At 41.6% G+C, this 57,671-nt stretch carries 55 protein-coding genes (1 of these 55 running past the window's edge); 37 read left to right on the top strand and 18 right to left on the bottom strand.

What is annotated here, in order from left to right; all coding sequences use genetic code 11:
* The 4 genes from htpG to IEX94_RS02400 form a co-directional block, all read left to right on the top strand.
* Positions 1–458: the final stretch of a molecular chaperone HtpG gene (gene htpG / locus IEX94_RS02415; RefSeq protein WP_156856210.1), read on the top strand. It extends 1,426 nt beyond the left edge of the window; the window shows 458 of its 1,884 coding nt (coding positions 1,427–1,884); its start codon lies off the left edge, out of view; it ends in the stop codon at positions 456–458.
* A gap of 1,044 nt (positions 459–1,502) precedes the next feature.
* The gene (locus IEX94_RS02410) at positions 1,503–2,114 is read left to right on the top strand and encodes a TetR/AcrR family transcriptional regulator (protein WP_156856211.1); all 612 of its coding nucleotides are present in this window, start codon (positions 1,503–1,505) and stop codon (positions 2,112–2,114) included.
* Positions 2,115–2,139: 25 nt separating this feature from the next.
* Positions 2,140–2,550, top strand: a complete 411-nt coding sequence (gene spx, locus IEX94_RS02405) for a transcriptional regulator Spx (protein WP_156856212.1) — start codon at positions 2,140–2,142, stop codon at positions 2,548–2,550.
* A 3-nt stretch (positions 2,551–2,553) separates the two neighbouring features.
* Complete coding sequence (locus IEX94_RS02400) at positions 2,554–2,838, top strand: hypothetical protein (RefSeq protein WP_188855879.1); 285 nt, start codon at positions 2,554–2,556, stop codon at positions 2,836–2,838.
* A 67-nt stretch (positions 2,839–2,905) separates the two neighbouring features.
* Here IEX94_RS02400 and IEX94_RS02395 read toward each other — a convergent pair whose 3' ends face one another.
* Positions 2,906–3,289, bottom strand: coding sequence for a hypothetical protein (locus IEX94_RS02395; protein ID WP_188855878.1), 384 nt, complete (start codon positions 3,287–3,289; stop codon positions 2,906–2,908).
* Between the two features lie 260 nt (positions 3,290–3,549).
* Here IEX94_RS02395 and alr point away from each other — a divergent pair, with 260 nt between their 5' ends.
* Entirely contained in the window at positions 3,550–4,677 is a 1,128-nt protein-coding gene (gene alr / locus IEX94_RS02390; protein WP_188855877.1) for an alanine racemase, read from the top strand.
* A gap of 321 nt (positions 4,678–4,998) precedes the next feature.
* Entirely contained in the window at positions 4,999–5,562 is a 564-nt protein-coding gene (locus IEX94_RS02385) for an NADPH-dependent FMN reductase (protein WP_188855876.1), read from the top strand.
* 58 nt (positions 5,563–5,620) lie between these two features.
* Here the strand turns inward: IEX94_RS02385 and IEX94_RS02380 are convergent, their stop codons facing one another.
* The 4 genes from IEX94_RS02380 to IEX94_RS02365 form a co-directional block, all read right to left on the bottom strand.
* The gene (locus tag IEX94_RS02380; RefSeq protein ID WP_156856217.1) at positions 5,621–6,193 is read right to left on the bottom strand and encodes a CDP-alcohol phosphatidyltransferase family protein; all 573 of its coding nucleotides are present in this window, start codon (positions 6,191–6,193) and stop codon (positions 5,621–5,623) included.
* Between the two features lie 456 nt (positions 6,194–6,649).
* On the bottom strand, positions 6,650–7,303 hold the full coding sequence (locus tag IEX94_RS02375) for a lysoplasmalogenase (protein WP_188855875.1): 654 nt from the start codon (positions 7,301–7,303) through the stop codon (positions 6,650–6,652).
* Between the two features lie 17 nt (positions 7,304–7,320).
* On the bottom strand, positions 7,321–8,319 hold the full coding sequence (locus IEX94_RS02370) for a sensor histidine kinase (RefSeq protein WP_229782528.1): 999 nt from the start codon (positions 8,317–8,319) through the stop codon (positions 7,321–7,323).
* Positions 8,320–8,401: 82 nt separating this feature from the next.
* The gene (locus IEX94_RS02365) at positions 8,402–9,103 is read right to left on the bottom strand and encodes a LytR/AlgR family response regulator transcription factor (protein ID WP_156856219.1); all 702 of its coding nucleotides are present in this window, start codon (positions 9,101–9,103) and stop codon (positions 8,402–8,404) included.
* Positions 9,104–9,283: 180 nt separating this feature from the next.
* Here IEX94_RS02365 and IEX94_RS02360 point away from each other — a divergent pair, with 180 nt between their 5' ends.
* The gene (locus IEX94_RS02360) at positions 9,284–10,036 is read left to right on the top strand and encodes an ABC transporter ATP-binding protein (RefSeq protein WP_156856239.1); all 753 of its coding nucleotides are present in this window, start codon (positions 9,284–9,286) and stop codon (positions 10,034–10,036) included.
* Entirely contained in the window at positions 10,026–11,183 is a 1,158-nt protein-coding gene (locus IEX94_RS02355) for an ABC transporter permease (protein WP_188855874.1), read from the top strand. Before IEX94_RS02360 ends, IEX94_RS02355 begins: the two co-directional genes overlap by 11 nt.
* Before the next feature lie 93 nt (positions 11,184–11,276).
* Here the strand turns inward: IEX94_RS02355 and IEX94_RS02350 are convergent, their stop codons facing one another.
* A complete protein-coding gene (locus tag IEX94_RS02350; RefSeq protein WP_188855873.1) occupies positions 11,277–12,065 on the bottom strand; it encodes an N-acetylmuramoyl-L-alanine amidase in 789 nt (262 codons plus the stop codon).
* Positions 12,066–12,295: 230 nt separating this feature from the next.
* On the opposite strand from IEX94_RS02350, the gene IEX94_RS02345 reads away from it, so the two are divergent.
* From IEX94_RS02345 to IEX94_RS02305, 9 genes are all read left to right on the top strand, one after another.
* Positions 12,296–13,300: a PstS family phosphate ABC transporter substrate-binding protein gene (locus IEX94_RS02345; RefSeq protein ID WP_188855872.1), complete on the top strand. Its 1,005-nt coding sequence runs from the start codon at positions 12,296–12,298 to the stop codon at positions 13,298–13,300.
* Between the two features lie 238 nt (positions 13,301–13,538).
* A complete protein-coding gene (pstC, locus tag IEX94_RS02340; RefSeq protein ID WP_188855871.1) occupies positions 13,539–14,492 on the top strand; it encodes a phosphate ABC transporter permease subunit PstC in 954 nt (317 codons plus the stop codon).
* 2 nt (positions 14,493–14,494) lie between these two features.
* On the top strand, positions 14,495–15,379 hold the full coding sequence (gene pstA, locus IEX94_RS02335) for a phosphate ABC transporter permease PstA (RefSeq protein ID WP_188855870.1): 885 nt from the start codon (positions 14,495–14,497) through the stop codon (positions 15,377–15,379).
* A gap of 42 nt (positions 15,380–15,421) precedes the next feature.
* Positions 15,422–16,243 carry a phosphate ABC transporter ATP-binding protein PstB gene (pstB, locus tag IEX94_RS02330; protein ID WP_156856224.1) on the top strand — a complete coding sequence of 274 codons (822 nt, stop codon included), beginning with the start codon at positions 15,422–15,424 and terminating at the stop codon, positions 16,241–16,243.
* A 311-nt stretch (positions 16,244–16,554) separates the two neighbouring features.
* Positions 16,555–16,926, top strand: a complete 372-nt coding sequence (locus IEX94_RS02325) for a CidA/LrgA family protein (RefSeq protein WP_188855869.1) — start codon at positions 16,555–16,557, stop codon at positions 16,924–16,926.
* Positions 16,919–17,608: an LrgB family protein gene (locus IEX94_RS02320; protein WP_156856225.1), complete on the top strand. Its 690-nt coding sequence runs from the start codon at positions 16,919–16,921 to the stop codon at positions 17,606–17,608. Before IEX94_RS02325 ends, IEX94_RS02320 begins: the two co-directional genes overlap by 8 nt.
* 664 nt (positions 17,609–18,272) lie before the next feature.
* Positions 18,273–20,900 (top strand): cation-translocating P-type ATPase, encoded by a 2,628-nt coding sequence (locus IEX94_RS02315; RefSeq protein ID WP_188855868.1) that lies wholly within the window; start codon positions 18,273–18,275, stop codon positions 20,898–20,900.
* Between the two features lie 149 nt (positions 20,901–21,049).
* Positions 21,050–21,373 (top strand): DUF378 domain-containing protein, encoded by a 324-nt coding sequence (locus tag IEX94_RS02310; protein WP_188855867.1) that lies wholly within the window; start codon positions 21,050–21,052, stop codon positions 21,371–21,373.
* A 132-nt stretch (positions 21,374–21,505) separates the two neighbouring features.
* Entirely contained in the window at positions 21,506–22,486 is a 981-nt protein-coding gene (locus tag IEX94_RS02305) for a ring-cleaving dioxygenase (protein ID WP_156856228.1), read from the top strand.
* A 379-nt stretch (positions 22,487–22,865) separates the two neighbouring features.
* Here the strand turns inward: IEX94_RS02305 and IEX94_RS02300 are convergent, their stop codons facing one another.
* Positions 22,866–23,423, bottom strand: coding sequence for a DEAD/DEAH box helicase family protein (locus IEX94_RS02300; protein WP_156856229.1), 558 nt, complete (start codon positions 23,421–23,423; stop codon positions 22,866–22,868).
* Positions 23,424–23,668: 245 nt separating this feature from the next.
* On the opposite strand from IEX94_RS02300, the gene IEX94_RS02295 reads away from it, so the two are divergent.
* Both IEX94_RS02295 and IEX94_RS02290 read left to right on the top strand, forming a co-directional pair.
* Entirely contained in the window at positions 23,669–24,922 is a 1,254-nt protein-coding gene (locus IEX94_RS02295) for an APC family permease (protein ID WP_188855866.1), read from the top strand.
* 64 nt (positions 24,923–24,986) lie between these two features.
* Positions 24,987–25,565, top strand: a complete 579-nt coding sequence (locus IEX94_RS02290; RefSeq protein ID WP_188855865.1) for a bifunctional transcriptional activator/DNA repair enzyme AdaA — start codon at positions 24,987–24,989, stop codon at positions 25,563–25,565.
* Positions 25,566–25,855: 290 nt separating this feature from the next.
* Here the strand turns inward: IEX94_RS02290 and IEX94_RS02285 are convergent, their stop codons facing one another.
* Together IEX94_RS02285 and IEX94_RS02280 are read right to left on the bottom strand one after the other, a co-directional pair.
* The gene (locus tag IEX94_RS02285; RefSeq protein WP_188855864.1) at positions 25,856–26,503 is read right to left on the bottom strand and encodes an SDR family oxidoreductase; all 648 of its coding nucleotides are present in this window, start codon (positions 26,501–26,503) and stop codon (positions 25,856–25,858) included.
* Between the two features lie 401 nt (positions 26,504–26,904).
* On the bottom strand, positions 26,905–27,966 hold the full coding sequence (locus tag IEX94_RS02280; RefSeq protein WP_188855863.1) for an NAD(P)/FAD-dependent oxidoreductase: 1,062 nt from the start codon (positions 27,964–27,966) through the stop codon (positions 26,905–26,907).
* A 342-nt stretch (positions 27,967–28,308) separates the two neighbouring features.
* Between IEX94_RS02280 and IEX94_RS02275 the strand changes: the two genes are divergently transcribed.
* The 3 genes from IEX94_RS02275 to scpC all read left to right on the top strand — a co-directional run bounded on the left by IEX94_RS02275 (position 28,309) and on the right by scpC (position 31,130).
* Positions 28,309–28,788, top strand: coding sequence for a PaaI family thioesterase (locus IEX94_RS02275; RefSeq protein ID WP_370459747.1), 480 nt, complete (start codon positions 28,309–28,311; stop codon positions 28,786–28,788).
* A 36-nt stretch (positions 28,789–28,824) separates the two neighbouring features.
* The gene (locus IEX94_RS02270) at positions 28,825–29,469 is read left to right on the top strand and encodes a LytTR family DNA-binding domain-containing protein (RefSeq protein ID WP_188855862.1); all 645 of its coding nucleotides are present in this window, start codon (positions 28,825–28,827) and stop codon (positions 29,467–29,469) included.
* Positions 29,470–29,609: 140 nt separating this feature from the next.
* Complete coding sequence (gene scpC, locus IEX94_RS02265; RefSeq protein WP_188855861.1) at positions 29,610–31,130, top strand: succinyl-CoA:acetate CoA-transferase ScpC; 1,521 nt, start codon at positions 29,610–29,612, stop codon at positions 31,128–31,130.
* 275 nt (positions 31,131–31,405) lie between these two features.
* Here scpC and IEX94_RS02260 read toward each other — a convergent pair whose 3' ends face one another.
* Positions 31,406–32,023 (bottom strand): NUDIX hydrolase, encoded by a 618-nt coding sequence (locus IEX94_RS02260; protein WP_188855860.1) that lies wholly within the window; start codon positions 32,021–32,023, stop codon positions 31,406–31,408.
* 167 nt (positions 32,024–32,190) lie between these two features.
* Between IEX94_RS02260 and IEX94_RS02255 the strand changes: the two genes are divergently transcribed.
* Complete coding sequence (locus IEX94_RS02255) at positions 32,191–32,874, top strand: phosphoribosylaminoimidazolesuccinocarboxamide synthase (RefSeq protein ID WP_188855859.1); 684 nt, start codon at positions 32,191–32,193, stop codon at positions 32,872–32,874.
* A 173-nt stretch (positions 32,875–33,047) separates the two neighbouring features.
* On the opposite strand, the gene IEX94_RS02250 is transcribed toward IEX94_RS02255, so the two are convergent.
* On the bottom strand, positions 33,048–33,734 hold the full coding sequence (locus IEX94_RS02250; RefSeq protein ID WP_188855858.1) for a universal stress protein: 687 nt from the start codon (positions 33,732–33,734) through the stop codon (positions 33,048–33,050).
* A 467-nt stretch (positions 33,735–34,201) separates the two neighbouring features.
* On the opposite strand from IEX94_RS02250, the gene IEX94_RS02245 reads away from it, so the two are divergent.
* The 7 genes from IEX94_RS02245 to IEX94_RS02215 all read left to right on the top strand — a co-directional run bounded on the left by IEX94_RS02245 (position 34,202) and on the right by IEX94_RS02215 (position 40,024).
* Positions 34,202–36,613 (top strand): Na+/H+ antiporter subunit A, encoded by a 2,412-nt coding sequence (locus IEX94_RS02245; RefSeq protein WP_188855857.1) that lies wholly within the window; start codon positions 34,202–34,204, stop codon positions 36,611–36,613.
* Positions 36,600–37,022 carry a Na(+)/H(+) antiporter subunit B gene (locus IEX94_RS02240; RefSeq protein WP_156854071.1) on the top strand — a complete coding sequence of 141 codons (423 nt, stop codon included), beginning with the start codon at positions 36,600–36,602 and terminating at the stop codon, positions 37,020–37,022. The genes IEX94_RS02245 and IEX94_RS02240 overlap by 14 nt, the downstream gene beginning before the upstream one ends.
* Positions 37,023–37,025: 3 nt before the next feature.
* Positions 37,026–37,367 (top strand): Na(+)/H(+) antiporter subunit C, encoded by a 342-nt coding sequence (locus tag IEX94_RS02235; RefSeq protein WP_188855856.1) that lies wholly within the window; start codon positions 37,026–37,028, stop codon positions 37,365–37,367.
* Positions 37,360–38,835: a Na+/H+ antiporter subunit D gene (locus tag IEX94_RS02230; RefSeq protein ID WP_188855855.1), complete on the top strand. Its 1,476-nt coding sequence runs from the start codon at positions 37,360–37,362 to the stop codon at positions 38,833–38,835. Before IEX94_RS02235 ends, IEX94_RS02230 begins: the two co-directional genes overlap by 8 nt.
* Before the next feature lie 61 nt (positions 38,836–38,896).
* The gene (locus tag IEX94_RS02225) at positions 38,897–39,379 is read left to right on the top strand and encodes a Na+/H+ antiporter subunit E (protein ID WP_156854076.1); all 483 of its coding nucleotides are present in this window, start codon (positions 38,897–38,899) and stop codon (positions 39,377–39,379) included.
* Positions 39,379–39,663 carry a Na(+)/H(+) antiporter subunit F1 gene (locus IEX94_RS02220; protein WP_156854078.1) on the top strand — a complete coding sequence of 95 codons (285 nt, stop codon included), beginning with the start codon at positions 39,379–39,381 and terminating at the stop codon, positions 39,661–39,663. The genes IEX94_RS02225 and IEX94_RS02220 overlap by 1 nt, the downstream gene beginning before the upstream one ends.
* A complete protein-coding gene (locus IEX94_RS02215) occupies positions 39,641–40,024 on the top strand; it encodes a Na+/H+ antiporter subunit G (RefSeq protein WP_188855854.1) in 384 nt (127 codons plus the stop codon). The genes IEX94_RS02220 and IEX94_RS02215 overlap by 23 nt, the downstream gene beginning before the upstream one ends.
* 52 nt (positions 40,025–40,076) lie before the next feature.
* On the opposite strand, the gene IEX94_RS02210 is transcribed toward IEX94_RS02215, so the two are convergent.
* Positions 40,077–41,093, bottom strand: a complete 1,017-nt coding sequence (locus IEX94_RS02210) for an LLM class flavin-dependent oxidoreductase (protein WP_188855853.1) — start codon at positions 41,091–41,093, stop codon at positions 40,077–40,079.
* Positions 41,094–41,891: 798 nt separating this feature from the next.
* On the opposite strand from IEX94_RS02210, the gene rlmN reads away from it, so the two are divergent.
* A complete protein-coding gene (rlmN, locus tag IEX94_RS02205; protein WP_188855852.1) occupies positions 41,892–42,968 on the top strand; it encodes a dual-specificity RNA methyltransferase RlmN in 1,077 nt (358 codons plus the stop codon).
* Between the two features lie 35 nt (positions 42,969–43,003).
* Positions 43,004–44,305: an acetyl-CoA hydrolase/transferase family protein gene (locus IEX94_RS02200; protein ID WP_188855851.1), complete on the top strand. Its 1,302-nt coding sequence runs from the start codon at positions 43,004–43,006 to the stop codon at positions 44,303–44,305.
* A 191-nt stretch (positions 44,306–44,496) separates the two neighbouring features.
* On the opposite strand, the gene IEX94_RS02195 is transcribed toward IEX94_RS02200, so the two are convergent.
* Positions 44,497–45,786 (bottom strand): GGDEF domain-containing protein, encoded by a 1,290-nt coding sequence (locus tag IEX94_RS02195; RefSeq protein ID WP_188855850.1) that lies wholly within the window; start codon positions 45,784–45,786, stop codon positions 44,497–44,499.
* A gap of 260 nt (positions 45,787–46,046) precedes the next feature.
* Here IEX94_RS02195 and IEX94_RS02190 point away from each other — a divergent pair, with 260 nt between their 5' ends.
* From IEX94_RS02190 to IEX94_RS02175, 4 genes are all read left to right on the top strand, one after another.
* Positions 46,047–47,045 carry an ABC transporter substrate-binding protein gene (locus IEX94_RS02190; protein ID WP_188855849.1) on the top strand — a complete coding sequence of 333 codons (999 nt, stop codon included), beginning with the start codon at positions 46,047–46,049 and terminating at the stop codon, positions 47,043–47,045.
* A 231-nt stretch (positions 47,046–47,276) separates the two neighbouring features.
* Complete coding sequence (locus tag IEX94_RS02185) at positions 47,277–48,260, top strand: ABC transporter permease (protein ID WP_188855848.1); 984 nt, start codon at positions 47,277–47,279, stop codon at positions 48,258–48,260.
* Between the two features lie 3 nt (positions 48,261–48,263).
* Positions 48,264–49,058 (top strand): ABC transporter ATP-binding protein, encoded by a 795-nt coding sequence (locus IEX94_RS02180; protein ID WP_188855847.1) that lies wholly within the window; start codon positions 48,264–48,266, stop codon positions 49,056–49,058.
* Between the two features lie 104 nt (positions 49,059–49,162).
* Positions 49,163–49,690, top strand: a complete 528-nt coding sequence (locus tag IEX94_RS02175; protein WP_188855924.1) for a CueP family metal-binding protein — start codon at positions 49,163–49,165, stop codon at positions 49,688–49,690.
* A gap of 90 nt (positions 49,691–49,780) precedes the next feature.
* Here the strand turns inward: IEX94_RS02175 and gdhA are convergent, their stop codons facing one another.
* Complete coding sequence (gene gdhA, locus IEX94_RS02170; protein WP_188855846.1) at positions 49,781–51,163, bottom strand: NADP-specific glutamate dehydrogenase; 1,383 nt, start codon at positions 51,161–51,163, stop codon at positions 49,781–49,783.
* Positions 51,164–51,298: 135 nt separating this feature from the next.
* On the opposite strand from gdhA, the gene gltC reads away from it, so the two are divergent.
* On the top strand, positions 51,299–52,204 hold the full coding sequence (gltC, locus tag IEX94_RS02165; protein WP_188855845.1) for a glutamate biosynthesis transcriptional regulator GltC: 906 nt from the start codon (positions 51,299–51,301) through the stop codon (positions 52,202–52,204).
* Between the two features lie 11 nt (positions 52,205–52,215).
* Here gltC and IEX94_RS02160 read toward each other — a convergent pair whose 3' ends face one another.
* From IEX94_RS02160 to IEX94_RS02145, 4 genes are all read right to left on the bottom strand, one after another.
* On the bottom strand, positions 52,216–53,484 hold the full coding sequence (locus tag IEX94_RS02160; RefSeq protein ID WP_188855844.1) for a hypothetical protein: 1,269 nt from the start codon (positions 53,482–53,484) through the stop codon (positions 52,216–52,218).
* A gap of 102 nt (positions 53,485–53,586) precedes the next feature.
* Entirely contained in the window at positions 53,587–54,753 is a 1,167-nt protein-coding gene (locus tag IEX94_RS02155; protein WP_188855843.1) for an N-acetylmuramoyl-L-alanine amidase family protein, read from the bottom strand.
* Between the two features lie 507 nt (positions 54,754–55,260).
* On the bottom strand, positions 55,261–56,505 hold the full coding sequence (locus tag IEX94_RS02150; RefSeq protein WP_188855842.1) for an ABC transporter permease: 1,245 nt from the start codon (positions 56,503–56,505) through the stop codon (positions 55,261–55,263).
* Positions 56,498–57,430: an ABC transporter ATP-binding protein gene (locus tag IEX94_RS02145; protein WP_188855841.1), complete on the bottom strand. Its 933-nt coding sequence runs from the start codon at positions 57,428–57,430 to the stop codon at positions 56,498–56,500. Before IEX94_RS02145 ends, IEX94_RS02150 begins: the two co-directional genes overlap by 8 nt.
* Between the last annotated feature and the right edge of the window lie 241 nt (positions 57,431–57,671).

Raw genomic sequence — 57,671 nt, 5'->3', positions numbered from 1 at the left:
TGAGCTATAAAGAGAAGGAATTTAGAAACGTCTCAAGTGGCGATCTTGGCATTGAACAAGATGAGAAAGAGAAGGAAGAAGAGAAAGAAACAGAGAAGGAACACGAAGAGCTGTTTACGAAAATGAAAGAGCTATTAGGGGATAAGGTTACAGCTGTCCGTGCTTCAAAACGTTTGAAATCTCATCCGGTTGTGCTTACAGCAGATGGTGATATTTCAATTGAAATGGAAAAAATCATTAATTCCATGCCCGATGATCAGCAAATTAAAGCAGATAAAGTATTGGAGATTAATGTGGATCACGAAATTATGAATGCTTTAGAGCAAGCGAAAGAGCAAGGCGACGAGCATTTGAAACTTTACACGAATCTATTATATAACCAAGCATTACTAATCGAAGGTCTTCCAATTGAAGATCCGGTTGCTTTCACGAATGATATTTGTAAAGTGATGCTTTAATATTCTGATGGTACTTTTCCGTATATCTGGAAAGGTACCATTTTTTATCTACCTAGCTTTCGCGAAAAAATGGTACACCGCAAAAAGCTCATTAAAAATCCGCCTTGCAATTGTATTGGGTTTTTGATATGATGGAACGTAACCCAAAATTTGTAGTAAACAATTTACCATCTATGTTAGAAATTACCTCCAGACGGGTAGACTAGTTTTCATAGTCGATTGAAAGTATCTGAAAGGAAGTGATTTCATGTTATTAAGTATTATCCTACCTGTCTTATTCCTCGGCCTCATTGTCTTCATCTTGCGTCAGTCAACCAGAAGATCCTAAAACAAAAGCGAGGCTCATTCCTGGCGTATTCCGTAATAGGCCAGGAAAGACCATGCTTCTACTCCTCCTGTTTCACCCATTATGTAGCATAAATTTCATCGCTCTAGAAAATACACCACGCTCATGTATAGCTGACTACTTTCAACTTTCACAGCCTAAAATAGCGAACTATTCCCTCGCGTAGTTAGTAAAACCAACTATCCATTATGGTTTCAGACACATATAGATGTTTTTCCGATCTCCTAATACCCCTCTCAAAAGGAACAACTGACTTACTTACTTTTTTATACAGCGTAAGTGTTTGCTCGTTCACTAATTAAAGAACGCTTTCGTATGTGGCAACGTCTGTATTAGCGACATCCTATGCGTCGAGACTTAGGCAGCCGCCCGCGGAAAAAGAGAGGTACCTGGAATGTGGCTCTCCAGAAGTAGGTTGCATTCAAGCCGTAATGAAAGTAATCATCCGTTCAGCTTAAAAAGCTTTTATTTAAAAAATAGTGTCTAGGTACATATTTGCAAAACTGCGGGATTCGGGAAGAAAGTAGGAGTTTTACGATAGCGATTTAAGGTAATAACTATTTAAAGAGGTAATTGTGGAATAAGTAAGTAAAAAGTTAGGAATACCCCGTATTGCATTGACAAATGACACGGTGTCATTTATTATAAAAATATAAGATGACACCGTGTCATTATCTGGTAGAAATGGAGGTAAAGGAATGCCCAAAGCAACATTTTTTAATCTGCCAGAGAAAAAGCGTCAATCCTTAATTAAGGCAATGGAAATAGAATTTTCTAGAGTTCCTTTATACGAGGCCTCCATCGCAAATATCGTAAAGACAGCAGGGATATCTCGGGGAAGCTTTTATCAATATTTCAGAGATAAAGAAGACGCCTATTACTATATTCTCAAGGAACAGGCAAGCCGTAGAAACAAACAGTTTATTCAACAACTGCATACACATCAGGGAGACTTATTCGAAGCAATCACTGCTTTTTACTATGATCTGCTTATTGAATTACCTGATGAAAAGGAGTATAACTTTTTCCGGAATGCTCTTCTTAACGTAACCCATCAGATTGAAACCATCTTCAATGAAATAATTGAAAGCAATCTGAAAAAAGATGGTATGGAAGAAATTACGAAACTAATTAATAGAGATCTTTTAAATATCGAATCAGACAGCGAACTGACCCATGTCATCCACATTATATCGGCAGTTGCATTCCGCAATTTTGTCGAGAAGTTTACGAAAGAGCTATCCGATCAAGAAGCAATTGAAAGCTTTATAGCAGAAATGAACTTATTGAAAAAAGGCATAGCAAAATAAACCAATTTGAAATGGGGTATGATATATGACAGTGACAATTTATGGAGCTGCATGTTCATCGACTAGGAAAGCGAAGCAATGGTTTACAAAGCAAAACATTCATTATGTGGAGCGGAATATTTTGAAGTATCCGTTAACCGTAACGGAACTTCAAGGAATCCTACGCATGACCGTTGACGGAACGGATGAAATTATATCAACACGATCCAAGATTTATAAAGATCTTGATCTAGATATTGAAGCATTACCGCTTCAGGAATTATTGGAACTGATTCACAAGCATCCTCGTCTGTTGCGTAGTCCAATTATGGTTGACGAGAAGAGGCTGCAAGTAGGCTATCATGAGGATGATATCCGTCAATTCCTGCCGAGAAAAACACGCGAATACCAATGGTTGCAATGGAGATTAAATCATTTGCAACTTGCTGAAGGGTAATTTATGGCGCAACTCTTGGCTGAACAATCGTATGTGAAAGTTATTCGTACCGTCGATTCCCTCACCCAAACAAATACTGAAGAACAACGTATGATGTATTTGTATGAGGATCGACTGGTGACGAAACATCGTGAGTTTCCAATCGATACAATTCACGATTTGTCCTACCGGTTGCTCGGAACAAAAGGTGGACTGTTGTATGTACATACGAACAAAGGTGTATACTCCTTTATTGTTAAAAGCTCTCCAGAACAATTTATTGAAGTTTTTAAAGCATATAGTAAATAAGGTAAACCCTAAGACTGGGTTTACCTTATTTTTATAAAAAATCGAAAGGAATGCATGCCCTAAATAATTACTTACTTTCTGAAGCGTGCACATTCTGGAATAGATTGATAATAAACAGCACAACAGAGATTAAAAATGCAACCCCACCACCAGACACGAAAATTTCAAGAACGATTAGCGGTACATCAAGATAAATCATCATCATCCCGATAAGGAGAAAAGGTAAGCCGATTTGATGAAGCCAGAATTGTAATTTACCAAGTTGGCTATTTCCCGCTTTTGGGTAAACCGAGTAAATAACACCAATTAAACCAGTAGACAGCCAGCCGACAACATTAATATGAGCGTGCGTTGCCCCCCATTGAAGCTGGATCGTGTAAAGCATAAATAACCCAAAGCCAATTCCGATAATAAAATAAAGAGCGGCAATTTTTATCCATTTCGCACCCAACGTTATCCACTCCTTTTTTGCTGATTTCTTACGATTTTTAACTGGTTGACAGGAAAATAGAAGCAGACTGAAATGCTGAGTTACTCTACCCAACCTAAGCCTTTTTTAGCATATTTTTCAAGTGAAACAGAAATACTTCCTCATTTTTATTTCATCTCCTTCATAATATATATTGTTCCAATTGGAAAAGTATGCCCTATCCAGAGGATGTTGGGAAATGGTAAAATATAAGATAATGAAAGAACAGAGGAGTTTGTCGGATGAAACGATTAAGTTACCGAGATACATGGGTTGAAGTTTCTTTAGCTGCAATCCGAGAAAATACGCGAGTCTTTAAACAACATATGAATAAAAATAGTAAACTACTTGCTGTCGTAAAAGCGGATGGCTATGGGCATGGTGCGGAGGAAGTCGGGAGGGCTGCTTTAGCGGCTGGTGCCGATCGTTTAGGTGTCGCATTGCTTGATGAGGCGATTGAACTCAGAAAGGCTGGTATCGAAGCCCCGATTCTTGTGCTCGGTTATACGAAACCGGAAGTTGTAAAGGAAGCGATTATAAATAAAATTACGCTCACCGTTTATAGCAAGGATGTGTTGGACGCACTTGTTACCGCCTGTGAAGAATTGCAGCAAGCAGTTAAGGTCCATTTGAAAATAGATACAGGGATGAGAAGGGTTGGCGTTCAGACCAAGGAAGAAGCACTTGAATTAGTGAAGGGCATTGACAGCAAGTGGATCGAACTTGAAGGGATTTATACTCATTTTGCAGACGCGGACAATGTAGATGAAACGTATACACGGATGCAATTTGCGCGTTTCCTTGAAGTGACGGACTATTTAGCAGAACATGGTTATTCCGCCCCGCTGAAGCATTGTTGTAATAGTGCGGCAACGATTTGTTTTCCAGAGATGCACTTGGATATGTGTCGGGTTGGGATTGGTATGTATGGTCTTTATCCAGCAAAACATATGAAGAAAGTGATTAGCTTGACCCAGGCAATGACATTCCAGACGAAAGCGGTGCTAATTAAGGAAGTAGAGGCGGGAGAGTCAATCAGCTATGGTTGTACATATCAGCCCAAGAGAAAATCGCTGATTGCCACTCTTTCAGTTGGATATGCGGATGGGCTTTCTCGTCAGCTGTCCAATCGTGGTGAGGTGACGATAAGGGGGCAGCGGGTGCCGATTGTCGGGAGAATCTGTATGGATCAGACGATGGTGGACGTAACAAGTATTGACGAGGTACAGGATAACGATATTATAACGATATTTGGTGAGGAAAAAGAAGGCTACATCTCCCTCGACGAAATAGCCGAACAGCTACAAACCATCCATTACGAAATCATTTGTCTCATCGGGAAACGTGTTCCAAGAGTTTATATTGGGTAAAGTGAAACTCATTCAGTGGGGGTATCCTTACCTCCCCGCTGAATGTAAGTTGAACAGAATAGGAATTTACGGACTGTTTATCCCCATCCTTCACATATTGGGTTTCCCCCATGTTTAGAGGAGGGGGTATTACAGACCGTTAATACGTGATAAAATAAAAATTCGCTCTGCGCCTATGTTATTAAACTTACAAATGATAAGTAAATAATAAAAGAGAACAAAAAGATTGCAACATGAAAAAAATCATGGTATATTAATAAGCGTAATTCATTTATATTGAATTAAACTAAAAGTAAGTTATAGATAACAGGGGGAATTCGAGTGTTAAAAATTGGTATTATTTTAGGAAGTGTTCGTGAAGGACGTAATGGGGAACAAGTAGCAAATTGGACACTTGACTTTGCGAACAATCGCAAGGATCAAGATGTAGAATATGAGCTAGTAGACCTAGCGGATTACCGTTTACCATTCCTAAGTGAAAGCTTACCGGAAGCTGAAAAAGAAAAGGCAAATGCAGTTATCAAAGCTTGGTCTGATAAAATGGCTTCTTTTGACGGATATATTTTCATCACTCCAGAATACAACCATGCAATCGGTGGTGCACTGAAGAACGCGCTTGACTACTTAAATCCAGAAGTAAATAATAAAGCGGCAGGATTTGTTGGTTACGGAAGCCTTGGCGGAACCCGTGCTCATGAGAACATGCGCCTGATTCTTGGTGAATTACAAGTAGCAGACGTTCGTACTGCAGTTACATTCTCACTACTAGCTGACTTTGAAAACTTCTCCGTCTTCAAGCCAGCTGATTACCATGCAGATAATGCAAACCAAATGTTAGATCAAGTCATTGCTTGGAGCAGTGCTTTGAAATCATTACGAGGCTAATTTGCTGACCACAAAATCCTCATGAATGATCTTATAAATGAAAGAGAAGATGCTGAGCTTAACGCACAGCATCTTCTCTTTTTTCATATAATCTCAGGAATTCCGGGATATACATCAAGAAAGAAATGGATAGGAATATACCCGTTACAATCATGAGGAATGCGATAAAATACGTATCTAGGCTGGGAAATGTAATTAAAATTCCCATCGCTAGGTAAAAAACAGCCGTTGATACTTTCCCAAACCACTTCGCTCCGTCCAATTTTTTCCCGCGTTTTAAAAGAATGAGTCCATTGATTCCCATAAACAACTCTTTCAAGACAAAGAGGATAAACAGAATCCACATATATGGATAGCGGAACAATAGACAGGCGACGATCGCTGTCTGTGTTAATTTATCTGCAATCGGGTCAACGATTTTCCCGAGTTCTGTAATTTGATTGAATGTCCGGGCAATCCATCCGTCCAATGCGTCGGTTACACCAGATAAAAGAATAATAATGCCGATAAGATAATAATCGCTTGTGTCCGTTGCATGAATGAAAAGATAGACAAATACAGGAATCAGAAGAATCCGGATGTAAGATAAAATATTTGGGATGGATAAAACTTCCCTTGTTGTTAACTTCACATGAAATTCCCCCTATGTTTAGAACTACATTACCCAACTCTTGCAACTTATAAGTTTTATAAAAACTAGGAATTACTTTCATTCAGTGTAAGAGTAACTCTTACCTGGAGGTCCGCAGTTCAGACACCTCTCGCTTTCCACAGGCGGCCGGGTTACTCCTGCGTGAAAAGCATTAGTCCTAAGCTCCCGCAGGAAGTGCTTTTCTTCCGAGGCAGACTAAGTTCGCTCTCGTATGTGGCAACGCCTGTATTATCACTTCCTGTGCGTCGAGGCTACGGCTGTACCTTAGGATGCGCATCCGTCCGCCGGGCAACTGAACGGCGATTAGTGCTCTTACATAACAGAACGTGCGAAACACTTGCGCTGAATGAAAGTAATTATACGGTTAGGTTGTTGTAAAAGTTGAATAATACCTTATAAGCATATCAAAAATAGTTGTTTTACACTCCTATTTTGCTACCAAACGATGCGCTTGTCTTGTTCAATGAGCGAGTAGAGACTAACTGCAATGAAAAATTGAGCTGCATAGTAGGGGAGCATGACAAGGGCCTCCGCAAATGGAACGGCCGCCACAAACATATTCCAAGCAAGAATCGAATCAGAAATAACGAATAACAATGCCCCGAATTGCGCCGGTCGATTGCCTGTTAAAATTGTAGCCAAGAGCATTAGTGAAATAATGATAATATAAGCAACGACTGGGACCGCAAGTACTTGCTCTCCGGCATCCGTTAACGCAGGTATAAGGAATATCCCGAAAATAATAGCATAGATACCAATTGGAATTGCGGCAAGTATCCGCCGCTTCGTGAATTTGGCAACTTTGAGGAAGCCGATAGCATAACAAATATGGGCAATAAAGAAGGCGACAAGACCAATGAGAAACCAGTGCAGTGTCGCATCGCCAATCATCGAAAAGACGAGACCAAGCATGATGAACCAATGGACGCATCTTTTATTTTCTGGAGCAATCCGAAATGCATAAAGTATAATGACAATCATTGGCAATAGTTTAAAAAAGAGTTTGAACGTAAAAGGCTCATCGGGAGCGATGAAAATATATACGAGACTAAGCGTCAGTATCATTAGCGGTAAGCGGTAAAGAACCATTGTGCTCCTCCTCGTCTTTATTCCGTGTCGACCGATTTCAAGATGGCAGGCAATTTAATTTGCAGTGTAAAGGTTTGGTTCTTATAAACGAAATCAAGATATCCTGCATGTTTCTGGGTAATCTGTGCGATAATCTGTGTACCAAGTCCCTCATGATCCCCTGATTTGGTCGTTCTCGCCTGTTTCGTAAATAAATGATCAAGTACATCGTTCGGTATGGGGAGGGTGTAATTTTTACAGCTTAAAATAAATAATCCGCTCCGTTTTGAAGTCTGTAATGTAATATGGGCCTGTTTTCCGGTCTCTTTTTGCCATTCGGCGCTTGCTTCCAGCGCATTATCCAGTATATTCCCGATTAGTTCAGTTAAATCTCGATCGGAAAGTGGCAAGCTTGAAATTGCCGCTTCGAGATCGTACGTTACTTCAATCCCATTATCTTTTCCTTTGCGGTAACTTTGATGCAGAATACCCGCAACCGTTCCTCTTTCTCCTTGAATGGACAGGTTTGTTTCCTTATACCCTTCCACAAGCTCATTTAAATACGTTGTTGCTTCTTTATGATTCTTATTTTCAAGCATATAATGCATCGCAGAGATATGTTTTAAAAAGTCATGTCTTTCTTTCCGGACGATGAGAAAGGCTTCATTCATCTGCTCAATTTCCCTTGTGTGGGAATGGATAAGCTCATCCTTATGATAAAGCTTCCGGCCCAATGTAAGTCTCATTATTTCAACGGAAAGGAAGAGGAGAAATGGAATAAGTGAAATCAGGCCAGGCCCGCTTAATAAATAGATGAATAAAACAAGTAGCTGGATACTGTATAACCCCAAATTCACCTTTGCTCCAAGCGCCTCAATCTGCACGATCATTTTTCTTTGAAGTAGAAAAACAAGGAACAAAGCTACAATAATTGATACATAAAAGGGAAAATCAAAAGGTAAAGCTCGCCCCGCAAGCTCCAAATGAAACGCGAAAAGCAAGACAACACTCACCCAATAAAGACGCACAATCCCCATTTCCAACCTCCTATCAATCGGGACAACTGCTCTGACCCCGTGTCCCGCACTGGGACAGAGGGTCAGAGCAGTTGTCCCGGTGTTAAAAGTAATTTTGCTGCAAGTGGTTGACCATTTCTTTTGTAATCATTGCGGTTTCTTCTATGCCGTCAAAGTTCACGATGAAGGAGTTTTTCGCGTAGAGCTCGAAATTTTGAATGTAGTGGATGTTGATGATAAAGGAACGGTGTGAGCGAAGAAAATCCCTTTCCCTTAGCTCTCCCTCTAATTCTTTTAACGTTTGATATGTCTTAATGGTTCCACTTTTTGTAAAAATTGTGGATGACCTGCCTGTTCGTTCAATGAAAATGATATCCTTTTTCTGGATAATATGAATGTTGTTCTTCTGTTTAATGTAAAGTCTCCCTGTAATTTCCGCTTGCCGGGACTTTTCCATAATCCGTTTAATTGATGTCGTGAGCCGATTTTTCGTATAGGGCTTCATAATATAGTCATGTACATTGATTTCAAAGGCATGGACCGCATACCCACTATTTGCCGTTACGAAAATAACGTCAATATGAAGCGCGTGGGAATGGATAATATCTGCGAGCTCATAGCCGGAAAGATGGGGCATTTCAATATCGGCGACGAGCAGCATGATTTCTTCATCTTTAATCCGCTCATAGGCTTCCTCTGCAGAAGTAGTAGAGAAGACGATCTCCACATCATCAATCTGTGATACAATCCCAACTATCTTATCTAAATCAATCTGACGGTCATCAACGATTCCAACCTTCAGCATACTTGTAACCCCCGTACTTTCTATGTAAAATGACGCAATAGTTTTTCTTCATTATACCATTTCAAAGCCAGATAAGGCATTTTCACGACATCAAAGGAATGATTCGCGACATGTCCGGTGAAAGAGGCGATGGTTTTGCTTACAATGAATGTAACAAATCAAAAAAGGGATGGGAACGAAATGATTGAAATTCAAAACGTGACGAAACGATTTCAAGATAAAAAACTCTCAATAACTGCTTTAAACCATGTGTCCTTTACAGTTCATGCAGGAGAGATCGTCGGTCTATTAGGGGAGAACGGAGCAGGGAAAACGACGCTTCTCCGTTCCATCGCAACATTGCTTACACCGACAGAAGGACAAATTGTTGTAAAAGGCTATGACACAGTAAAGAAACCAGATGAAATTAAAAAGCGGATGGGTGTCTTGTTCGGCGGAGAGACTGGGCTCTATAACCGCATGACCGCTAGAGAGAATCTCGAATACTTTGCAGCGCTCTATCATTTAAGCAAGCATGAGACAAAGGTGCGGATTGATGAACTGACGAAAATGTTCGGTATGCGCGACTTTCTTGACCGGAAAGTGGACGGTTTCTCTAAAGGGATGCGTCAGAAGATGGCGATCGCTCGTGCAATCATCCATGATCCGGAAATTATTCTCTTCGATGAACCGACAACCGGACTCGATATCACCGCTTCCAACGTTTTTCGCCAGCTCGTCCAGGAGCTAAAAACACAAGGAAAAACGATTATCTTCTCCAGCCACATTATGGAAGAAGTTGATATGCTCTGTGACCATATCGCGATGATCCATAAAGGTGAACTTATCTACCATGGGGAGAAAGAGGCCTTATATGAAGAGGAAAACAGTCGGGATTTAAACTATATCTTTATGAGTAAATTAGTAAGGGGGACGGATGGCTATGCTATTTAAAATTTATAAAAAAGAAATGATTGATTCCTTCCGTGATAAGCGGACATTGCTATTAACCGTATTGTTACCGATTCTTATGATGTCCGCATTAACTTTTTTCTATGAAAGTTTGATTAGTGACGGGGAAGATGAAACATACACATTGGCTGTGGAAGAAGACATTTCCGCTGAACAGGAAACAATACTTGGAACATTGGATAAGGTGGAACTCTTACGTGCGGAAAATCCGGAACAGGCGTTTATCGATGGAGAAGTTCAAGCAGCAATTGTGTTTGCAGATAACTTTGACGCGGAAGTGCAAGCGGGAGAAGCTGGCAATGTGGAGCTGATCGGGGATACATTCAGTCAAAAATCTTCTAATCTTATTTATCTTGTAAGTGGCGAGCTTGCAGAATATGAACAGATTGTTGTCGCAGAAAGACTGCAACAAGCGAATATCGATCCATCCATCACTCAGGCGGTTGCAGTGGAGCAACGGGAGACGAACACGGAGGATAGTAATATCCAGGTGCTGGCTCTGTTGATCCCACTTATTCTATCGATTGCTATTGGAGTGGGAGCAGCTCCATCAGCAGCAGATATCTTTGCGGGTGAAAAGGAAAAGAAAACGATGGAAGCACTTCTTATGACGCCAGTAAATCGCTCTACGTTACTAATGGCAAAATATTTAACGATATCTTCTGTCGGAGTCATTATTGGAATTATTACGCTCGCAGTCGTTGCAATTGAGATAGCTTTCTTTACGGAACACTTGAAAGCTGCAATTTCGTTCGGTGATAATATGGTTGCGATCATTGGAATGGGCGCACTTGTGACGCTAGTCTATTCATTCTTCGTTGGTGCTCTCTTAATGATCACAAGTATTGTGGGTAAAACAGTAAAAGAAGCACAGAGTTATAGTACACCGATTATGATGGTGCTCATTTTCCCGATGATGATGATTAGTGGTCTTGGTGTGAATGAGTTTACGATGAATCATTTTATCCTGCCATTTGTAAATATCTTTGCGATTCTTACGGAATTATTGTTTGGTGTGGTGAATTATGGGCATATATTTATGACGATTGGCAGTAATCTCGTCTGTATCATCATTATCTTCATCATCAGCAGAATCCTATTTAGTAAGGATAAATGGGTGATGAATTAAAATAAAAGACTCAATAGAGCCATCTAATGCTTGAATAAAGCATACTTAAACAGCCGGGCACATCATAATATGCCCGGCTGTTTTGTAGTGTGTTTAACTATTTTGTAAGATGAATGTTTCAATCCCCATTTGCAAGATGCGTCTCTGTTCGCTTTCTGCTGCAGTTCTGCTCGGATAGGTGCCGGCGATGACACGGTATAGCTTTTTTCCAGTTATCGACACTTCTTTTACCGTGGCCGGGATTTGTTTCGAGGTGAGTAATGCTTGTCTTGCAGTTGCATTTGCTTTTTTTGCAAAGGAACCGGCAATTAATTGGTATCCCTCTTTACTAGAGCTAGAGCTTTTTAAGTTAAAGATTTCAACTAACCCCTCTACATGCGCGGCTGCGACTTTTTCTCTCCAGGCCGCCTGCTTCATCAATTTCGCATCTTCCGGATGATCGATAAAGCCGTTCTCTGTTAAAATCGCCGGCATGTTTGATTCGCGCAGGACATGAAAGTTGGCCTGTTTCTTCCCCCGGTTTGGTATGCCAATTGCTCGCAGGACTTTTTCGTGGAGAATCGTTTGATAGTTTCTTGTAACAGACCCTGCCGGCAATTTGTTATAAATAAAATCTTCATATCCCCGGGCTCGTCCATTAAAAGCATTACAATGAAGCGACAAGAAAAGATTTGCGCCCCAGCTGTTCGCTTCATTTGTCCTCACCCGAAGACTCTTCGTGGCATCAGTCGTTCGGCTCAGTTTCACTAAAACTTGCGGATAATCGCGAAGCATACGGCGAACCCGAAGCGCCAAGTCAAGAGCCACTTCTTTTTCCTGCAAACCATTTCCGATCGCACCGGAATCTTCCCCACCATGTCCGGCATCAAGATAAATTTTCATCTCTTTCATCTCCCTTTCCTTTAATTATCCATCCATTTCTATAATCGAAAGGAAATGATAGAAAGGGGCATAGATTTAGAAGAAAGCTGCATATACTATAGAAGCTCCGTAAATTTACAAAAGCTTTACATTCGACTAATACTTCCTTTACATTGGGACACTATACTAGTACTTGAGAGCGGAAAGCGCTCAAGATAAAATCCATCTATTATTGGGGAGGACAAAGTCGTATGAAACTCAAGAAATTGCTTATGTTCCTTGTCATCGGGGCATTCGTTACAGTGCTTGCAGCATGCGGAGGAAAAGATAACGGTAATGACACGGGTTCAGAGGAATCGTCAGAAGAGACAAGTGGCAATTCAATAGATACACAAGAAGGCGGATCCGAAGAGCTGGAAGGTATTGTTGAAATTGACGGCTCTGGAACTGTATTTCCATTAATGTCTAGACTTGCTGAAGAATATATGGTTAATGAACAACAAGGTGTATCGGTCGAAGTTAGCCGGGCAGGTACAAGTGCTGGTTTCAAACGTTTCCTGGAAGAGGGCGGAACAGACTTTAATGATGCCTCCCGTGAGATTAAAGAAGAAGAACTAGCAAAAGCAGAGGAACTTGGAATAGAAGTGAAAGAATTGAAAGTAGCACTAGATGGTTTGACAATTGTAACCCACCCAGAGAACGATTGGGCAACAGAACTGACTCCGGATCAAATCATTGGTATTTTCTTAGGTGAATATACAAACTGGTCTGACGTAAATGCAGACTGGCCGAATGAACCGATCCACACATACGGACCGAATGAAAATCATGGAACGTACGAATTCTTCTATGAAAATATTTTAGAAGAACAAGACTTAAGAGAAGATGTTAACCTGCAACAAGAATATTCAACACTCGTAACACTAATTTCTGAAGATGTAAACTCCATTGGATTCTTCGGCTTCGGTTACTATGTAAACAACCAAGACCAAGTACAAGCAGTCCATGTTGATTTTGGTGAAGGCCCGGTTGAACCGACATTGGATACGATTGCGGAGGATGGCGACTATGCGGGCTTCACGCGACCAGTATTTACGTATCTGAATGTAAACAACGCCAAGGAGAAGCCACAAGTCCTTGATTATGCAATCTATTGTATGGAGAATGCGGCAGACTTTGCTGGTGAAACTGGATTCGCACCAATACCTGAAGAGGAAGCAAGTGCATTGGTTGAAGAATTAGAAGCTCTTCAATAAAATACGCAACATCATGTAAACATTAAAGATGAGGGCAAAAAATTGCTCTCATCTTGTTGTGAATTTTTCACGCATGAATGGGTTGTAGTACCCCACCTCTAAATGTGGATAAATAAAAATTTGAGAAAAGGGGTAGCCCCAGGAATCCCTGATACGGCTCAACTAACAATCCGAGGGGTGATAAAGAAACCCTACGGAATGAAGTTTCATTTTTTATTCTGGGAAGGAGTATACGGAAATGGCAGGGAACAGCGATACAAACAAAAACGCTGTGAATGTAAGAGAAATGATTGCAGAAAAGAAAAAAAAGAAAAGTCTCTCCAATTATACGGAAAAATTCATTCCAACTTTTCTTCTTCTTATCGCATCAATCTCTCTTCTGACAACAGTAGGAATTATTATAACTTTGTTTACGGAAGCAATTGAATTCTTTAAGCGTGTTCCGGTTTGGGAATTCTTTACTGGAACGGTGTTGAAACCGATGAGTCAAAATCCTGAATTTGGTGTGCTGCCATTAATTAACGGTACATTGATTTCAACCTTTATCGCAATGCTCGTCGCAGGCCCGATTGGGATTATGTCGGCGATCTATTTAAGTGAATATGCATCAGACAGGGTAAGGCGGGTATTGAAGCCGCTGCTTGAAATTCTCGCAGGCATTCCGACAATCGTATATGGATTCTTTGCATTTACATTCGTTACACCACTTATCCGTAGCATTTTTCCAGAAGTAGGAGCGACAAATATTTTGAGTCCTGGTCTTGTAATGGGGGTCATGATAATCCCGATGATTGCTTCTTTGTCTGAAGATGCGATGAGTTCCGTGCCGAATAGTATGCGGGAAGGTGCATTCGCCTTAGGTGCCACGAAATTGGAGACGACGTTTAAAGTTGTCATCCCGGCAGCACTGTCTGGAATTATTTCATCCTTTGTATTAGGTATTTCACGGGCGATCGGGGAAACGATGATTGTTACGATTGCGAGTGGTAGCTCAAAGAACTTCACTTTTGACATCACCCAATCGATGCAGACAATGACTGCTTATATCGTAGAAGTTTCTTCAGGTGACGCTCCGGCAGGCTCGACTATTTATTACAGTCTTTATGCTGTCGCAGCCACATTATTTATTTTTACGTTATTAATGAATATCCTAGCAAGATATCTCTCTCGTAAATTTAGGGAGGAGTATTGATTATGAGATATGTTGATGAAGCAGTTGTAGAGAAGCGGATGAAATCACGGGTACGCAATAATTCAATCTTAAAATTCATCTTTTTACTCTCCACCTTATTTGGCTTAATTGTCTTAGCGGTATTACTTGTTCGCGTATTCTCTCAAGGTATTGCTTGGTTGGATTGGGATTTTATAACGGGTAGATTATCGACAGACCCTGCTCGTGCAGGAATTATGGGGGCAATTCTTGGAACCTCCTGGCTCATGCTTGTCGTCATCCCGGTCACTTTATTTATAGGAGTGGGAACTGCTATTTATCTCGAACTTTATGCAAAGCCTGGCCGTTTTCAAAACTTTATCGCTACAAATATATCAAACTTAGCCGGTGTGCCATCAATCGTTTATGGTTTACTAGGACTAACAATTTTTGTCCGTGCCCTTGATTTTGGTAACGTCGTGTTGGCAGGTGGTTTAACATTATCACTTTTAGTATTGCCGATTGTTATTGTTGCAGCTCAAGAATCGATTCGTGCAGTTCCAAATTTTTTAAGTGAAGCAAGCTATGGTATGGGGGCTACGAAATGGCAGACGGTGAAGAAGATTATCCTGCCAGCAGCACTACCAGGAATTTTGACGGGCTCGATTCTTGCATTATCGCGGGCAATCGGGGAGACAGCGCCCCTTACAGTTATTGGGATTCCTGCATTGCTCATCCCGTTTCCAGGTGGCTTATTCGATACATTTACGGCACTCCCGATGCAGATTTATTACTGGACACTCGATGCATCCTTAGTTGCTGAGTATGCTTATCTTGCAGCTGCTACAATTATCGTGTTGCTCGTCCTATTATTCTTACTCAATTCAGTAGCCATTTTCATCCGAAATAAATTCCAACAACGCTATTAAGCGATTAATTGATTCAAGTCACGTTTTTAAGGAGAGAACATAATGAGTCAGAAAATCACGGTAAAATTAAATGATCAGGTCGTCAAAAAGACTGGCCGACAAGAAAAGAAGCGTGCCGTATTTGAAACAAACCAGTTGAATTTATGGTATTCAGACACCCATGCATTAAAGGATATTAATCTATCAATTAAAGAAAAGGAAGTCACCGCCGTCATCGGTCCATCCGGTTGCGGAAAGTCAACATATATTAAAACATTGAATCGCATGGTTGAACTTGTTCCAGGTGTTCGCACAACAGGTGAAATCAAGTATAAAAACAGAAATATTTTAGATCGAAATTTCCGTGTCGAAGATTTAAGGACCCAAGTCGGCATGGTTTTCCAGAAACCGAACCCCTTCCCAAAGTCGATATATGAAAACATTGCTTACGGGCCGAAAATCCATGGAATTAAAAATAAAAAAATACTTGATGAAATTGTGGAAAAGAGCCTTCGTGGTGCCTACATTTGGGATGAGGTGAAAGACCGCTTGAATGAGAATGCATATGGTCTTTCGGGCGGACAGCAGCAACGACTTTGTATTGCACGTTGTCTAGCGGTTGAACCTGACGTCATTTTAATGGACGAGCCCACTTCAGCACTTGATCCGAAGTCAACGCTCCGGATTGAGGAGCTTGTTCAAGAGCTGCGTGAAGATTATTCCATCGTTATCGTTACACATAATATGCAACAAGCTGCACGCATTTCAGATAAAACGGCGTTCTTCTTGAATGGGGAAGTTATCGAGTTTGATGAAACGGATAAAATCTTCACCAATCCAAAAGACAGCCGCACCGAAGACTACATTTCCGGTCGCTTTGGCTAGAATGAATAAAACGAGGCTGGCATTCGTGCTAGTCTCGTTTTATCACGTATTAACGGTCTGTAATACCCCACTGAATGAAGTTTCACTTTATCACGCATTAACGGTCTGTAATATCCCCATCTCTAAACATAAGTGAAGCTCAAGATGTGAAGGTGGGGGATATACAGTCCGTAAATTCCTGATTCTGTTCAACTAACATTCAGTGGGGAGGTAAGGAAACCCCACTGAATGAAGTTTCACTTTATTAATAAACCTTCAACTTTCTGCTATACTTGGGATAGACTGTTTGTTGAAGGAAGGAGCTTTTGCAGTTGGTTGGCGTATTTCGCATTATTACTCATATTTTCTTCTTATATGCTTTACTCCTGATTGGGAACTTTCTTCAGGAAGTTTTTCACTTATTCATACCAGGCAGTGTCATTGGTATGCTTCTTTTATTTCTTCTATTAAAAATGGGAATCATTAAAATAAAGTGGATGGAAGAAGGGACTTCCCTTTTGTTAAGACATCTCACCTTATTCTTTATTCCGGTGACCATCGGATTTATGGAATACCTTGAATTGTTTAAAGGGAAAGGGATATTCCTTCTCCTTATTACAGTAATCAGCACAGCGCTTGTCATGGGAGTAGGCGGAGCGGTTAGTGAACAGCTGGCCCACGGAAAGGAAACACAACATGAATGAAATTGCAATTGGTATAATCGCAATTACTGTGACCATCATTATCTATTCACTTATTCTTCCTATCCATAAAAAGGTTCAATCACCGCTCACTCTCCCGATTGTCGCTGTTTCTGCGATTATGATTCTCGCTTTACTTCTCTTTGATATCCCTTATGAAACATATATGATTGGCGGTCAGTGGATTGAATTTCTGATGGGGCCGGCGGTAGTAGCGCTTGCGTTACCACTTTATAGGCATTATGACATGCTGAAGAAATACATGAAACCAATTTTCGCAGGAGTCACGATTGGTGCTTTCGTGGGGGTAACGACAGGTCTGTTCATGGCAAAAGCGCTTGGCTTCGAGAGGGAACTGATCCTTGCACTTCTGCCAAAATCGGTCACGACTCCAGTAGCGATTTCTATTGGTGAGACATTGGAAGGACCGCTATCCTTGACAGCAGTTTTCGTTGTCATAGCTGGAGTTTCCGGGGCAATTATTAGTCCAGTTATATTTAAACTCTTTAAATTGGAGCGACCGATTGGAAGAGGAATTGGTATGGGGAGCGCTTCGCATGCAATCGGTACAGCTACGAGCATGGATAGAGACGCCTTAGAAGGTTCCATAAGTTCCATTGCAATGATACTCAGCGCGATCATCGTTTCCATCCTTGCACCGTTATGCGCCTTGTTATTTTTGTAATCCAACAAATAGCTTGAGACAAGCAAGATGTATCTTTGCAAAATATAGGAAACCCACGATTCCTTTCATTCAGCGTAAGGGTTTTGCGCGCTCCCCAGACTGGCTCTCTAATCGCCGTTCAGTTGCCTGGTGGACGGATGCGCATTCTAAGGCAAAGCCGAAGCCTCGACGCACAGGATGTTAATGTCAGACGTTGCCACATACGAGAGCGTTCTTAGTCTGTCTCGGAAGAAAGGCACTTCCTGCGGGGGCTCATCGTCTCCGCTTTCCCGCAGGAGTCACCGTCCACCGGCAACTGAACTGGTAGAAAGGATTATTATTAATGGAAAATATGTCACTGATAAGCGTCCTCTTACTAAAATGAAAAATAATGCTCCAAATTTGACCTTTCCTCGGAGCAGTCCAGACACCTCGAGACTCCAGCGGGAGGATAGGCCTGGCGAGACCCCACAGCGCGATAGCGCGAGGAGGCTTGCCGGCCGACCGCGGAAAGCGAGAGGTGTCTGGACTGCGGACCTCCAGGAGTAAGTTGCATACACTCACGCTGAATGAAAGCAATTCGTTTTTTAATTTTTTAGGTTTTATAAAAAAGAATAGAATGTTTGAATTGTGGTATTCATTATAGTGAACCTTTTATTCAATCCAGGAGAAAGGAACAAGCGCGATGGCATATTACCAACAGGACACAACAGAAGTACTGGAAGAACTTGAAGCAACCACGGAAGGACTAAAACAAAGCGAAGCAGAGAAACGAGTAAAGGAATTTGGCTATAACGAACTAGCAGATAAAGAACAAGTCGCAACTTGGAAATTATTCCTCGAAACCTTCAAGGATCCGATGGTCATTGTTCTGCTTGCTGCGGCAGGCATTCAGATTTTGCTCGGTGAAATCGCGGAATCGCTCATTATTTTTCTCGTACTCATTATAAACTCCGTGATCAGTGTCATTCAGACAAAAAAAGCAGAAAGCTCGCTCGAGGCATTACGGGATATGTCAGCCCCGGAAGCGAAGGTCATTCGGGATAGCACCAATACGATAATACCAGCCCGGGAACTCGTGCCAGGAGACATCGTATTGCTCGAAGCAGGAGACTATATTCCTGCTGACGGGAGAATCATCTCAAGCGAATCGCTTAGGGTAAATGAAGGCATGCTTACCGGGGAGTCTGAAGCCGTTTTGAAGAATACGAAAACGATATCTGGAGAAGCTCCACTCGGGGATCGATTTAACTCTGTTTATAGCAGTTCTCTCGTCGTAAATGGCCGCGGGAGGTTTGTTGTAACAGGTACAGTTGAACAGGCGGAGATTGGAAAAATTGCTGACCTGATTCAAACGGCGGAAGCAAAGCAAACCCCGCTGCAACAAAAACTTGAAGTGTTTTCGAAAAAGCTTGGTCTCGACATTTTAATCCTCTGTATTTTAATTTTTGCCATACAGGCGCTGCGAATATGGTTCGGGAATTCAGAAGTAGCAACCGGAACAGCATTATTGAACGCATTAATGTTCTCCGTCGCGATTGCGGTGGCAGCGATACCTGAAGCTTTGTCATCGATCGTTACAATTGTCTTATCCGTTGGTACGAATAAAATGGCAAAACAGCATGCCATCATCCGAAAACTTCCTGCCGTTGAAACGTTGGGCAGTGCCAGTGTCATCTGTACAGATAAAACTGGAACATTAACCCAGAATAAAATGACGGTCACTGATTATTTTGTGTTAGGGAAGGAAGAGGAAACGGCTAAGAAGGCAAAGCAGATGTTGCGCAATGTTGCTGCCCTCTGTAATGACGCAAGGATAGATCCGGACGGAAAGGAAATCGGTGATCCGACGGAAACAGCGCTGATCCAGTTCGTCAATGAACAGGGGAAAAGATATGAGGAAATCCGGGAAACTTACGCTCGCCTCGGAGAATTGCCTTTTGACTCAGACCGGAAGCTCATGTCAACAATTCATTCAATTGGTGGAGAGCGGTTGCTCCTTACAAAGGGTGGACCGGATATTATGCTGAAGCGGGCGAGCCATGTTTTACAGGCTGGCGAAGAAGTTCTGGCAACTGAAGAATTGCTCTCGAAATTTACCGAAATGAATGAGGAATTTTCCAATCAGGCCCTTCGTGTGCTTGCCTATGGTTATAAAAAGTTTCCAGAAGACACGGTGACCGTTACCGCAGAAGATGAATTTGATTTTGTCCTCATAGGTCTCACAGCGATGATTGATCCGCCTCGGGAAGAGGTATATGACTCGATTCGCGAAGCGACAAATGCAGGAATCCGAACGGTCATGATTACTGGTGATCATAAAACAACTGCCCAGGCAATTGCGAAAGATATCGGTATTGCGCGGGAAGGAGATATAGCGCTTACCGGTCAAGAATTGGACGGGTGGAGTGATGCGGAACTGGATGAAAAGTTAACATCGATATCTGTTTATGCTCGTGTTTCACCAGAGAATAAAATTCGGATTGTCCAAGCCTGGCAACGAAAAGGTAAGATTTCAGCGATGACTGGAGACGGTGTGAACGATGCACCGGCATTGAAACAGGCTGATATTGGTGTCGCAATGGGAAGTGGAACAGATGTAGCGAAAGACTCTGCTGCGATGATTTTAACCGATGATAATTTTGTTTCGATTGTCCGAGCGGTTGGTGTTGGGCGCACGGTATACGACAATATTAAAAAAGCGATCAGTTATTTATTTGCTGGGAACTTAGGAGCGATTATCGCTATTTTGTACGCGGTTATTTTTAATTTACCGAATCCGTTTACTGCCTTGCAGCTTTTATTTGTCAACCTGGTAAATGATTCACTTCCGGCAATTGCACTCGGGATGGAAAAGCCGGAACCGAATATTATGGACCGGAAACCGAGGAAAATAGATGAAGGCATTTTTGAAGGTGGGACATTACGGGCTGTCATGACAAGAGGTGTTATGATTGCGACCGTTGTCATTATTGCCTTTTATCTTGGAATCCGTCACTCTGCGGAAATGGGGGTGGCAATGGCCTTTTCAACGCTCATCCTTTCCCGGACATTACAAACGTTTGCAACCCGTTCGAATACACAGACAGCAATCGGCGCAGGCTTTTTCCAAAATAAATATGTACTCGGCGCCGTTGTGATAGGTTTTCTCTTATACGGTATGACGACATTGCCATTTGCAAGAGAAATCTTCAATATCCCACCAGAATTTGGTTTCCGGGAGTTCGCGATCAGTATCGGACTTTCCATTATAGCCCTAATAGCAATGGAGAGTGCGAAAGTTATTCAAACATGGCTAGAAAAGACTTTGTAAGCAGCAGTGAGGAAAATTCCTTACTGCTTTTTTGTGCTTTAAAAATTATAAAATAATGGGATCCTAAACGGGTACATTCATCTTTATTATGAATAATTTACAGTTTATTTGTAAAGCTATGATTGTAACTATTTTAGGAGGTGTTGACAATGCATACGTTACGAAAAATTGCATTGGCACTTGTAATCATTGGAGCGATTAACTGGGGACTTATTGCTATATTCCAATTTGACCTCGTTGCAAGCATCTTTGGCGGACAGGCCGCGGGTCTTTCTCGACTTGTGTATGGACTTGTCGGTTTAAGCGGATTAATTTGTCTAAGCTTTTTCTTTGATCCAGAAACCGATACAGATATGGATCGCGGCGTCCAGACAACGAACCAGGCGACATTCGGAACGGAATTTGCCGATGACTTTGACCCAGAGTATCGTAGAGAACGAGAAAACCCACCACGAGACAGAGATGATCTGTAAGTGTAAAATAACCCACTTCAAATAGAAGGGGTTATTTTATTGTTGACAAGAATGTTTACAGCTGTTATTATCTACATATAATGAATTAAAAATACTTTAATTAATATAAACTGAATTTGTGGAGGGTAATGAATGAATCATTTAAAAGGAATTCACCACGTAACCGCGATTACAAGTAGTGCCGAGAAGAACTATGAGTTTTTTACGTATGTGTTAGGAATGCGCCTTGTGAAGAAAACAGTGAACCAGGACGATATTCAAACGTATCATTTATTTTTCGCCGATGATGAAGGAAATGCTGGAACAGATATGACATTCTTTGATTTTCCAGGTATACCTAAAGGGGTGCATGGGACCGATGAGATTTATAAAACATCTTTCCGCGTGCCAAGTGATGCAGCCCTGGATTACTGGGTAAAACGCTTTGACCGTCTTGAAGTGAAACATACTGGAATTAAAGAACAATTTGGTAAGAAGACGATCTCATTTGTTGATTTTGATGATCAGAACTACCAGCTTATTTCAGATGAAAATAATGAAGGAATTGCTTCCGGTATTCCATGGCAGAATGGCCCTATCCCGTTAGAGTATGCGATTACTGGCCTTGGACCAATTTTTATCCGCGTGAGCCAGTTCGATTATTTTAAAGAAATGCTGGAAAAGGTCTTGCTTTTTAAAGAGATTGCAGAAGAGGATGGCGCACACTTATTTGAGGTCGGCGAGGGTGGAAATGGTGCCCAAGTGATAGTGGAGAAAAACGTAGTAATGCCGCCGCACCGTCAAGGTTTCGGTACTGTTCACCATGCAGCTTTCCGAGTCGAGGACCGCTCTGTTCTTGATGAGTGGATAGACCGGATGGATAGCTTTGGTTTCCCAACGTCCGGGTTTGTTGATCGCTTCTTCTTTGGTTCCTTGTATGCACGGGTAGCTCCACAGATTCTCTTTGAATTTGCAACGGATGGTCCGGGATTCATGGGGGATGAGCCTTACGAAACACTGGGTGAGAAGCTATCCTTGCCACCGTTCTTAGAGCCGAAACGCGAACAGATAGAAAAGATGGTCCGTCCGATTGATACGGTGAGAAGTACAAAGAAAATTGAAAAGGAATATTAAGAATGAGACCGTGATAGACTGGATAATAAACAAGATTTATTCAATCTTTACCTATTCTTTTCCATTAAGTTGGGGTATTCTAATATTAGAAACTGAATAAATTAAAAATGACAGAAGATGTGCTACTACCTTCTGTCTATCCAATAGCTAGGTTCCCTACAAGGGCGACTGGCAGCAAATAATCCACTCGAGCGACCAACTCAAGGGTGGATTATTTTTTGGTTAAAAGCTAAAAGTACATCACAACCCCGCATATTACTGTAATTAGAAGAATCCATTTTGAAAAAAGATTAATCAAAATGGATTCTTCACTTTTAGATATAGCAAGACTTTTTATAATAAAGAGATTGATTATTTTAGGGCTCTCTTATTCATAAGGTTATAAATTAAATCTTTCTGATATAATCTTAGCTACTTCCATAGGACTCAAATTAGTGTTATCAATTCTTATGTAATTTTCCTTTTTAATTTCACCTTTTTTGGAATTCAATCTGTATTTTTTCATTGTCTCCTTTATTTCCTTTTCTGACCAATCAACATTTCTTTTTGTAGGCTTATGTTCCAGACGATGTGGACTTTTATTTCGTTCCACTCTTTCGTCAAGATTGGCTTCTAATTCTACAAAATAAATACTTGCCTCCTTGGATTCAAAAATTTCACATATATTATCTACATAATCCCAATCATCTTGTTGGTCAAATGCCCATACATAGGTGAATATTAAGCCTTTTTGTTTACTCTCAGCTACTGCCTTAAATATTTCCGTCCTAAATAGAGTTGATAATCTCCACATTTCTGGACTAAAACCGAAAAATGGTTCAAGTAATTCGATGGTCATATGGTTATGAAATAATTTCAATTCGGTTATCTTTTCTAATTCCTGCCCTACTGTCATTTTTCCAACAGCTTGAGGTCCAAATATAAGTACGAATTTCATTGATTTCCTCCTCTTCTTTTGAAACAAACCTGCCCCATTATTACAATATATTCGACGAAAAGAGCGTTAACCCTTCTTTGATTAACGCGCCCTATAGTTGAATAGCTATCCCAATGACTCTCAAGAAACTATATGCCAATGAAAATTATTACTACGAAATTAACAATAGGGAATTAGAACGCAAGAAAAGAGAAGAAATTAAATCCCTTGAAGTGTTAATGTTTTAATTGAAAGAGGGGATATTTATGGGAAAGCGTTCTATTGGTTTATATGAAGGTATAGCATTGTATATTGCTGCAATACTTGGATCGGGTGTTCTATTTATATCATCGGTTACAGCTTCTATTGCAGGCCCTGCATCCATATTGTCTTGGATAATTGTAATTCTTGCTAATCTTCCACTCGCCTACACATTTGCTTGTCTAGCACGTGAATACCCAGATGCTGGGGGTACTGCAACTTTTGTAAGGAAATCATTTGGATTTCATTCCGGAAATATTGTAGGTTGGTTTTACTTTGTCACTGCTGCAGTTGGACAAACGATTGTATCTTTAACTGGGGCATTTTACATTAGTCAAGCATTTGGATTTTCTGATCTAGCAAGAACTTTAATTGCATTGATCATTTTAGTAATTGCAGGTACAGCAAATTATAACGGAATTAAGGTTAGTGGTAAAGTTGCGTTAATCATAAGTGGTTGTTTACTATTAATGCTTACAATTACCATCATAATTTCAATACCGAGCATCAGATTGGAAAATTTTACTCCCTTTGCCTCTAATGGATGGTACTCAATTGGAACAGCAATAACAGCAATATTTTGGGCATTTTTTGGATGGGAAGCTATTTGTAATCTTGCTAATCACTTTAAAGATCCAGATAAAAATATTGTTAATAGTACCATTATTAGTGTAATAATTATAGGGATATTATTTTTAGCGCTAAGTTTTGTAACAATCGGAACCGGGACATACGGAAGTATTGAGAGTAATCTTTCACCAATTGGCGTTATAATGGAGGAAACACTAGGAGTAGGTGCACAAATTGTGACCGCTATTTCGGCATTTTTCATATGTATAGGAACTTCAAATGCGTTTGTAGCAAGCCTAGCGCAACTCGGATACTCTTTGAGTAGAGATGGTGCGTTTCCAAAAAAATTATCACATATGCATCCAACTAAACAAGTCCCAAGACGTATGGTTGTTTTTGTAATTGGTTTTGCAGGTATCGGAGTTATTATTACAGAATACTTGACAATGACATTTAACGATATTTTATTTATTCCGACTTCGTTAGGAGTGTTAGTGTATATTTTTTCTATGGCTGCTGGTGTTAAACTTTTTAAAAATAAAACCTTACCCTGGTGGTCTTCTTTATTTTCACTAATCTTTTGTATCCTTGTATTACCGTTTTTTCAATTATACATCTTTGTCCCTATAATCATTACCGCTTTATATGTTATCTATATGACATTTCAAAAAAGGTTTGTTTATTGGTGATATGTAAAGCTTACCTGGCGGTATTAGCTAATAGAAACTTTATCAATTGGAGAGAATTTAATCCATGAAATCAAATAATCTATTTTCATTCGAAGTAAAGTGGAAAGCAATAGTTACATGCGACAAAAGATATGATGGTAAGTTTTTTTATGCCGTAAAGACAACTGGTATTTTTTGTCGACCATCTTGTAAATCCAAAACCCCTAACTATGAAAATATATGTTTTTTTAAAAATGCTATGGAAGCTCTACAACAAGGATTTCGACCATGTAAAAGATGTCGACCTGAGCTTTTTATTGACATTTATGACCCTCAACAAGAAGTAGTGGAGAAAACAAAATTTTATTTAGAAAAGAACTATGAAAAAAAAGTCACCTTGAACAACCTTGCTGTCAAAATTGGCGTAAGCCCCTATCATTTAAGTCGAATATTCAAAGAAAATTTAGGTAGCACGCCACACAAATACCTTGAAAATATAAGAATTCATAAAGCCAAGAGTTTATTATTGAATACAGATCATAACATCATGGAAATATGCTTTCAGATAGGGTACAAGAATCTTTCTAGTTTCTACAAACACTTTAAAAAAATATGTGGCTGCTCACCTCACCAATTTAGAATTAACAATAAGAAGGTAAATTAAGAGACCATGTAGAAATTTATGTACAATAAGCAGTTTCTTATTGAACAATCCTGTCCTTAAATCACATATAAAGTCATTCGAATAAAAAAACTCGAATGAGCATCATGCACGCTGATTCGAGTTTTATTACATTTTTATCACGGATTAACGGTCTGTAATACCCCCACCTCCAAACATGAGGGAAGCCCAACATGTGAAGGTGGGGGGGATACAGTCCGTAAATCCCTGATTCTGTTCAACTAACATTCAGAAGGGGAGGTAAGGAATTCCCCACTGAATGAAGTTTCACTTTATAAGTTTTTAATCGCGTCTTCAATCGACTGTTCACCCGAAATGATATCAAAGGACGTGTTTTCGGTGTTTTTATTTTTTAAGCTCGCGATTACCGTTTTCGCAACATCTTCTCGCGCAATTGCACCATATTCCTTCAAGTCACCTGCTTGAATTTTCCCAGTGCCTGCTTCGTTCTCTAGTCTTCCTGGGCGAATAATCGTATGCTTCAATTTACTATCCAAGAGGAAGCGGTCAGCATAATGCTTCGCTGCCATATAATGTTTGATTGGACTTTCCGCCCAAGCTTCACGATTCTGTGCCTGGAATGCGCTGATCATAATGAAACGTTCAACACCAGCATTTTCAGCAGCTTCAACTGCTTTCACTGCGCCATCGAGGTCAACGAGAATGGTTTTATCAGCTCCTGTATGACCGCCTGATCCTGCTGTGAAGATAACAGTGTCTGCCCCGTCTATTGCTTTCTCTAAATCAGCAACCGAACCTTCTAAGTTTGCCAGTACTGCATCTGTGCCGTTTGCTTTCAACTCATCTAGCTGTTTTTCTTTACGTACCATTGCCGTTAAGGAAATATCAGCTTCGTCTTTCGCGAGCTGGATGATATGTTTTCCTATTTGACCATTTGCTCCAATCAACAACACGTTCATGAATTCTTCCCCTTTCTAATGGGAAACTATAAAATAAAAATGCCGTGATAACTTAGTTAACCAGGTCTAGCCACGTCCGCTCTGCGCCCAGCAACTATCAAACTTCACACTCCTCCAATCGATAAGTCAACATCACCTCACTATCGTTCGCTGTGTTTCCTTTATCTCATTCCGGAGTGCTCCAGTTTGTACGTTGCTAAACGGGCGCTTCCGCCTTTGTTCTTTTATTACTTTGTTTTATTTTAGCAAAATGATGAAAAGAATTCAAGCTATTGATTTGGAGTGTTAGAACAACCACAGGAATGCGGCGATCAAACTGACAGTAAGCTTGAAGATGAAACGTAAGATCTCACTCCTCTAAAGTATGGTTTACCCTTAATATAGCGTGAGATTTATTAACATTAGTGACGTTTGTTCAACCATAATACGCCAGACTTTGCTAAACGGGGAAGGAGCCCGGTCATTGGCATTGTCATCATATTACCGAACCCATCCGATTTCCCGAGGGATCCAAGTGTGCCTCTTAACTTGATTGGGCGTGGTTTTCTCGGGGTTTTGCCGCGGAATAATGCGAGTAAGACTTCAGCAAGCTGTTCTCCTTGAGCCCCTGCAAGCTGGGCGCTTGGCGAAAGTTCGGATGCGGCACAGTCACCAAGGACGAAAATATTTTGTTGCTCTGGTACTTGATAATATTCATTAACGATGATCTTTTCATGCATGTCTTTTTCGAATGGCAGTTCACGGACAAGATAGACAGGTCTTACACCAGCGGTCCAAATAGTGACATCATTCAAGTAACAGACACCATTATTGCACACACCGTCTTTTTCTACATATTCAACATTGGAGTGATGAATGACATCGACATCATTGGTAATGAACCATCTTTCTACATGATTTTGGATTTTCTCATCAAATGCTTTCAAAACAGTCGGTCCCCGGTCGAGCAGGCGAATGTTCAAGTCCGGCCGGCTTTCGCGGATTTCAGAAGCTACTTCAATTCCGCTCAAACCAGCTCCTACAACAGTAACCTTCCCGTAAGCATTCAAGTTACCGACCGCGACGCCTGTATGTCTTGCCTTAGAAAAGGTCTGAACACTTTCTGTATATTCGATGGCCCCTTTAACGCCGTGATAATTGTCTTCGCAACCGAGTCCAATTACCAAGTAATCAAAGTGAAGTGTATCTTCTGGGTCTTCGAATATGATTTTGTTATTTTCTGTATCAATTTTTGTAACTTCTTTAAACATATACTGGACCCGCTTGTCCTCCGGGAATTCCACACGTACTTCTGAATCAGCGACCGTTCCGGCTGCAATCGTATAGAATTCAGTTTTTAAGGAACGAAATGGGTTCCGGTCAATCAATGTAATCTCTATATCGTCTGGAAGATAATTTTCTAGCAATCCGGAGAGCACTTTAATCCCGCCGTAACCCCCGCCTAGTATTACTAGCCTCTTCATGAAATAACCCCCTTAAGTTTGTTCGCATCACTATTTATCTCCCAATCTATCACAGTGTAACTCGCTGTAAGCCCTCCCAACTTCAAACGCTAGTTAACTCGTTAATACGAAAGGGGAGGCCTAGCAACCAGTAACGGACCGATTGGCTTAGATCATTCAGCAGGGGAGAAAAGCTCGCACCACTGAATGAAGTTCCACTTTATAGATTACCAAAGTTAAGTAAATTCCGCTACTAACGGCCTCAGTCGTTAAAACATGTGAAAGGGCAACCAAATAGATATATGATATACTAAAGGTAGTTTTTCAATGTGTGGAAGAGTAATTATACAAGGGGGAAAAGTGATGGTGAAGGAAGGAATTGCTATCCAAGATGAATATGCGGATGAGTTTGCTTGGTGTTATGGGTGTGGCAGATTAAATGAAGCGGGGCATCATTTCCGGACGTTTTGGCAAGGGGAGAAGACGAGGACAGAATATCAGCCGAAAGACGAACATAAGGCAATACCAGGTTTTGTCTATGGTGGTGTGCTTGCATCGCTTGTTGATTGTCATGGAACAGGGTCGGCAGCATTGGCCTTGCACCGGAAAAATGGTCACGAACCGGGGGACGGGGCAGAACCTCCAAGATTTGTGACAGCATCGCTCCATCTGGATTTTATGAAACCGACTCCACAAGGTGTACCTTTGACAGCGATTGGGACGGTAGAAGAAGTTCATCCGAAGAAGTGGAAAGTACATGCTGAGGTCTTTGCCGGTGAGGAATGTGTTGTTAAAGGGGAAGTTGTCGCAGTCGTCATGCCGAAAACTTTCCAGAATGCATAGTAAGTATAAAGCTTTAAACGAATGATGAGGTGGAACATGAAGATGTTGAATTTAGATTCCTTATTGGATGTCATGGGCGAACTTTTTTCTGATGAAGTATCCATCGCAGTCTCGGATACGAAGGAATATATTTATTATCGCAGGAGTAAACGAATCGATTTAAAAATTACGCCAGGAGATCCAATTAAGGAAGGAACGATCGCATATCAAGCTATTGCAACGAAGCAAAAATCCTCCGAGTTCATCGACCGTTCTGTATTCGGTGTGCCTTATCATGGAATGGCTGTACCTTATTTTGAAGGAAAAGAAGTGGCTGGTTGTGTCACGGCTATTTATCCAGCATTCACCGATGGGAAATCGGTCGTGACGGTGCGGACGGAAGATGGCTGGAAACCGATTCCTTTTCAGGAAGTGCAGTTTTTAGAAGCGAAAGACAGGAAAACCCACGTCATCGCTGAACATGATTATGGGACACATAAGAACACCCTTCAGGAATTTGAATATTTATTACCTCGGGATATATTTGTACGTTGCCATCGTTCTTTTATCGTGAATGTACACCATATTAAAGAAATTTTCCCTGACACGCATTCGACTTTATTATTATCGATGATCGGCGGGGAGAAGATTCCGGTAAGTCAATCCTATTCTAGTTATTTTCGAAAATTGTTAGGATTTTAATGCAAAAAATTCATGGTTTGTTCACAATTAGGCTTGTTTTAATCAAATTAATATGAAGTCTATCCTGGAAATCCAATTTCCCCCTAATTCTCTTGTAATATTATTTGTAAGAGATCTTTTTAGAGAAGGGGGAAATTTTCATGCGGGAAAGATTAAAGCGCATACATCTTACGGAGCTTCATGATCGTGTTACTTCTGCGCAAGTTGCGGCATCATGGGTAGAAGATGGAATGACACTAGGCTTGAGTGGTTTTACGCGGGCAGGCGATGCGAAAGCAGTACCGAGAGCATTAGTGGAGCGAGCGAAAGATGGCGAGGACATAAAAGTAAACGTATACACGGGCGCCTCCCTCGGCTCTGATATTGATAAGATGATAGCAGAAGCGGGCATTGTGAACAAACGAGTTCCTTTCCAGGCTGATCCAGCGATGCGTAAAGCAATTAACTCAGGGGATCATTTGTTTGCCGACCAGCACTTGTCCCATACTGCTGAGCTCTTGCGTTCGGGTGTAATTGAAATCGATTACGCAATCATCGAAGGCGTATCGATAACGGAAGATGGATTACTGATCCCAACTACATCCGTTGGGAACAACCTAGCTTTTGTTGAAGCGGCGGACCATTTGATAATTGAAATCAATACAGCTCAACCGGAAAATCTGGAGGGAGTACACGACTTGTACAGCCCGGCAGTGCAAGGGGAAAGACAGCCGATTCCATTAACGAAAGTGGCCGATCGTCTCGGAGATATCGGAATTCCATTAGATATAGATAAAATTAAAGGAATTGTCTTTACGGAGCAGCTGGACTCTCCATCGACTATTTTACCGCCGGATGAAGAAACGCAGCAAATGGCTGATCACTTGCTTGATTTCCTAAGGGATGAAATCGAGGAAGGGTGCTTAACGAAAAAACTTATGCCACTGCAGTCGGGTATTGGAACGGTAGCGAACGCGGTATTGCATGGGATGCTGGAGTCGGAATTTGAAAATCTTGAAGTCTATTCCGAAGTATTGCAGGACGCTGTATTTGACTTAATCGATGCGGGGAAAGTCGATTTTGCTTCTGCCTGCTCCATTACTTTATCGGAAGAAAAGATGGAAACTGTCTTCGGTGACTTTGAGAAATACCGGGATAAGCTTGTCATTCGCCCACAGGAAATATCCAACCAACCAGAGCTTATCCGCAGACTAGGTCTCCTATCCATTAATACTGCACTTGAACTAGATATTTATGGAAACGTGAACTCGACACATGTTACCGGAACGAAAATGATGAACGGTATCGGTGGATCAGGAGATTTCGCTCGTAATGCAAGACTTGCAATTTTTGTTACGAAATCAATTGCAAAAAATGGCGACATCTCTAGTGTTGTGCCATTCGTATCACACGTTGATCATACGGAACATGATGTAGATGTTATTGTAACGGAGCAAGGGTATGTTGACTTGCGGGGGCTCGCACCAAGAGAACGGGTTCCCCTCATTATTGAAAACTGTGCCCATCCGATGTATCGGGAACAGCTTTGGGCATATTACCAGGAAGCACTCGGACGCGGAGGGCAGACACCGCATGTCCTTGAGAAAGCACTCTCCTGGCATACAAACTTTATGAAAAACGGAACAATGAGAGAACGTGTTGTAGAAAAAGTAGAGGGTTAGGTTTCAAACAAAAAGGGGTTAATTATATAAAAAGGCGGAAGCGCCCGGTTAGCAACGTACAAACTGGAGCACTCCGAAATGAGATAAAGGAAACACAACGAACGCAGTGAGTTGATGTTGACTTATCGATTGGAGGAGTGTGAAGTTTGATAGTTGCCGGGCGCTGGAGCCAGACGTCGTTAAAGAAAGGCATATATGCTTCGGGCGGGAAGCGTATATGCCTTTTACGTTGTTGCATTTAAGAATTAGGACAAATGCACTGACTCTAGTCTCGTTTATTTTCTAATGAGCTGAAGGAAGTGGGTGAGTATTCTTGCGGTTAGTCCCCAGATTACTTTGCCGTTGTATTGATAGAAGATTTCATTGATATGGTTGGCGCTCCATTTATAGTCTTTGCCACCGACAATACGGTCGAATGGGAAATTATCTTCTGGCGTCACGTGGACACGGACTTTATAAATTTCCGGTTCTGTTTCTAGGAAGAAATCGAGCGGGACGGTGAATACTTCTGCTACTTCAGCTTCGTTTGGAACGATTGTTTCCGATTGAAGCAAGGTTCCTACAAAGGGATAAATGATGCGGCCGCTGTCATTAACGATATAATCAAGAGGTGTCAACCCTTCAATATTCTTAGCGCTAATCCCCAACTCTTCCGTTGTTTCCCGGATTGCTGCATGCTTCGGGCTTGGATCTTGCGGGTCGATCCTCCCACCAGGGAAACAGACATCTCCAGGCTGACTCCGCATATGCATCGCCCTTACTTCAAATAGGATATGGGTTTCATTCTGAATGGATGTGAGGGGGAGAAGTACGGCAGATTGTCTATAATGTTGTTCGCCCATAACCCGGGGTGTTCTATTTTCTAATTTAGCAAGTATTTTAGATGCATCCATTACGTCACCTCCGTGCATGTTTCTCTTGATTACTATTATACATGAAAATATGGAAATATTCTTTTGGCTGCTTGTGCAAAAGTGTATATAAGCTCATGTTCTTTTTCAAGCGCAAATTTCTATGCTAAAATAATAGGCATAACACACCCATAGAACTGAGGGATAAAATGAAGCGACTATACGAAGGTAAGACGAAAGATGTCTATGAACTTGATAATGGTAATTATTTATTGAAATTTAAAGACGATGTGACAGGGGATGCTGGTGTTTTTGACCCGGGTGCGAATACGGTTGGGATGACACTGGAAGGCGCAGGTCAGGCTGGGCTGAAGCTTACCACATTATTTTTCGAAATACTTAAGGAGAGAAATATTCCAACTCACTTTATTGCTAGTGATTTAGATGAGACAACGATGACCGTCATACCGGCAGATGCTTTCGGTGATGGTTTGGAAGTTATTTGCCGCTACCGGGCAGCTGGTAGTTTCCTCCGTCGCTACGGCAAATACGCGGAGGAAGGGCAAGAACTAGATAAGTTTGTGGAGGTTACGCTGAAAGATGACGAGCGTAATGACCCACCAATCAGCAGGGATGCACTTAGCATGCTCGGTATTCTTTCCGGCGGGGATTATGAGACGTTAAAACAATTAACTATTGATATTTCCGATATTATTAAGGAAGAACTCGCTCGGAAAAATATTGAGCTCTACGATATTAAACTTGAATTCGGCCGTGATAAAGAAGGGAATATTATCTTAATCGACGAAATCTCCGGCGGCAACATGCGCGTCTGTCGTGATGGTAAAGCAATCGACCCAATTGAACTCGCGAATATCATGACCACAGAATAAAAAAAATACTCGGAACCGTGCATTGCTGCTCGTTCCGGGTATTTTTGTTTATTGTATAGGAAACGTTTAAATTAAATGCTATGGCTAACTTAGGTATCCTTGGTTAGCCACGTCCGGCGCAAGCGCCCGCGAAACTTACTGTAAGGGTGCTTCCTCCTTTGTTCTTGGTTACCCTAATGCTTCTCAACTTTTACATTCGGTTCATCTTTGATTTCCCCTATTGCTAGGTCGTCTGTTATATGGAGTTGGCGAGTTTTACCATGCTTTGTGACAAATTTAAAGATCCCATTGTTAAAGTCTGTGCCGATTTCTTTATAAAAGATTCCTTCATATAAATTTTCTCTCGCTCTTGTGAAGGTAATCCGGTATTCGTCCCCGTCTTTGATTAAAAATGCACGAACGCCTTTTTCGTAATCCGTATCGGCATCGCTTTTTAGAGAGCGGTCGACGGATACGATATGCACATCGACAAATGTTATTTCTTTCAAAATTGAATTGACGAAGGAGCCTTTTGTAATTTCTTCCCAGCGGCTCTGTGGCGTCTGCCCGACAACAATTTGCGTGATGTTCCGGCTATGGGCGACTTCGGCTATTACTTTTGCAACCGGACGTTTTTCGTTATCGCGCAAGATGAATTCTTCGATACCAAGCTGATCGCATAACTCTTCCCAAGCCTCCACATAATTCGATCGTTCCGCATCGAAGTCGTCGTATGGCAGCGGGTCTACTGTCAGCACATATAATGGGCAATTCATAATTTGAGAAAGTTTATGCCCTCTCCGGATTAATCGCTCACCATTTGGCCCATAGTAAACACAGACTAAAATCCTTTCATCCATACGGCCTTTAATATTTTTCATGATGGCAAAATTCACCTCTTTATCCTAATTACTCTGCTGTTTAATTCACTTTGTTTGATGAAACTGTATCATTTTAACATGTATTCTAATGTTCGTGAAGACCTAACCGAAAATATTTACTTCATGTTATAAGTATGTGGAAACGGGAAAAATAGTAATACACAAATTTATTTTTAGGCCCCGCCAGTCTTCTGAAGTGCAAGCAGTTTAATGTTCATGTATAATTAATACTTGTAATATCAATTCCACAAAGGTTTTACTACAAAATCACATAATATTTTATAACATACTATTCAACATTCTTTGTTTCCGAATGGTTTGTTGCCCCTTAATTATCATACGCGTAACTTATTAAGTCAAGGTATCATGAAATAACTTCATATATACAACAACACCGGCATGTTTTCTTGAAGAAATCCTGTATGTTTTATGCAGTCGACAGGTGACTTTTGATTGGAGGTTTGATTTTGGTAACTTTGAATTTCGTCGTACTTATACCCTTTTTAGCTGCAATGCTTAACCCGCTTTTCTATAAAAAAGGAACGCGGCTGCATATCGGATTATTACCGATGATTGTTGCTGTATCATTATTTAGCTATCTTTTGTTTTATATACCTCAGATTGCAAACGGTAAGACTTTTTTGCACACCATTTCATGGATTCCTTCCTATGGAATTAACTTTACCACTTATTTGGATGGGCTTAGCTTAATTTTAGCTCTACTTATTACGGGTATTGGAACACTTGTGATCCTTTACTCGATTTACTATTTGTCTGAAAATGAACAGCTGGGACATTTTTATACGTATTTAATGCTGTTTATGGGTGCGATGCTTGGTGTCGTGCTATCTGACAACATGATGGTGCTTTATGTGTTCTGGGAGCTGACAAGTATTTCTTCTTTCCTCTTAATTGCATTCTGGTATCAGCGGAAGCGTTCCAGGGAAGGAGCACAGAAATCATTACTTATCACGGTAAGTGGCGGTTTTGGTATGCTTATTGGATTTTTAATGATCTATACAATGACCGGAACGCTGAGTGTGCGGGAAGTTATTCAGATCATGCCGGAGATGACGGGGCACGGTTTGTTTGTGCCGGCCATGTTGCTCGTCCTCTTTGGGGCGTTTACAAAGTCTGCTCAATTCCCATTCCATATTTGGTTGCCAGATGCGATGGAAGCGCCGACGCCGGTCAGCGCGTATTTACACTCTGCGACAATGGTAAAGGCTGGAATTTATTTGGTTGCCCGTTTTACACCAATATTTGGTGGTGAGGGGATATGGTTCTGGATTGTGACTGGAGTAGGGTTGTTTACGCTGTTTTGGGGTTCATTTCAGGCTGTGCGGCAAACAGATCTTAAGGCTCTTCTTGCTTTTTCTACGATTAGTCAGCTTGGGATGATTATGAGTATGTTCGGAATGGGCTCCGTTGCCCTTCACTTCGGTTATTCTACAGAATCTGTCTTTTACTCACAAGCAACCTTCGCCGCATTGTTCCATCTTGTGAACCACTCCACCTTTAAAGGTGCATTATTCATGGCAGTTGGAATTGTGGACCATGAAGTAGGGACAAGGGATATCAGAAGACTCGGAGGTTTGGCAACAATTATGCCGATTACGTTTACCGTGTCTTTGATTGGAAGTTTTTCCATGGCTGGTTTACCTCCATTCAATGGTTTTCTAAGTAAGGAAATGTTCTTCCAAGCAGCAGTTGATATTACCGAGCTTGGTATATTTCATATGGATACAATCGGTAATTTGATTCCGATAGTAGCGTGGGTGGCAAGTATTTTCACTTTTGTGTACAGTATGATTATCGTATTTCAGACTTTTCTTGGACCATATAAGGAAGAAAGGCTGGAACGACCGGCAAATGAAGGACCTGGCGGTATGCTGATTTCTCCTGTTATTTTGGCAGGACTCGTCGTGCTTATTTTCCTCATGCCGAACATGCTTGGAAATTATATTATCCGTCCAGCGGTGGAAAGTGTGTTCCCGACCCTTGTAACAGAAATGAATTTAGGTGTAGAAATATCGGCTTGGCATGGGCTTAATACAGCACTTTGGATGACAATTGGTGTCGTCGTGCTCGGTATCTTGCTCTATTCCTTCCCAAGAGCTTGGCGCTGGATCTATGCGATTTTCCCGATAGGCTGGTCGCTGAATACATTGTATAACTTCACACTGGAGCAAAGTGTTAAATCGTCCAGGAAGTTTACGAACAGTTATATGACAGGTCTTTTACGTCATTATTTAATGTATATTTATTTATTCTTTATCCTGCTCGTGGCAGGAGCCTTTGTCTTGACGGGATCATATGACTTTACGATCTCAGGTAATGCGGAGATATCAATTTTTGAATGGATCATTGCACTGACGCTGATTATTGCGGCTATTTCCATTCTGTTTGCAAAATCCCGGCTCACTGCTATTCTCCTAAATAGTGTTTTGGGTTACGGAGTTGCGCTGTTATTCGTTATCTTCCGAGCGCCCGACCTTGCACTAACGCAAATGGTCATTGAGACGGTAACAACCGTTCTCTTCCTTGTTGCTTATTATTTCTTACCGGAATGGAAGAAGGAAAACGAACCACGGAGAATAAATCTGTCGAAATTGCTTATATCAATAGGTTTTGGTGCATCGTTCACTGCCGTGGCTTTGGCAGTTCAAAATAATCGTTTGTTTGACCGGATTTCGACATACTTCGAGAACTCTTATGAACTTGCAGGCGGACGCAACATCGTGAATACGATTCTAAGTGACTTCCGTGGGTTTGATACGATGCTTGAAGTTGTTGTGCTCCTCATTGCCGGAATTGGAGTGTACTCCATTATTAAACTGAAGGCAGGAAATCGGGGGGATAAGTTTGAAAATCAATAATGTCATTTTGCGTACCGTTACGAAGCTTGCTGTATTTATTATCCTGACCTTGGCTGTTTACCTGTTTTTCGCGGGGCATAACAGTCCGGGCGGTGGATTTATTGCCGGACTTGCCCTTTCAGCTGCGTTTGTACTGCTGCTTCTCGTAACTGATATTGAAACGATTAAGAAGGGTATTCCGCTCGATTTCAAAAAGGTTGCTGCATTTGGAGCATTTCTAGCAGTTGGGACGGGCTTTGGTGCATTTGTATTTGATGTGCCATTTCTTACTCAAAGCTTCGGTAATTTTGTAGTACCTTTTTTCGGGGAAATTGAATTAAGTACTGTGACGATATTTGAAGCTGGTGTATCGTTCGCGGTAGTTGGGGTTGTAATTACGATTATCTTAAGTATTAGTGAGGATGTGTAGGCTATGGAAACATTGATGATCATCCTAACCGGCGTTTTGGTCACGATTGCGACTTATCTCGTCTTATCGAAAAGTGTGATTCGTGTCATTCTCGGAACGGCCGTCTATTCCCATGCCACACATTTATTAATCATTACGATGGGCGGACTGAAGAAGGGGAATGTGCCGATTTTGGGAGATGACGACGTTAGTACATTTGTTGATCCGCTCCCGCAAGCGTTGATTCTAACATCAATTGTAATCAGCTTTGCGGTGACGGCCCTTGTGCTTGTACTTGCATACCGTGCTTATCAAACGCTTGGAACGGACAATATGGAAGAATTGCGAGGTAGGAAGTATGAATAATATTATTGTACTGCCGATGGCTCTTCCAATTATGCTTGGCATTATTCTGATCTTTTTAAGACCATATATAAAAACACAGCGGGTATTAACCGTCCTAGGATTGCTCGTGACAATCGGAATAAGTATCTATATGCTGCAGTGGATTCAGACGGACGGCATCATCCGACTCGATTTTGGGGGATGGGAGCCGCCATTTGGAATTCTGTTTGTAGCAGACTCTTTTGCAGTCATTCTTGTTACCGCCGCAAGTATCGTGACATTAATTTGTTTAATTTATGCTTTTTCTTCAATTGGCGAGAAAATAGAGTATATGTATTTCTACTCCTTTGTTAACTTCCTCCTCGCAGGTGTTAACGGATCCTTTTTAACAGGCGATATTTTCAACCTCTATGTAAACTTTGAAATTATGCTACTCGCTTCTTATGTATTAATCGTCCTCGGCGGAAAACGAATGCAGCTAAGAGAATCGCTTAAATATGTCGTTATTAATATTATTTCTTCCTGGTTTTTCCTCGTTGCTATCGCATATTTGTATGCACAGCTTGGAACCTTGAATATGGCGCATATTTCAGTATTAATCAGTGAATCTGGACAGACACCATTACTGACAGTGACGAGTCTTGTATTCCTGATTGTTTTCGCTTTGAAATCCGGATTGCTTCTGTACTTCTGGTTACCAGGTTCATACAGTGCCCCACCAACTGCTGTTGCAGCTTTGTTCGGAGGATTGCTGACAAAGGTAGGAATTTACGTCATGATCCGTGTGTTCACGTTGATCTTTTACCATGAACCGCAAATTACCCATACAATCATCGGGATTTTAGCTGGTTTGACACTCATTATGGGGAGTATTGGAGCGATTGCTTATAAAGATATCCGGCAAATTGTCGCTTATAACGTCATTATTGCGGTTGGATTTATCTTAGTGGGGCTTGCCGTCATGACACAGGAAGCACTGGAAGGCGCGGTTTATTATCTGATGCATGACATGGTTGCAAAATCCCTGCTCTTCCTGCTTGCTGGGACTATGATTACCGTGACAGGAGAGAAGCGGCTTGATAACATGAGTGGTTTAATCCGTAACTATCCTGTATTCGGATGGATGTTCTTTATCGTTATGCTATCTTTAGCCGGGGTACCGCCGCTGAGCGGTTTTATCGGAAAAGTACTTGTTGGTCAAGGGGCAGTTGAAGCGGGCTCTTATATTCTGCTCGCGCTCGGCTTTATTTCCAGTATCTTTGTCCTTTATTCCCTCTTAAGAGTTTTCTTGAATAGCTTTTGGGGAGAGACAATCATCAGTTTTGATGACGAGGTACCGATGAAGAAGGGCTGGATGGTTTCATTTGGCTTGTTCACAGCACTTATGTTTACTTTTGGACTCGGAGCAGAGTACTTCGCTCCCTTCGTAGCCGACGCAGCCAATACACTGCTCAACCCACAAATTTACATTGATGCTGTATTGGAGTAATTAATCTGCTGCTCGTTAGGAAGCAACAATGAGCAGCAGTCAAAAGAGGAGCTGACTATGGATGCCAGCACAATTTTTTCTAAACGTATTTATTGCTATATTATGGGTATTTATTAGTGATGAACCCGAACTGCAATTCACAACATTCGTGTTCGGATATATTGTCGGAATCGGAATCGTCTTCTTGATGCACCGACTATTCGGCGAGCGATTCTATCTCGCCCGTCCGTGGGCTTTATTCAAATTACTACTCATCTTTATCCGTGAGACATTCTCATCCAGCATTTGGGTATTGAAACATATATTAAGCCCAAAAGTAACCTATAAACCTGGCATATTTAAATATGAGACGCAAATGCGGGGAGAATGGGAAATCACTGCGATTTCATTACTTCTTACATTGACGCCGGGTTCAGTGGTCATGGAAGTAGCACCTGAAGAGGACTACTTATATATCCATGGGATGGACCTCGAGGAATCGAAAGAAATGTTGCTCAAATCCTTGCATACTTTCGAAAAAGCAATTATGGAGGTGACGCGCTAATGATTAACACATTACTCGTTACGTCGCTCATTCTGTTCGGGGTGGCGATTGCCATTACACTCATCCGGATTATTATCGGACCGAGCTTACCGGACCGCGTCCTTTCCCTTGATATGATTGGTGTTCAAATCATTTCATCACTGGCGATTATTTCAATACTCCTTGATACTCGTGCTTTCTTAGAAGTGATACTCGTGCTTGCTATCCTTGCGTTCATTAGTACGATTTCCTTCACGAAGTATATAGAGAGGGGTGTTATCATTGAACGTAAGCGTGATGATTGAATATGTCGGTGCCATTTTAATTTTTATCGGTTCATTGTTTGCGGTTGTCAGTGCCATCGGGAATATTCGATTTCCTGATGTTTATACTCGCTCTCACGCAGCAACGAAAAGTTCTACACTTGGTGTATTACTCACTTTAACAGGTGCGTTGATTTATATTTTGGAAAGTCAAAATTACTTCAGTGTACGCCTTGTACTAGGGATTGTTTTTGTATTCTTAACTGCTCCTGTATCTGGTCACCTGGTTACAAGAGCTGCTTACCGGAGTAAAGTGAAGTTAGCGGATATCACACTCGAAGATGATTTAGAAGAAGTAATCCATGGGGAAAAAGAAGAATTGGAAGAAGATAATACAAATTGAAATTGGGACATAACTTTCTGCGTCTATCAGAAAGTTATGCCCTTTTTTGTAATCAATCGAATAGTTCTGCTACGATTTCATAAGAACGCAGGCGATCTTTCAAATGGAAAATCTGCGATCCGATAATCATTTCATCTGCTTGTGTTTCTTCTTGGAATGCGATGAGACGTTCCCTAACTGTATCTTTATCACCGACAATTGTCGTCCGTGGATCGAGCGATTCATAGACAGCGGCTTTTTCCATTGGAGACCATACACTATCCATACTTTCGATGGGTGGCTGAAGTTGTCTTGGTTTCCCGCGGCGCAAGTTAAGGAATTGCATATATTGGGAGCTTGCCAGATACTCGGCTTCCTCGTTCGTATCCGCTGCAATCACGTTTACCCCAACCATCGCATATGGCTTAGCGAGCGCATCGGACGGTTCAAAGTTGGCCCGATAAAGCTTCAATGCCGGAATGGTGTAGGCAGGTGCAAAGTGACTGGCAAAAGAGAAGGGCAGTCCCTTATGAGCAGCAAGTCTTGCGCTGAAGTCGCTGGAGCCAAGCAGCCAGATTGGAACATTCAATCCTTGACCGGGAATAGCTTTAACATGTGTCTTCGGTTCATCGGAAAAATAATCCTGCAATTCATTTACTTGCATCGGAAATTCCTCTGGTCCAGAATTCAGTGTTCTTCTAAGGGCAAAGGCTGTTGCCTGATCTGTTCCGGGTGCCCGGCCGAGTCCAAGGTCGATTCTTCCCGGGAAAAGCGATTCGAGTGTACCGAACTGTTCGGCGACAACAAGCGTTGCATGGTTTGGCAGCATAATACCACCAGCTCCAACCCGCATATGCTTCGTATTCCCAGCAATATGAGAAATGAGAACAGATGTCGCAGAGCTTGCGATACCAGGCATATTATGATGTTCAGCCAGCCAATAGCGGTTAAAGCCTAATTTTTCAACATGTTGAGCAAGTTCAACACTTTCCTTAAACGATTCTCTCGCATTTGAACCTTGGCGAATTGGTGCAAGGTCTAGTACAGATAAAGGGATTTTATTAAAAACTTTGGCATGTTCATGTTGCAATCCACTCACTCCTTTAATCTCATTACTCCACTTTCACATCCGAAACCTGTTCCACCTTATGATTGCTTACATTCAGCGTAAGTATTTTGTGCATTCATTTGATTGGCGTTCTAATTACCGTTCAGTTGCCCGGTGGGCGGATGCGCATCCTATAGGGCACAGCCGAAGCCTCGACGCACAGGACGTCAATGTCAGACGTTGCCACATGCCACATACGAGAGCGAACTTAGTCTGCCTCGGAAGAAAAGCACTTCCTGCGGGGTCTCATCGTCTCCGCTTTCCCGCAGGAGTCAGGGCAACTGAACTAGTAGTGATGATTTATTAGAATGGAAACTATCTCATCAAGATTAGCGTTCTATTCCTAAATGAAAAATAGTGATCCAAACTTGGCCTTTCCTCGGAGCAGTCCAGACACCTCGAGACTCCTGCAGGAGGCCGGCTAAGAACGGTCACGTCCTGTGACCAACGCCGGCATTAGAACTTCCTGTTCGTCGAAAGGCATAGGTGAGCCCCCGCAGGACGGCAGCCTGAGGAGGCTCACCAGCCGCCTGCGGAAAGCGAGAGGTGTCTGGACTGCGGACTTCCAATAGAAAGTTGCGCTTACGCCGAATGAAAGTAATCATTATGAAAGATATACTTAGCTTGTGCAGGTTGTGAAATTGGAGTCATTACTATAAAGGATAAGCTTAGCAATGAATGCCGTCCAATTATCCGCTTATAAAGAAGAATCCGATTTGCTACTACCGAAAGATTAAAGTAAGATGAGAGAAGGAAAAGGAAAAGAAATGGGGAAACATCATGACTAAACTATCCATCTATGGATTAACATTTAAGCAATTGGAAGATTGGCTGATTGAAAACGGCGAGAAGCGTTTTCGAGCAAATCAAGTATGGGACTGGGTCTACAAGAAAAGAGTAAACCAGTTTTCCGACATGTCCAATGTCAATCAATCGACAATTCAATTATTGGAAGAAAATTATTGCCTTACCACATTAAAAGAAGAAGTTAAACAAGAATCTAAAGATGGAACGGTTAAATATCTCTTTAAGCTTGCGGACGGGAACGTGATTGAAACAGTGCTCATGCGGTTTGATTACGGTCTTTCCGTCTGTGTGACGACACAGGTCGGTTGTAATATTGGCTGTTCCTTCTGTGCAAGTGGATTGCTCCGGAAGAGCCGAGATTTAACAGGTGGCGAGATCGTGGAGCAAATCATGCATGTTCAGAAGAATTTAGATTTGAAAGGGAAGAACGAGCGGGTCAGTCATATCGTTGTCATGGGAATTGGTGAACCGTTAGATAACTTTAATAATTTAATGGACTTCCTTTACATTGTAAACGATGATAAGGGCTTGAATATCGGCGCCCGTCATATTACCGTATCAACAAGTGGTCTTGCCCATAGGATTTACGAGTTTGCCGATACAGGAATCCAAGTGAATCTTGCAATCTCCTTGCACGCTCCAAATAATGAACTACGCACGCAAATTATGAAAATTAACCGAGCATTCCCGATCGAGAAGCTCATGCTGGCGGTTAATTATTATTTGAAGAAGACAAATCGCCGAATAACATACGAATATATTATGCTGCAAGGTGTCAATGATCGCAAGAAAGAAGCGAGAGAACTCGTCAAGCTTCTTTACAATCACCGTCATTTAGCCTATGTGAACTTGATTCCATATAATAAGGTCGATGAACATATCCAGTATGAAAGAAGTCATGTTGATGCAATCCAGGAATTCCACCAAACATTGAAAGCAGGCGGAATCAATAGTGGTGTTCGCTGGGAAAATGGTGCAGATATCGATGCGGCATGTGGTCAATTAAGAAGTAAGCAAATCGTGAAAACAAGGAAAACAAAAGCGGTTTAATCTGAGGTTAATCTAGGGAAAGGATTATAAAACAGATGAATGGTTACTTAGCGCAGTATGAAGCAAAGAAGACAACAGCGGAGGGGATTGCCCAGCAAGTTAAATCAGGCTGGGTCTGTGGATCTGATATCGGTCTATCCACACCACCTGGGATTATTGCAGCGCTCGATCAGTATATAAAGGAAGAGAACTTGACCGGCATTTATTATCATACACTTTTAGACTGGCTGCCAATGGGTGCTTATAGGGAAGAGTATCCTGGGATAACGGGGGTTTCCTGGTTTTCAGGTAGTTTTGCCAGAAAGGCGGTTAATCAAGGGATTGCTGATGTCATGCCAGCTTATTTCCGCGATATGCCGTCTTTAATTGAAGCACAAGAGCGGGTCGATGCGATTTTTCTTGTGGTTGCTCCAATGGATAAGAATGGAAATTTTAGTACTGGGCCTTCCGCTTCTCTTAGTGAAGCTTTACTTAAGAAGGCAAAGCGCATCTATTTAGAAGTGAATCAATATATACCGCGTTCGGTAACTGGACCGAGTGTTCATATTTCTGAAGTGGAAGCATTGTGTGAGAATCATGTTAATCTGCCTGATTATCCACGTTCTAAGCTGGATGAAGTGAGTAAGCAGATTGCAAGCTTTATTGCTGAAGAGATTCCAGACGAGTCTGTTATTCAATTCGGAATTGGAGCTATTCCGGATGCGGTTGGTCAAGTCCTACGGGAGAAAAAGGATCTCGGTATCCATACGGAAATACTAACGGAAAGTATGGTTGAATTAATTGAAGCAGGCGCAGTCACAAATGAGAAGAAAACATTGCACCGCGGACAGACCGTTACTTCCTTTGCCTTTGGCTCGAAGCGAGTGTATGATTTTATCCATGAAAACGAAGCGGTTACGATGCTGCCAATCCAATATATTAACGATCCGAGCATTATTAGACAGATTCCGAATTTCATGTCGATCAACTCAGGCCTTGAAATAGATTTCTTTGGACAAGTTTGTGCGGAATCGCTTGGAACAATGCATTTCTCAGGAACGGGCGGGCAGGTTGATTTTGTCCGTGGGGCTGTTCTATCTCCCGGAGGAAAAAGTTTTCTTGCTTTTCCCTCCACAGCAAGAGGCGGAACGGTAAGCAGAATTAAATCCATTCTCTCACCAGGTTCGATTGTAACGACGAGTAAGAATGATGTTAATTACATCGCTACAGAGTATGGAATCACAAACTTACGTGGAAAAACACTCGGTCAACGTACCAAGGCATTAATTGGGTTAGCTCATCCGAAATTCCGAGATAAACTATTATTCGAAGCAAAAAAACGAAATATTATTATATAAAGTGAAACTTCATTCAGTAGGGGTTTCCTTACCTCCCCCACTGAATGTTAGTTGAACAGAATCAGGGATTTACGGACTGTATATCCCCACCTTCACATATTGTTTTCCCTCATGTTTAGAAGTGGGGATATTACAGACCGTTAATCCGTGATAAAAAACAGCCGGGCGCAACTGGTTGTTTTTATTTTACTTTACTTTACTTCTGCATTGGAAACATTGCTTTCGAACCGACCACAGAGCGGCTCATTGCGTATGCCATTTTTTGAAATAACCTGGTTTTTTCCAAGCCCTTTTGCTTTGTAAAGTAGGTCATCTGCTTGAACATAGCCCTGCTTAATATCTATCTTCTCTAAGGTAGTGAAATAATACATGCCAAAGGAAGCTGTACAGCTGATGAAAATCTCTTCAGAACGGTATTTCGTAACAATCTGAAGCAGTTCGATTTCATGTTGGATGGCCTTTATTAATGCCTCGCATTCACGAAAGGATCTATTTCGCAAAATGATGGTAAACTCTTCTCCGCCACTCCGAAACAAATAGTCACTTTCCCCAAGCAAACTCTTCAGGCGTTTTGCAACATGATGGATGACATAATCCCCGACTGTATGATTATACGTATCATTGATCTGCTTGAAATTATCAATATCACAAACAGCAATACCAATCGTTTCATCTGAGCCGTTCAATTCATTCATCACCTTATTCATATACGTGCGGTTATGGAGCTTTGTTAGGAAGTCGGTGTAAGCCATTTGCTCAAAACGGTCCCGTTCCATCTTATGTTGAATACTTTGTGATTTAAGTACAGCAGCACGGCTAGATAAATAATTTAAAAGGAAGAGGGCGAGCATTAATTCCCAGCGTCCTTCCGTAATGAAAATAAACAGAAGTCCGTTTGAGATTGCTTTTTGGAGCGAGTCTGCTTTACTTCTTGCTTTAATAAAATTAATGCTGTCCACACGGGTCTGCATATCTCCCATACTATAAAATACCCCGAGAAGCAGTACGGAAGAAAGCATATCGATCAGAAATACAATTAAAATAAGCAGAATCCAAAAACCGAATAATGGTATTTGATCGAAGTACGGAAAAAGCCAATAATACAAGTAAAATCCGAGCGAATGAAGAATGGTCGGCGCTCCAATATTATAAAATGTATGTAAAAATTCATCTTCATCAGCCGTATCTGTTTTCTTCCGGTAAAGAAAAACATAAAATCGGTTGATTACTTCAAATAAGAAAAGCCCGAGCGGCCCAGCTGCAAGTCCGAATGACAGACCATATGAGACGCTATAATCAATATTGACCCGACCGGTTTTAACAATTGTTTTTAAATGCGAGTAAAAAGTAGTGAATAGTAAGTAAATTACAAGTAACTGGATGTATAATGTTATATCAATATGAATTGGTCCGGAAAATATCGCTATTCCAAATGAAACGAAAAAAACGAATAAAATATAAGCTTTCAATCGTTTTGTCATCCCTATTTTCCCCTTCCCACTACAATAGAAAGAAATGAGCCCAAATCCCTAGTACTTAAATATCATACCATAAAAATCTAAATTGGGACAGGGGGTCAGAGCATTTGTCCCGCACGAAGTGGGACAAATGCTCTGACCCCCTGTCCCGGAACTATTAACAGAATTTTTTTAAAAAAGTCTATCTTAAATACAGAAAATATGGTAAAATCGCTCTATGCATTATTACTTTAACGCGTTAATACACATAGGGGGAAAAGTAGATGAGAAAGCTAGTTTTGTTATTATTTACAATTGGAATCTTGCTTCTTGCGGCTTGTGGTTCCGATGATACGCAGTCATCAGAAGGTAATGAGAATGAAAATACGGATGGGGAAGTATACAAAATAGGCGCAACGCAAATTGCTGAGCACCCATCACTTGATGCTGCATATGAAGGGTTCCAGCAAGCACTCGAGGATGCTGGGCTGAATGTAGAATATGACTTCAAAACTGCGCAAAACGATCAGAATAACGTAAAACCGATTTCCGACGGTTTTGTTGCGGATGAAGTGGATCTTATCTTTGCAAACTCTACACCAAGTGCACTAGGTGCATTACAAGCAACGAGTGAGATTCCAGTCCTTTTTACATCGGTGACAGATGCTGTTGAGGCAAAGCTTGTTGAGTCGATGGAAGAGCCAGGAGGTAATGTAACGGGGGTAGTAGACTTGCACCCAGAGGGGATCCAATCAACAGTGCAGTTTATTGCCGATTATTTTCCTGGTGCAGGGATTGGGATGATCTATAATGCCGGGGAGCAAAACTCCGTAACTCAAGTGAACACAGTGAAGGAAGTGGCGGAAGGAACCGATCTTACGGTTGTTGAACGTACTGTGGCTAATACAGCAGAAGTGCAACAAGCCGCAGTTACGTTAGTGGAGGATGTGGATGTGTTTTATATTATTACAGATAACACGGTAGTTTCAGCGTTCGATAGTGTTGTGAGTGTTGCTAATGAACATAGCATCCCGCTCATTGTCGGAGAACCAGACTCCCTTGCTAAAGGCGGCTTCGCAACATACGGAATAGATTATCATACGATAGGTTACCGCACAGGTGAAATGGCTGTTGATATTTTAACTAATGATAAATCACCAAGTGAAATCCCGGTAGAATATCCTGCAGAAATGCAACTGTTCATAAATAAGGAAGCAGCTGAAGCACAAAACGTCGAATGGCATTCCGATTGGGATGAAGATGCACAATTTACCACGGATTAACGGTCTATAAAATCCCCACCTCTAAACATGAGGAAAGTCCAAGATGGGAAGGTGGGGGATAAACAGTCCGTACATCCCTGATTCTGTTCAACTAACATTCAGTGGGGAAGGTAAGGAAACCCCCACTGAATGAGGTTTCACTTAATGGAGTAAAAACAGGGGATAAGTCGCTAGCATTGGCGGCTTATCTTCTTACTATATCGAAAGAAGTCAGCAGGGGGAGTACAAATTATGTTTATTTCAATGTTTGGCGCAGTAGAATCAGGGATTATTTATGCAATAATGGCACTTGGTGTCTATTTGACATTCCGGGTTCTTGATTTCCCTGATCTAACCGTTGATGGGAGCTTTGTCACAGGTGCTGCTGTGGCTGCACTAGCCATCATTAATGGAGTTCCACCAATTATCGCTACGATTCTTGCTGGTATTGCAGGTTTTCTTGCGGGCACCCTAACAGGATTACTGCATACAAAAGGAAAAGTGAATGCTCTTTTAGCAGGGATTCTCATGATGACAGCTTTATATTCGATCAACCTTCGTATTCTCGGTCAACCGACCTTATCCCTCCATATGGAATCAACTATTTTCGACCAATTGGGAAGTGTATGGGGAACTTCGATTGATAACAGCCTAAATGGTATGTTAGGTATCTTCGGAATTGACCGGCCGCCAAGTACATGGGCAATTTTAATTGTTATGCTCCTTGTGACGGTTGTTATTAAACTAGTTACCGACTATTTCCTGAAGACAGAGGTCGGACTCGCAATCCGGGCGATTGGAGATAATAAGCGGATGATTCGTAGTTTGTCTGCGAACACAGATAACTTGACGATTCTCGGAGTTGCCTTATCCAATGGGCTAGTCGCACTTTCTGGCGGGTTAATTGCCCAGCTTGGTGGATTCGCTGATGTTGGAATGGGAATCGGAATGATTGTTATCGGTCTTGCCTCTGTCATTATTGGAGAAGCGCTTTTCGGCACGAAGACAATTTCCAGAGCAACCCTCGCAGTTATTGGAGGAGCGGTCATTTACCGAATAATTGTGACACTTGCATTACGATTTGATTTTCTCGAGACAGGCGATATGAAGCTCATTACAGCGATTATCGTTATTATTGCGCTTATTTCACCGAAGATTCTCCAGGCCCAGCGCGAGAAGAAGCGCCGAATTGAAAAGCGACGGGCTTTAGAGCAAGATATCAAGGAGGTTGGTTAAGTAATGCTTGATGTGAAAAATATTTCCGTCGTCTTTAATGAAGGGACAGTTGATGAAAAGAAGGCATTAAACAATATTAACATAAGCTTGGAAAAAGGGGATTTCGTCACTGTTATCGGCAGTAATGGGGCGGGGAAATCCACACTCATGAACGTTATTGCCGGCCAACTTTTACCTGATGTTGGAGATGTGCTCATTAACGGAAAACAGGTCGTCCACCTTTCAGAGTACAAACGCTCCCGTTTTATCGGCAGGGTTTTCCAGGATCCGATGGCGGGGACGGCACCATCCATGACGATTGAGGAAAATTTAGCGATGGCCTATTCAAGAAATAAGAAACGAAAATTAACCTTTGGTGTTACGAAACATCGCAAGAAAATGTTCAAAGAATACTTGCAGACATTGAATCTTGGTTTGGAAGATCGTCTGACAGCAAAAGTCGGGTTGCTGTCAGGTGGAGAACGGCAGGCGCTATCTCTTCTCATGACAACTTTTACCGACCCAGATATTCTCTTGCTTGATGAACATACGGCAGCCCTTGACCCATCCAGGGCGGAGTTAATTACGGATCTTACGAAAAAAGTCGTGGCGGATGCGGGGCTTACGACATTGATGGTGACCCATAACATGCAACAAGCCCTTGACCTCGGAAACCGGTTAGTCATGATGGATAAAGGACAAATTATTTTTGAAGCAAGTGGGATTGATAAGCAGAGATTGACTGTAGAAGATCTCTTGCATGAATTCCAGCGGATTCGCAAGGTACAATTCGAGGATGACCGTGTCGTTTTAGGGTAAACAAGTTGTCAAGTAATCTTCATTTATCCCTATTCCAGTATGATTGTTACCATGCTAAAATGAGGGTATAAGATTTTATTTATACCGTAGGAGTGGAAAAAATGATGAAAAAAATGACAATGATTATCCTTCTACTTGCGGGTCTTATCTTGGCTGCATGCAACGCGGAAGAAGAGGGATCGGGAACCGAAGAAGCATCACTTGATATTGAACAATTAGTCCATGAATACAGTACTGGTACGTTTAAGGATGTCTCCGCATCAATCACCTCTAATGAGTTGATTGTGACAAATGAGAATAATGAAGAAGAAATCTATGACCTTCCTGAAGATAAATTCTTCCTATCGATCGCACCATTTGAAGAAGTAACCCATCCTTGCTTCGATCATAGCTTAACCGGGTGTCAGGGCGAGATGGTAAAAGAAGCATTTGCAGTAGAAATTACGGATAGCGAGGGCAGCATCGTCGTCAATGAAACAATGGAAACGATGGACAATGGATTTATTGATCTCTGGTTGCCGCGTAACGATGAATATGAAGTGAAAATATCGCATGAAGGTAAAACAGCAGAAGAAGTTCTATCCACTTATGAAGGTGATGGAACGTGTGTTACAACGATGCAATTGCTTTGAACCTCTCACGATTGAAATCACGAGTGTTCTTGGTTTGTTTATAAAAAAGACCTACCAATCAAGAAGAATGGCAGGTCTTTTAATAACTTTTTAGATAACGCCCTGAGCTATCATTGCATCGGCAACCTTCTTAAATCCGGCAATGTTTGCACCTTGGATTAAGTTCGTGGCACTATCGAATTGTTCGGTTGCATCTACACAATTTTCATAAATGTTCATCATAATATCTTGGAGGCGTTCATCAACTTCTTCAAATGTCCATTTGAGTCGCATACTGTTTTGCGCCATTTCCAGCTGGGAAACAGCCACTCCACCAGCATTTGTAGCTTTGGCCGGTCCGAACGTTACACCGTTTTCGAGGAATACGTTCGTTGCTTTTAGTGTGCAAGGCATGTTTGCTCCTTCTGCAACTGCGATGACGCCGTTTTTGACAAGTTCAATCGCATCTTCTTCATCCAGTTCGTTCTGAGTTGCACAAGGTAAGGCAACGTCACAAGGGACACTCCAAATACCTTTACAGTTCTCATGGAACGTTGTATCTGGGTCGAATTCCAGATAATCGCTAACTCTGCCTTTATCAACTTGCTTAATCCTTTTAAGTACTTCAACGACAATACCATTTTTATTATAAATGTAGCCGGAAGTATCACTGCAAGCAACAACTTTCGCACCAAGCTGGCTCGCTTTTTCCATCGCATAAATCGATACATTACCGGAACCGGAAACGACGACGGAACTTCCGCTAATGTTGTGGCCGATATCTCTCAGCATTTCTTTCAAGAAATAAATCGTTCCATAACCAGTTGCTTCGGTTCTTCCGAGACTGCCACCATAAACGGGGGCTTTTCCAGTAATTACTCCAGCCTCATAAGCACCGCGTATTCGTTTATATTGGCCAAACATATAACCAATTTCCTTTGCCCCGACTCCGAGGTCGCCGGCAGGAACGTCAATGTCAGGTCCGATATATCTGGCGAGCTCGGTCATATAGCTTTGACAAAAGCGCATGATTTCATTATCCGACTTTCCTTTTGGATCGAAGTCAGCCCCGCCTTTAGCCCCGCCAATTGGTTGGCCGGTTAGTGAGTTTTTAAATGTTTGTTCAAATCCTAAGAATTTTACGATACTCAAGTTAACACTTGGGTCAAAGCGGATACCACCTTTGAAAGGCCCGATAGCACTATTGAATTGTACCCGATACCCACGGTTTACTTGGGTTTTTCCGTTGTCATCCACCCATGTGACGCGAAAAGAAATAACGCGTTCGGGTTCAACGATTTGTTCGAGGATACCCAAATCCATGTAATGAGGTTCTTTTTCTAATAGAGGGAGAATCGATTGGAGGAAGACAGCAACAGCTTGGTGGAACTCAGGTTCATTCGGATCACGTTTCACAACCGAACGATAAATTTCATCGAGATATGCGGATACTTTTTTATTCTCAGTATCTAGTTGGTTACTGATTGTGTTCATATATTTGCCAATCCTCCTTATGTCTGTACGTATAACTATATTTCAATTTTACCTTTTTATATCTATCTAAACAATATAAATAATAGATATAATCAATGCCGATATGAGATAATAAGCATAGGAGGGCTGAAATACATGGAACTAAGACAGATTAAATACTTTATTGAAGTAGCGAAAAGAGAACATGTAACCGATGCCGCAAATCATCTGCATGTTGCCCAGTCTGCGGTTAGCCGGCAGATTGCGAAGCTTGAAGAAGAACTTGGGGTTAGTTTATTTATCCGTGAAGGAAGAAATGTCCGGCTCACTCCAATTGGAGAAATTTTCTTAAAGCATATGGAGCAGGCGATCCATGTGATTGAAGATGCGGAACAAGTCATTCATGAATATACCGACCCCGAGAAGGGAACGATCCATATCGGCTTCGTCAGTACGTTGGCATTGTATATTTTGCCGACATTGATCTCTGCCTTTCGCAGGAATTACCCGGAAGTTAAATTTAAATTAGTTCAAGGTAATTATTATGAATTAAAAAACTATGTACTGAAAGGGAAGACGAATATGGCATTACTTGCGCCGGTGCCAATGGATGAAACCCGCTTACAGGGGAAGGTGCTGTCAACGGAAAAAGTCGTCGCCTTATTACCCCTGAATCATCCAAAAGCAAATCAACGTGCGTTACAGCTCACGGATCTGCGTGATGAATCTTTTATCATGTTCCCGGAAGGCTTTATCTTAAGACGTATTCTCGTCCAGGCTTGTGAACAAGTTGGTTTTACACCTAATGTTACGTCTGAAGGGGATGATATTGATGCACTCAAGGGGCTCGTCTCGGCAGGTCTAGGCATTTCCCTTGTTCCGGAAAGCACCCTCGTCGACAATCAACCGCGGGCAACAGTCCGAATTCCATTGATTGATCCAGTCGTTACCCGCACGGTTGGGATGATCATTCCTGCCGATCGAGAATTACTACCGACGGAGAAAATCTTTTATGAATTTGTCGTTGATTTCTTCAGCCGTTTAGAACAGTTTAAGCAATAATGGTTACGTTATTAATTCAGTGATTCCATATTAAGCAATTCCCCGGTTTCAGCATCAATCGCGAGTTCGGAATCGACTTTTCCACAGAGTTTATACTGCTCACTTTCTTTATCATAGACATAGACCGGGGTAAGTTCAATCGCTCTATATAGCTTTTCAAACGCTTCTTCTATTGTTATTTCTGCTGGAGAAGCTTTCTCGAAGTGTTTGAATGTTTCAAGCAATAGATCATTGTCGACATGATTTACTGGCTCGAACGTCTGTCCATCTAGTATGATTGTGAGTTTCCGGTTGATAATCCGGGTTTCCTCTTTTACAGGTTTTAATACAGCAAATAGATAAGCTTTTTCCCTATGGATTAATGTGATTTTCCATTTTCCGGATGCTTCCGGCTGGATGGATTGCAAATAGTCTCGCGTTTGCTTTACTGCAATCTCCACATCATCTGAAGTCAGTGGTTTAGTTTGTTCTTTATTTTCGGCAACCGCTTCTTCCTCTGTTACTTCCGTGCTAAGGTCGATATCTCGCTTTTGGAAAGACTTTTCTATCGGCTTCTTCCACTGCAACACTTCATGTAAAGGAACAAAAGCAGGGTCAATTGTTTCCACGGCCTCATAAGGAAGAACTTGTTTCCCGTCATTCGTAATAAAGCAACTAGCTAAGGCATATATCTTTTTCCATTTCTCTTCATCAACGATTGGAACTTCAAGCAGTTGGAATTGTTTCTTTAGTATATCTTTCGTTCCTGCTTTGGTTAAGGCGAATGTTTCAGCGTGAATTCTGTCTGCGGGCGGGAAGTTCCCATCGATTGCATAAAGGCTGAGTTTACCTTCCTCATTGAATTCCAATGTAATAAGACCGGCGGGGAAGACGGGTATGTCGTCTGTTGTGGCAAGAAAGGTGAGGCGAGTTTCAACGGTTTCCGCTAATTGGAACTGTCGACCATACTTCAGCCCGGTTTCTTTTTCCACCCATTTAATGGCCGCTTCAACATCGTCGCTCTCAGGTAGCCCTGCTTCGATTTCATTAACACCCTTTACAAACCCAATATTCCTCAATTCATTCGTATGGAAATCGACATCAATGCTAATCGTGCCTGGAGGATTTAATCCATGCCCTTCACTTTGCGAGCCGTTTGGAAACCATTCCATGTTAAGAATAAAAACAGTTTCTTTTCTCGGATTCTTTTCTTTGAAAAATTGATATTGCTTCAAATAGTAATTGTTTAAATTGAACTTCTCTTGAGTCTTATCGATAAGTTCGCCAACTTTTTCGTTCATACCTTTTCCTCCATAACAATGGCGCTGAAGCCGGACGTGGCTAGCCCTGGATACTTAAGTTAAGAAATCCCTTCAGCCGAAAATGGTGAAGGGATTTGTTTTTTAATGAAAATAGTTTAGTAATCCTTGTGCAATCGATTCAGCAACTGTCTGCTGGTAATCGGCAGTTTGAATCACGGATAAATCATACGGATTTGTAATGAATCCTAGCTCAAGTAAAATGGCTGGTGCATCCGTATTGCGCAACACTTTATAACCTGTCTGTCCCAGTCCTCGATTCGTTAAAGGAACAGTAGAACTAAGATTTGAATGAACATGCTTCCCTAACTGATACCCCGCATCACTATAATAGAACGTATTAATTCCTTGTACGGAAACGATAGGGAACGAATTGTAGTGGATACTGATGAAAGCATCCGTGTCATAGGCATTGCTCAAATTTGCTCGCTCATCCAATGATAAATAATAATCCGACGTCCGTGTTTCGATTACGGTTGCCCCGTAATTTCGCAGCACTTGCGCAATTGTATTAGTCGTTTGGTGGACGAGGTCTTTCTCGTGTACCCCGCTAAGACCAATTGCACCAGGGTCTTTCCCGCCATGCCCGGCATCCAACACAATGTTAAAACCGGAAAGGGAGCCGTTTGCTGAAGATTGAACTTGTTCCGTACTGGCACTTGCAACTTGTGTGGTTCCCGTTTCTGTTGCAGTCTCACTTGTGCTTGCCATGTTTGCTGTTTGCGTGCCGGAAGAACTTGTTAGCCAAGCAGCAATCCAGCCTGTATCTCCGTTAGGCAGCTTAATATTTATCCAATCCCCGGAAGCGGAAATCGTATTAAATGTTTCTCCTTGTACTGACCCGGCAATGACTGCATGATCCAGACTTGGACCAGAGCGGATATTCACACTCGGTGCCGTAACGGTAATCTGGCCGGCGGTTGTTGACTCAGACGCTTTTGTTGTGGCGGCTTGATCAGAACTTGCTGTGGTGACCGCAGAGTCAGTAGGAATTAAATGATGTTTCGCGACCCAGGCGGTGCTTCCACCATAATACGTCTGCACCCAGCCATATTGTTCCCCAAAGGCCGTGAGCTTATCCCCTTTATTTAGTAGCCCGATAATCGTTGCATCACCTGCAGGATCTTCACGAACATGGAGTATGTTAGCCCCGACTTCATAGGTTTGTCCACTTGCTGCTTCCATTTTTTCCGCATGAATAAAGAAAGTAAGTAACACTATTACGATAAAGCTAATCTTGAGGTTCTTCATAAATGCCTCCTTCTACTTTTGGAAAAAATTAGATTAATAGTTTTATAATAATATGAATGAAAATAGTAAACAAGGGAATAAGAGAAATAAATCAAGAATGATAATAAAGGACTATTCAGAAAAGATAGGAGAAAGGTCCGCGAAAACTAATTAACCAAATGAACGTAACTGCCGATTACTCCATCCAGCGTTTAGTTGGGCATGGCCTTAGTCTCGACTGCGGACCTCCAGAAGAAAGTTGCACTTATGCTGAATGAAGGTGATTCATAACTTTTCTAGGATTTTTTGAGACTAGGTTCTTACATAAAAAAGGAGCGCATCCATTTAGCGGATGCGCTCTGTGCATGCTTATGCTTATTAATCCCAAACTTCGCTTGCGATAATTAAACTAACACATACTCCTATACCCAAGGCTATAACATACATTAACATACTTATTACCCCCTACAAGTGAATACTATTATACTAGTATTATAGTATATTTCTAGATTAAATGGAAAAAGTACTTCACGCTTTTAACCATTTCCAAATTTCTCCAGGAGTTGCATTCTTCCCATACATAAGAATTCCGACTTTGAAGATCTTACCAGCAAGTCGAATAAATACAAGGACACTGACAATGATAATTACAAGTGAAATACTAATCTCAAGCCACGGCCAAACATCGAGCATCGTGAGTCGGAGCAGTAATACACCTGGTGCCGTGAATGGAATATAGGTACCGATTTGTGCCATTAAGCCAGAAGGATCCCCAACGACCGGACCGATGAAAATAAATGGCAAGAACGGAAGCATCATGACGATCCCTTGGAAATTTCCTGAAGTCGTCACATCTTCAATCGTAGCCCCAATTCCGACAAAGATTGCTGCGAACATTAAGTAGTTTAAGACGGCAAGGAGTACGAATAGAAGAGTCTCTGTGACGAACAGATACTCAAATAGCGGAACATCGGTAAGAAACAGGATCATTGGCACTAAAAATACAAGCAATACAGCGGCCTGCACAAGTCCAAGGACGAAATAACCGATAATTTTCCCTTGCATCAATTCCTCAGGAGTGACGGAAGAGAGAATGATTTCAGCAATTTTATCTTTTTTCTCCTGGGATGCACTTTGGAACATTGCCATCCCGGTAAAAAGGATCGAAATGAAAATAATTCCTCCAAAGGCCGCTGGGACGATTCCTGCTAGGAAATCTTCACCGGATGCCTCGTCTTCAAGAGCTTCGTCGTTCGTCATTTCTTCTGCATCCATTTCGGCAAACTGAATCCCGCGAGAGACAGCAAGCGATTGCTCTTCCGTTAACCCGAGCGCTTCCATCTGATGGGCGAGGATTGGTCCTTGGAACATTGCCAGTTGACTTGAAAAGAATGGATCGACATCTTCCGCGATATACACTGGAACGACACCTTCATTTAAAGCAGCTTCATTTAAGAAAATATAGGCGGTATCCTCCGCACCATCTAACTCAGCTGCAACGTCGCCAATCTCCACATTCGTTTCCTCTATAGACCATTCCAGCCCACTTTCAGAAGCATATTGTGTAAGTTCATCAATGATACCAATCTCATCGTTAATAAAAACAGTCATCTCATCTTCATATGAGCCATCGTCTGAACTGCCTCCAATCCAGCTGCCAATCAAGCCGAAGCCGACGATTAATAGGGGAGTAAGGAATAACCCGATTAGAAAGGTTTTATTTTTCATATTTCGCTTGATTTCCCACTTCGCAACTTTCATTGCATTACGCATGGATTTCACCTTCTTCCGACATTAAGCGTTTATCTGTAGCGATATCAATAAAGATTTCATGGAGAGATACTCGGTCAATCGCCAGCTCCTGTATCGTAACATCGTCTGGCAGTTGTTTCAGCCAACGGTTTGGATTAACATCCTTCGTTAAGTAAAGAATGGCTACATCGCCGTCCTGTTCGATATTTTCGACTTCAGGAATCGTTTCGAGTGTACCTCTTTCATTGCTTCCGCGAATGGTACATTTGAAATTCGCATATTCTTGTTTTACATCATAGAGTGACCCATAAATGACCTTCTCTCCTCGCTGAATCATAAACAAACGGTCACACATTTCTTCGACCAGGTTCATTTGATGGGAAGAAAGTAAAATAGCGGTGCCATTATCCCGGAGACTCCGAATTTCATCTTTGAAAATCTCCTGACTCACTGGATCAAGACCGGAGAAAGGTTCATCAAGGATTAATAATTCGGGTTCATGGATGACTGCGCCGATAAATTGTACCTTCTGGCCCATTCCTTTTGATAATTCTTCCATCTTGACATTTTCTTTACCTTCCAAGTCAAACTTTTTCAAGTAATCAAGAATCCGTTTCTTTGCCTTGTCCAAGGGGTAACTTTTTAAATCAGCAAGGTAAAGCAAGATGTCCATCACTTTCACATTTTTGTACAAGCCCCGTTCTTCGGGAAGGTAGCCAATTTTGTTTTGCGGTATCCCTTTTCCTTGGTGGTTATGGAACGTGACGGTTCCTTCATCAGGATACATGATTCCCATAATATTACGGATGGTTGTTGATTTCCCTGCTCCGTTCGGCCCAAGGATGGCCATTATTTCACCCTTATTTACTTCGAAGGATATGTTTTTTAAAACTTGTTTGTCTTTAAAGGATTTATTAAGTCCTTTTACTTCCAACATCGTTTCCATACAGGTATAGACTCCTTTCCAATATAAAAATATGTATGCTTCGCCGTAGTAGGTTATACGGATGGAATAGATAAAAGTTTCATAATGGCGCACTTTTTAAAAAATTCTTCTTAGCAAAGTAACTTACTTGCTTTCATTCAGCGTAAGTGCAACTTTCATCTGGAGGTTCGCAGTCCAGACACCTCTCGCTTTCCGCGGGCGGCTGGTGAGCCTCCTCGCACGCTTTGCGCGCTGCGGGGTT

Origin of the sequence: Oceanobacillus indicireducens (assembly GCF_014647195.1) — a bacterium.
Classification (GTDB): domain Bacteria; phylum Bacillota; class Bacilli; order Bacillales; family Amphibacillaceae; genus Oceanobacillus; species Oceanobacillus indicireducens.
This window is presented reverse-complemented; position numbering and strand designations above follow the sequence as displayed.

Bases quoted from the DNA above. Each gene is read 5' to 3' on its own strand.
- IEX94_RS02255 (WP_188855859.1), top strand. From the start codon at position 32,191: ATGAAGCGACTATACGAAGGTAAGACGAAAGATGTCTATGAACTTGAT.
- IEX94_RS02410 (WP_156856211.1), top strand. From the start codon at position 1,503: ATGCCCAAAGCAACATTTTTTAATCTGCCAGAGAAAAAGCGTCAATCC.
- pstA (WP_188855870.1), top strand. From the start codon at position 14,495: ATGAGATATGTTGATGAAGCAGTTGTAGAGAAGCGGATGAAATCACGG.
- IEX94_RS02175 (WP_188855924.1), top strand. From the start codon at position 49,163: ATGAAAAAAATGACAATGATTATCCTTCTACTTGCGGGTCTTATCTTG.
- IEX94_RS02290 (WP_188855865.1), top strand. From the start codon at position 24,987: ATGAAATCAAATAATCTATTTTCATTCGAAGTAAAGTGGAAAGCAATA.
- IEX94_RS02180 (WP_188855847.1), top strand. From the start codon at position 48,264: ATGCTTGATGTGAAAAATATTTCCGTCGTCTTTAATGAAGGGACAGTT.
- IEX94_RS02195 (WP_188855850.1), bottom strand. From the start codon at position 45,786: ATGACAAAACGATTGAAAGCTTATATTTTATTCGTTTTTTTCGTTTCA.
- gltC (WP_188855845.1), top strand. From the start codon at position 51,299: ATGGAACTAAGACAGATTAAATACTTTATTGAAGTAGCGAAAAGAGAA.
- IEX94_RS02305 (WP_156856228.1), top strand. From the start codon at position 21,506: ATGAATCATTTAAAAGGAATTCACCACGTAACCGCGATTACAAGTAGT.
- IEX94_RS02190 (WP_188855849.1), top strand. From the start codon at position 46,047: ATGAGAAAGCTAGTTTTGTTATTATTTACAATTGGAATCTTGCTTCTT.
- IEX94_RS02280 (WP_188855863.1), bottom strand. From the start codon at position 27,966: ATGAAGAGGCTAGTAATACTAGGCGGGGGTTACGGCGGGATTAAAGTG.
- IEX94_RS02260 (WP_188855860.1), bottom strand. From the start codon at position 32,023: ATGGATGCATCTAAAATACTTGCTAAATTAGAAAATAGAACACCCCGG.
- gdhA (WP_188855846.1), bottom strand. From the start codon at position 51,163: ATGAACACAATCAGTAACCAACTAGATACTGAGAATAAAAAAGTATCC.
- IEX94_RS02300 (WP_156856229.1), bottom strand. From the start codon at position 23,423: ATGAAATTCGTACTTATATTTGGACCTCAAGCTGTTGGAAAAATGACA.
- alr (WP_188855877.1), top strand. From the start codon at position 3,550: ATGAAACGATTAAGTTACCGAGATACATGGGTTGAAGTTTCTTTAGCT.
- IEX94_RS02200 (WP_188855851.1), top strand. From the start codon at position 43,004: ATGAATGGTTACTTAGCGCAGTATGAAGCAAAGAAGACAACAGCGGAG.
- IEX94_RS02320 (WP_156856225.1), top strand. From the start codon at position 16,919: ATGAATGAAATTGCAATTGGTATAATCGCAATTACTGTGACCATCATT.
- IEX94_RS02285 (WP_188855864.1), bottom strand. From the start codon at position 26,503: ATGAACGTGTTGTTGATTGGAGCAAATGGTCAAATAGGAAAACATATC.
- IEX94_RS02235 (WP_188855856.1), top strand. From the start codon at position 37,026: ATGGAAACATTGATGATCATCCTAACCGGCGTTTTGGTCACGATTGCG.
- IEX94_RS02230 (WP_188855855.1), top strand. From the start codon at position 37,360: ATGAATAATATTATTGTACTGCCGATGGCTCTTCCAATTATGCTTGGC.
- IEX94_RS02145 (WP_188855841.1), bottom strand. From the start codon at position 57,430: ATGGAAACGATGTTGGAAGTAAAAGGACTTAATAAATCCTTTAAAGAC.
- IEX94_RS02250 (WP_188855858.1), bottom strand. From the start codon at position 33,734: ATGAAAAATATTAAAGGCCGTATGGATGAAAGGATTTTAGTCTGTGTT.
- IEX94_RS02185 (WP_188855848.1), top strand. From the start codon at position 47,277: ATGTTTATTTCAATGTTTGGCGCAGTAGAATCAGGGATTATTTATGCA.
- IEX94_RS02345 (WP_188855872.1), top strand. From the start codon at position 12,296: ATGAAACTCAAGAAATTGCTTATGTTCCTTGTCATCGGGGCATTCGTT.
- rlmN (WP_188855852.1), top strand. From the start codon at position 41,892: ATGACTAAACTATCCATCTATGGATTAACATTTAAGCAATTGGAAGAT.
- IEX94_RS02375 (WP_188855875.1), bottom strand. From the start codon at position 7,303: ATGGTTCTTTACCGCTTACCGCTAATGATACTGACGCTTAGTCTCGTA.
- IEX94_RS02150 (WP_188855842.1), bottom strand. From the start codon at position 56,505: ATGCGTAATGCAATGAAAGTTGCGAAGTGGGAAATCAAGCGAAATATG.
- IEX94_RS02315 (WP_188855868.1), top strand. From the start codon at position 18,273: ATGGCATATTACCAACAGGACACAACAGAAGTACTGGAAGAACTTGAA.
- IEX94_RS02295 (WP_188855866.1), top strand. From the start codon at position 23,669: ATGGGAAAGCGTTCTATTGGTTTATATGAAGGTATAGCATTGTATATT.
- IEX94_RS02365 (WP_156856219.1), bottom strand. From the start codon at position 9,103: ATGCTGAAGGTTGGAATCGTTGATGACCGTCAGATTGATTTAGATAAG.
- IEX94_RS02220 (WP_156854078.1), top strand. From the start codon at position 39,379: ATGATTAACACATTACTCGTTACGTCGCTCATTCTGTTCGGGGTGGCG.
- IEX94_RS02355 (WP_188855874.1), top strand. From the start codon at position 10,026: ATGCTATTTAAAATTTATAAAAAAGAAATGATTGATTCCTTCCGTGAT.
- IEX94_RS02160 (WP_188855844.1), bottom strand. From the start codon at position 53,484: ATGAACGAAAAAGTTGGCGAACTTATCGATAAGACTCAAGAGAAGTTC.
- IEX94_RS02155 (WP_188855843.1), bottom strand. From the start codon at position 54,753: ATGAAGAACCTCAAGATTAGCTTTATCGTAATAGTGTTACTTACTTTC.
- IEX94_RS02400 (WP_188855879.1), top strand. From the start codon at position 2,554: ATGGCGCAACTCTTGGCTGAACAATCGTATGTGAAAGTTATTCGTACC.
- spx (WP_156856212.1), top strand. From the start codon at position 2,140: ATGACAGTGACAATTTATGGAGCTGCATGTTCATCGACTAGGAAAGCG.
- IEX94_RS02310 (WP_188855867.1), top strand. From the start codon at position 21,050: ATGCATACGTTACGAAAAATTGCATTGGCACTTGTAATCATTGGAGCG.
- IEX94_RS02360 (WP_156856239.1), top strand. From the start codon at position 9,284: ATGATTGAAATTCAAAACGTGACGAAACGATTTCAAGATAAAAAACTC.
- IEX94_RS02225 (WP_156854076.1), top strand. From the start codon at position 38,897: ATGCCAGCACAATTTTTTCTAAACGTATTTATTGCTATATTATGGGTA.
- IEX94_RS02370 (WP_229782528.1), bottom strand. From the start codon at position 8,319: ATGGGGATTGTGCGTCTTTATTGGGTGAGTGTTGTCTTGCTTTTCGCG.
- IEX94_RS02270 (WP_188855862.1), top strand. From the start codon at position 28,825: ATGAAGATGTTGAATTTAGATTCCTTATTGGATGTCATGGGCGAACTT.
- IEX94_RS02275 (WP_370459747.1), top strand. From the start codon at position 28,309: ATGGTGAAGGAAGGAATTGCTATCCAAGATGAATATGCGGATGAGTTT.
- scpC (WP_188855861.1), top strand. From the start codon at position 29,610: ATGCGGGAAAGATTAAAGCGCATACATCTTACGGAGCTTCATGATCGT.
- pstB (WP_156856224.1), top strand. From the start codon at position 15,422: ATGAGTCAGAAAATCACGGTAAAATTAAATGATCAGGTCGTCAAAAAG.
- IEX94_RS02350 (WP_188855873.1), bottom strand. From the start codon at position 12,065: ATGAAAATTTATCTTGATGCCGGACATGGTGGGGAAGATTCCGGTGCG.
- pstC (WP_188855871.1), top strand. From the start codon at position 13,539: ATGGCAGGGAACAGCGATACAAACAAAAACGCTGTGAATGTAAGAGAA.